This is a genomic window from Staphylococcus simiae, from assembly GCF_002902085.1.
In the GTDB taxonomy this organism is placed as follows: Bacteria; Bacillota; Bacilli; order Staphylococcales; family Staphylococcaceae; genus Staphylococcus; species Staphylococcus simiae.
Genome location: NZ_PPQR01000074.1, coordinates 1 through 57,671, shown reverse-complemented (window position 1 = coordinate 57,671; position 57,671 = coordinate 1). Strand labels below are relative to the sequence as shown.

The 57,671-nt window shown below is 32.3% G+C and carries 53 protein-coding genes, 1 tRNA gene, 2 pseudogenes and 1 riboswitch (1 of these 57 running past the window's edge); of the genes and pseudogenes, 14 read left to right on the top strand and 42 right to left on the bottom strand.

The window, feature by feature from the left end:
- The 6 genes from treR to gltB all read right to left on the bottom strand — a co-directional run.
- On the bottom strand, positions 1 to 246 hold the 5' portion of the coding sequence (gene treR, locus CD113_RS09395) for a trehalose operon repressor (RefSeq protein WP_040802315.1). The gene continues 483 nt to the left of window position 1, outside the view; 246 of the gene's 729 nt are visible here — the first part of the coding sequence; the start codon lies at positions 244 to 246; its stop codon lies off the left edge, out of view.
- Positions 247 to 261: 15 nt separating this feature from the next.
- On the bottom strand, positions 262 to 1,911 hold the full coding sequence (treC, locus tag CD113_RS09390; protein WP_002464894.1) for an alpha,alpha-phosphotrehalase: 1,650 nt from the start codon (positions 1,909 to 1,911) through the stop codon (positions 262 to 264).
- A gap of 87 nt (positions 1,912 to 1,998) precedes the next feature.
- The gene (gene treP / locus CD113_RS09385; protein WP_002464893.1) at positions 1,999 to 3,426 is read right to left on the bottom strand and encodes a PTS system trehalose-specific EIIBC component; all 1,428 of its coding nucleotides are present in this window, start codon (positions 3,424 to 3,426) and stop codon (positions 1,999 to 2,001) included.
- Positions 3,427 to 3,839: 413 nt separating this feature from the next.
- A tRNA-Ser gene (locus CD113_RS09380) sits at positions 3,840 to 3,932 on the bottom strand.
- Between the two features lie 185 nt (positions 3,933 to 4,117).
- The gene (locus CD113_RS09375; protein ID WP_002464892.1) at positions 4,118 to 5,581 is read right to left on the bottom strand and encodes a glutamate synthase subunit beta; all 1,464 of its coding nucleotides are present in this window, start codon (positions 5,579 to 5,581) and stop codon (positions 4,118 to 4,120) included.
- Positions 5,582 to 5,599: 18 nt separating this feature from the next.
- Entirely contained in the window at positions 5,600 to 10,099 is a 4,500-nt protein-coding gene (gene gltB / locus CD113_RS09370) for a glutamate synthase large subunit (RefSeq protein WP_002464891.1), read from the bottom strand.
- A gap of 177 nt (positions 10,100 to 10,276) precedes the next feature.
- Between gltB and gltC the strand changes: the two genes are divergently transcribed.
- The 3 genes from gltC (at position 10,277) to CD113_RS09355 (ending at position 13,427) form a co-directional block, all read left to right on the top strand.
- The gene (gene gltC / locus CD113_RS09365; RefSeq protein ID WP_002464890.1) at positions 10,277 to 11,161 is read left to right on the top strand and encodes a glutamate biosynthesis transcriptional regulator GltC; all 885 of its coding nucleotides are present in this window, start codon (positions 10,277 to 10,279) and stop codon (positions 11,159 to 11,161) included.
- Positions 11,162 to 11,523: 362 nt separating this feature from the next.
- A complete protein-coding gene (locus tag CD113_RS09360; protein ID WP_088177493.1) occupies positions 11,524 to 12,642 on the top strand; it encodes a YibE/F family protein in 1,119 nt (372 codons plus the stop codon).
- Complete coding sequence (locus tag CD113_RS09355; RefSeq protein ID WP_002464350.1) at positions 12,639 to 13,427, top strand: YibE/F family protein; 789 nt, start codon at positions 12,639 to 12,641, stop codon at positions 13,425 to 13,427. The genes CD113_RS09360 and CD113_RS09355 overlap by 4 nt, the downstream gene beginning before the upstream one ends.
- 319 nt (positions 13,428 to 13,746) lie before the next feature.
- Here the strand turns inward: CD113_RS09355 and CD113_RS09350 are convergent.
- Together CD113_RS09350 and CD113_RS09345 are read right to left on the bottom strand one after the other, a co-directional pair.
- Positions 13,747 to 14,231: pseudogene (locus CD113_RS09350) on the bottom strand (GNAT family N-acetyltransferase).
- 1 nt (position 14,232) lies between these two features.
- Positions 14,233 to 14,616, bottom strand: a complete 384-nt coding sequence (locus CD113_RS09345) for an NUDIX hydrolase (RefSeq protein WP_002464349.1) — start codon at positions 14,614 to 14,616, stop codon at positions 14,233 to 14,235.
- 156 nt (positions 14,617 to 14,772) lie between these two features.
- On the opposite strand from CD113_RS09345, the gene CD113_RS09340 reads away from it, so the two are divergent.
- Positions 14,773 to 15,042, top strand: a complete 270-nt coding sequence (locus CD113_RS09340; protein ID WP_002464348.1) for a hypothetical protein — start codon at positions 14,773 to 14,775, stop codon at positions 15,040 to 15,042.
- A 175-nt stretch (positions 15,043 to 15,217) separates the two neighbouring features.
- On the opposite strand, the gene CD113_RS09335 is transcribed toward CD113_RS09340, so the two are convergent.
- The 4 genes from CD113_RS09335 to CD113_RS09320 form a co-directional block, all read right to left on the bottom strand.
- The gene (locus CD113_RS09335; RefSeq protein ID WP_407070857.1) at positions 15,218 to 16,216 is read right to left on the bottom strand and encodes a LysM peptidoglycan-binding domain-containing protein; all 999 of its coding nucleotides are present in this window, start codon (positions 16,214 to 16,216) and stop codon (positions 15,218 to 15,220) included.
- 546 nt (positions 16,217 to 16,762) lie between these two features.
- Positions 16,763 to 17,605 (bottom strand): dipeptide ABC transporter glycylmethionine-binding lipoprotein, encoded by an 843-nt coding sequence (gene gmpC / locus CD113_RS09330; protein WP_002461757.1) that lies wholly within the window; start codon positions 17,603 to 17,605, stop codon positions 16,763 to 16,765.
- A gap of 31 nt (positions 17,606 to 17,636) precedes the next feature.
- Positions 17,637 to 18,296 (bottom strand): methionine ABC transporter permease, encoded by a 660-nt coding sequence (locus CD113_RS09325; protein WP_002461756.1) that lies wholly within the window; start codon positions 18,294 to 18,296, stop codon positions 17,637 to 17,639.
- Positions 18,296 to 19,321 carry a methionine ABC transporter ATP-binding protein gene (locus CD113_RS09320; RefSeq protein ID WP_002461754.1) on the bottom strand — a complete coding sequence of 342 codons (1,026 nt, stop codon included), beginning with the start codon at positions 19,319 to 19,321 and terminating at the stop codon, positions 18,296 to 18,298. The genes CD113_RS09325 and CD113_RS09320 overlap by 1 nt, the downstream gene beginning before the upstream one ends.
- Before the next feature lie 233 nt (positions 19,322 to 19,554).
- Between CD113_RS09320 and CD113_RS09315 the strand changes: the two genes are divergently transcribed.
- Positions 19,555 to 19,917 carry a DUF4064 domain-containing protein gene (locus CD113_RS09315; RefSeq protein ID WP_002461752.1) on the top strand — a complete coding sequence of 121 codons (363 nt, stop codon included), beginning with the start codon at positions 19,555 to 19,557 and terminating at the stop codon, positions 19,915 to 19,917.
- A gap of 318 nt (positions 19,918 to 20,235) precedes the next feature.
- On the opposite strand, the gene CD113_RS09310 is transcribed toward CD113_RS09315, so the two are convergent.
- Both CD113_RS09310 and CD113_RS09305 read right to left on the bottom strand, forming a co-directional pair.
- Positions 20,236 to 21,381: a bifunctional cystathionine gamma-lyase/homocysteine desulfhydrase gene (locus CD113_RS09310; RefSeq protein ID WP_002461751.1), complete on the bottom strand. Its 1,146-nt coding sequence runs from the start codon at positions 21,379 to 21,381 to the stop codon at positions 20,236 to 20,238.
- Positions 21,382 to 21,383: 2 nt separating this feature from the next.
- Positions 21,384 to 22,283, bottom strand: a complete 900-nt coding sequence (locus CD113_RS09305; RefSeq protein WP_002461750.1) for a PLP-dependent cysteine synthase family protein — start codon at positions 22,281 to 22,283, stop codon at positions 21,384 to 21,386.
- 322 nt (positions 22,284 to 22,605) lie between these two features.
- On the opposite strand from CD113_RS09305, the gene CD113_RS09300 reads away from it, so the two are divergent.
- On the top strand, positions 22,606 to 23,142 hold the full coding sequence (locus CD113_RS09300; protein ID WP_002461749.1) for a pentapeptide repeat-containing protein: 537 nt from the start codon (positions 22,606 to 22,608) through the stop codon (positions 23,140 to 23,142).
- A gap of 385 nt (positions 23,143 to 23,527) precedes the next feature.
- On the opposite strand, the gene CD113_RS09295 is transcribed toward CD113_RS09300, so the two are convergent.
- From CD113_RS09295 to CD113_RS09285, 3 genes are all read right to left on the bottom strand, one after another.
- Complete coding sequence (locus CD113_RS09295) at positions 23,528 to 24,865, bottom strand: sodium-dependent transporter (protein WP_088177517.1); 1,338 nt, start codon at positions 24,863 to 24,865, stop codon at positions 23,528 to 23,530.
- A gap of 375 nt (positions 24,866 to 25,240) precedes the next feature.
- Positions 25,241 to 25,981, bottom strand: a complete 741-nt coding sequence (locus CD113_RS09290) for an alpha/beta hydrolase (protein WP_002465002.1) — start codon at positions 25,979 to 25,981, stop codon at positions 25,241 to 25,243.
- A 28-nt stretch (positions 25,982 to 26,009) separates the two neighbouring features.
- The gene (locus tag CD113_RS09285; protein ID WP_002465001.1) at positions 26,010 to 26,684 is read right to left on the bottom strand and encodes a phosphatase PAP2 family protein; all 675 of its coding nucleotides are present in this window, start codon (positions 26,682 to 26,684) and stop codon (positions 26,010 to 26,012) included.
- 223 nt (positions 26,685 to 26,907) lie between these two features.
- Between CD113_RS09285 and CD113_RS09280 the strand changes: the two are divergent.
- Positions 26,908 to 27,165, top strand: a pseudogene (locus tag CD113_RS09280) (hypothetical protein); the annotation flags it as partial.
- Between the two features lie 156 nt (positions 27,166 to 27,321).
- Here CD113_RS09280 and CD113_RS09275 read toward each other — a convergent pair.
- From CD113_RS09275 to CD113_RS09260, 4 genes are all read right to left on the bottom strand, one after another.
- A complete protein-coding gene (locus CD113_RS09275) occupies positions 27,322 to 27,690 on the bottom strand; it encodes a DUF2294 domain-containing protein (protein WP_002465000.1) in 369 nt (122 codons plus the stop codon).
- A gap of 163 nt (positions 27,691 to 27,853) precedes the next feature.
- Entirely contained in the window at positions 27,854 to 30,427 is a 2,574-nt protein-coding gene (locus CD113_RS09270) for a DUF2309 domain-containing protein (RefSeq protein ID WP_002464999.1), read from the bottom strand.
- A 12-nt stretch (positions 30,428 to 30,439) separates the two neighbouring features.
- Positions 30,440 to 31,924, bottom strand: coding sequence for an NADH dehydrogenase subunit 5 (locus CD113_RS09265; protein WP_095092568.1), 1,485 nt, complete (start codon positions 31,922 to 31,924; stop codon positions 30,440 to 30,442).
- 1,257 nt (positions 31,925 to 33,181) lie between these two features.
- Entirely contained in the window at positions 33,182 to 34,384 is a 1,203-nt protein-coding gene (locus CD113_RS09260; protein ID WP_002464997.1) for a GTP-binding protein, read from the bottom strand.
- Positions 34,385 to 34,549: 165 nt separating this feature from the next.
- Between CD113_RS09260 and CD113_RS09255 the strand changes: the two genes are divergently transcribed.
- The gene (locus tag CD113_RS09255) at positions 34,550 to 34,744 is read left to right on the top strand and encodes a hypothetical protein (RefSeq protein ID WP_002464996.1); all 195 of its coding nucleotides are present in this window, start codon (positions 34,550 to 34,552) and stop codon (positions 34,742 to 34,744) included.
- 782 nt (positions 34,745 to 35,526) lie between these two features.
- On the opposite strand, the gene CD113_RS09250 is transcribed toward CD113_RS09255, so the two are convergent.
- The 17 genes from CD113_RS09250 to CD113_RS09175 form a co-directional block, all read right to left on the bottom strand.
- The gene (locus tag CD113_RS09250; protein WP_002464995.1) at positions 35,527 to 35,817 is read right to left on the bottom strand and encodes a DUF3102 domain-containing protein; all 291 of its coding nucleotides are present in this window, start codon (positions 35,815 to 35,817) and stop codon (positions 35,527 to 35,529) included.
- A gap of 74 nt (positions 35,818 to 35,891) precedes the next feature.
- A complete protein-coding gene (locus tag CD113_RS09245; protein WP_002464994.1) occupies positions 35,892 to 36,350 on the bottom strand; it encodes a GyrI-like domain-containing protein in 459 nt (152 codons plus the stop codon).
- Between the two features lie 130 nt (positions 36,351 to 36,480).
- On the bottom strand, positions 36,481 to 37,089 hold the full coding sequence (locus CD113_RS09240; protein ID WP_002464993.1) for a hypothetical protein: 609 nt from the start codon (positions 37,087 to 37,089) through the stop codon (positions 36,481 to 36,483).
- Positions 37,082 to 37,591 (bottom strand): Panacea domain-containing protein, encoded by a 510-nt coding sequence (locus tag CD113_RS09235; RefSeq protein WP_002464992.1) that lies wholly within the window; start codon positions 37,589 to 37,591, stop codon positions 37,082 to 37,084. Before CD113_RS09235 ends, CD113_RS09240 begins: the two co-directional genes overlap by 8 nt.
- Before the next feature lie 242 nt (positions 37,592 to 37,833).
- Positions 37,834 to 38,400 carry a terminase small subunit gene (locus CD113_RS09230; protein ID WP_095092566.1) on the bottom strand — a complete coding sequence of 189 codons (567 nt, stop codon included), beginning with the start codon at positions 38,398 to 38,400 and terminating at the stop codon, positions 37,834 to 37,836.
- A gap of 4 nt (positions 38,401 to 38,404) precedes the next feature.
- Entirely contained in the window at positions 38,405 to 38,746 is a 342-nt protein-coding gene (locus CD113_RS09225) for a hypothetical protein (RefSeq protein WP_002461984.1), read from the bottom strand.
- A gap of 3 nt (positions 38,747 to 38,749) precedes the next feature.
- A complete protein-coding gene (locus CD113_RS09220; RefSeq protein WP_407070855.1) occupies positions 38,750 to 39,217 on the bottom strand; it encodes a pathogenicity island protein in 468 nt (155 codons plus the stop codon).
- A 57-nt stretch (positions 39,218 to 39,274) separates the two neighbouring features.
- Positions 39,275 to 40,003 (bottom strand): hypothetical protein, encoded by a 729-nt coding sequence (locus CD113_RS09215; protein WP_002461987.1) that lies wholly within the window; start codon positions 40,001 to 40,003, stop codon positions 39,275 to 39,277.
- A gap of 23 nt (positions 40,004 to 40,026) precedes the next feature.
- Positions 40,027 to 40,338 carry a pathogenicity island protein gene (locus tag CD113_RS09210; RefSeq protein WP_407070856.1) on the bottom strand — a complete coding sequence of 104 codons (312 nt, stop codon included), beginning with the start codon at positions 40,336 to 40,338 and terminating at the stop codon, positions 40,027 to 40,029.
- A 488-nt stretch (positions 40,339 to 40,826) separates the two neighbouring features.
- Positions 40,827 to 41,468: a hypothetical protein gene (locus CD113_RS09205; protein ID WP_002461990.1), complete on the bottom strand. Its 642-nt coding sequence runs from the start codon at positions 41,466 to 41,468 to the stop codon at positions 40,827 to 40,829.
- Positions 41,469 to 41,831 (bottom strand): hypothetical protein, encoded by a 363-nt coding sequence (locus CD113_RS09200; protein WP_002461991.1) that lies wholly within the window; start codon positions 41,829 to 41,831, stop codon positions 41,469 to 41,471. It abuts the gene before it with no gap.
- A 284-nt stretch (positions 41,832 to 42,115) separates the two neighbouring features.
- Positions 42,116 to 44,371: a phage/plasmid primase, P4 family gene (locus CD113_RS09195; protein ID WP_002461992.1), complete on the bottom strand. Its 2,256-nt coding sequence runs from the start codon at positions 44,369 to 44,371 to the stop codon at positions 42,116 to 42,118.
- 95 nt (positions 44,372 to 44,466) lie between these two features.
- Positions 44,467 to 44,763 (bottom strand): type II toxin-antitoxin system toxin TscT, encoded by a 297-nt coding sequence (tscT, locus tag CD113_RS09190; RefSeq protein ID WP_002461993.1) that lies wholly within the window; start codon positions 44,761 to 44,763, stop codon positions 44,467 to 44,469.
- Positions 44,753 to 44,968 carry a TscA family type II toxin-antitoxin system antitoxin gene (locus tag CD113_RS09185; protein ID WP_002461994.1) on the bottom strand — a complete coding sequence of 72 codons (216 nt, stop codon included), beginning with the start codon at positions 44,966 to 44,968 and terminating at the stop codon, positions 44,753 to 44,755. Before CD113_RS09185 ends, tscT begins: the two co-directional genes overlap by 11 nt.
- Position 44,969: 1 nt before the next feature.
- Positions 44,970 to 45,125 (bottom strand): hypothetical protein, encoded by a 156-nt coding sequence (locus tag CD113_RS12740; RefSeq protein WP_002461996.1) that lies wholly within the window; start codon positions 45,123 to 45,125, stop codon positions 44,970 to 44,972.
- Positions 45,126 to 45,257: 132 nt separating this feature from the next.
- Positions 45,258 to 45,518, bottom strand: a complete 261-nt coding sequence (locus CD113_RS09180) for a hypothetical protein (protein WP_002461998.1) — start codon at positions 45,516 to 45,518, stop codon at positions 45,258 to 45,260.
- Positions 45,496 to 45,717, bottom strand: coding sequence for a helix-turn-helix domain-containing protein (locus CD113_RS09175; protein WP_002461999.1), 222 nt, complete (start codon positions 45,715 to 45,717; stop codon positions 45,496 to 45,498). The genes CD113_RS09180 and CD113_RS09175 overlap by 23 nt, the downstream gene beginning before the upstream one ends.
- A 142-nt stretch (positions 45,718 to 45,859) precedes the next feature.
- Between CD113_RS09175 and CD113_RS09170 the strand changes: the two genes are divergently transcribed.
- Both CD113_RS09170 and CD113_RS09165 read left to right on the top strand, forming a co-directional pair.
- Entirely contained in the window at positions 45,860 to 46,477 is a 618-nt protein-coding gene (locus CD113_RS09170) for a helix-turn-helix domain-containing protein (RefSeq protein ID WP_002462001.1), read from the top strand.
- An 84-nt stretch (positions 46,478 to 46,561) separates the two neighbouring features.
- Entirely contained in the window at positions 46,562 to 47,698 is a 1,137-nt protein-coding gene (locus CD113_RS09165; protein WP_002462002.1) for a site-specific integrase, read from the top strand.
- A 93-nt stretch (positions 47,699 to 47,791) separates the two neighbouring features.
- Here the strand turns inward: CD113_RS09165 and guaA are convergent, their stop codons facing one another.
- The 4 genes from guaA to xpt are packed head-to-tail and all read right to left on the bottom strand — an operon-like array spanning position 47,792 to position 52,709.
- On the bottom strand, positions 47,792 to 49,333 hold the full coding sequence (gene guaA / locus CD113_RS09160; protein ID WP_002462003.1) for a glutamine-hydrolyzing GMP synthase: 1,542 nt from the start codon (positions 49,331 to 49,333) through the stop codon (positions 47,792 to 47,794).
- 25 nt (positions 49,334 to 49,358) lie between these two features.
- On the bottom strand, positions 49,359 to 50,825 hold the full coding sequence (guaB, locus tag CD113_RS09155) for an IMP dehydrogenase (RefSeq protein WP_002462005.1): 1,467 nt from the start codon (positions 50,823 to 50,825) through the stop codon (positions 49,359 to 49,361).
- Positions 50,826 to 50,862: 37 nt separating this feature from the next.
- Complete coding sequence (gene pbuX, locus CD113_RS09150; RefSeq protein WP_002462006.1) at positions 50,863 to 52,131, bottom strand: xanthine permease PbuX; 1,269 nt, start codon at positions 52,129 to 52,131, stop codon at positions 50,863 to 50,865.
- On the bottom strand, positions 52,131 to 52,709 hold the full coding sequence (xpt, locus tag CD113_RS09145) for a xanthine phosphoribosyltransferase (RefSeq protein WP_002462008.1): 579 nt from the start codon (positions 52,707 to 52,709) through the stop codon (positions 52,131 to 52,133). The genes pbuX and xpt overlap by 1 nt, the downstream gene beginning before the upstream one ends.
- 237 nt (positions 52,710 to 52,946) lie before the next feature.
- Positions 52,947 to 53,049, bottom strand: a riboswitch (purine riboswitch).
- A 163-nt stretch (positions 53,050 to 53,212) separates the two neighbouring features.
- On the opposite strand from xpt, the gene CD113_RS09140 reads away from it, so the two are divergent.
- The 4 genes from CD113_RS09140 (at position 53,213) to CD113_RS09125 (ending at position 57,528) form a co-directional block, all read left to right on the top strand.
- The gene (locus CD113_RS09140; protein ID WP_095092564.1) at positions 53,213 to 53,620 is read left to right on the top strand and encodes a general stress protein; all 408 of its coding nucleotides are present in this window, start codon (positions 53,213 to 53,215) and stop codon (positions 53,618 to 53,620) included.
- Between the two features lie 618 nt (positions 53,621 to 54,238).
- The gene (locus CD113_RS09135; RefSeq protein WP_002462012.1) at positions 54,239 to 54,907 is read left to right on the top strand and encodes a hypothetical protein; all 669 of its coding nucleotides are present in this window, start codon (positions 54,239 to 54,241) and stop codon (positions 54,905 to 54,907) included.
- A 118-nt stretch (positions 54,908 to 55,025) separates the two neighbouring features.
- Entirely contained in the window at positions 55,026 to 55,982 is a 957-nt protein-coding gene (locus CD113_RS09130; protein WP_002462014.1) for a hypothetical protein, read from the top strand.
- Positions 55,983 to 56,139: 157 nt separating this feature from the next.
- Complete coding sequence (locus CD113_RS09125) at positions 56,140 to 57,528, top strand: L-cystine transporter (protein WP_002462015.1); 1,389 nt, start codon at positions 56,140 to 56,142, stop codon at positions 57,526 to 57,528.
- Positions 57,529 to 57,671 lie beyond the last annotated feature (143 nt).

Below are 57,671 nucleotides of genomic sequence, written 5' to 3'. Positions count from 1 at the left end.
TAACTCAGAAAATGGAAATTCTGTCCTACCTTGATAAATCACTAAAGAACCTTTACCGTGAATTTTTTGGATCATACCATCCAAGACGAGTAGGTCAAGCGCTTTACGCACAGTTTCCCTTGATGATTCGTAAGTTTGCAAAAGATCATTTTCAGAGGGAATTGAACTACCATAACTATATTTCCCATTAATAATATCTGCTTTTAACGTTTCATAAATTTTAATGAATTTCTTTTGTTTCATTATATACAAACTTCCATTTTATTTATTTTCCGATATTGTTTCGATGACAATTGCACCGTAACCACTAATCGAATTCCCTTCTATTATACCTTCCTGGATAATTATATTCCCGTTTAAGTCCACATCTTCTGGAATTATGACATTTTGTGCTGAAAAGTTAGCGATTACAGTCCAACAACGATTGTCAAAAGTACGATCATATATAAATAAATCATTATGCTTCATATGGCGTGGAATGATATTTCCATAAGTAATAATGTCATGTTGATGTCGTAAGTCAATTAACTTTTTATACGTATATAAAATTGAATTTTTATCTTCTATAGCTTGTTCAACATTAATCGAAAGATAATTACGCGCAACGTCAATCCAAGGTTTACCTTCTGTAAAGCCAGCATTGTTCTCTTTAGACCATTGCATTGGTGTACGTGAATTATCACGTGATTTTTGTCCGAGAATGTCCATGATGTCATCCTCGTCATATCCTTGTTGTTTCATATTTTGATATGCATTTAAAGATTCAACATCTCTATATTGGTCAATAGATGTAAAATGAGGATTCGTCATACCAATTTCTTCACCTTGATAAATGTAAGGTGTCCCTTGCAGCATATGTAGCGTTATTGCCAGCATTTTAGCACTTTGCTGTCTCAATTCTTCTGTTGTATCATTGCCAAACCTTGATACAACTCTAGGTTGATCATGATTACACCAGAATATCGCATTCCATCCGCCACCTTGATAAATTCCAGTTTGCCAATCCATCAAAATAGTTTTTAGTTTATGAAAATCTAATTTGGCATTACTCCATTTTTCACCATTGACGTAGTCGACTTTTAAATGATGGAAGTTAAATACGCTATTTAATTCTTGACGCTCTGGATTGGTATATTTAATACAATTATCAATTGTTGTAGCTGACATTTCACCAACCGTCATCATATCAGTATCGCCAAATGTCTGACGATTTAGTTCGTGTAGAAACTCATGGACTCTAGGACCGTCAGTATAAAATTCTTTACCTATTTTAGATGAATCTTTAAATTCTCCTTTAGAAATTAAATTAATAACATCAAAACGAAAACCATCTACACCAAAGTCTATCCAATGATTGACAATATTATACAACGCTTGTCTAACTTCTTTATTTTCCCAATTTAAATCAGCTTGAGTGACATCAAAAAGATGTAAATAATATTCATCCGTAACGGGATCATATTGCCATGCATTACCCCCAAATTTTGATTCCCAGTTAGTTGGTGGACCATCTTGAGATTTACGGAAAAAATAAAAATCTCTATATGGATTATCTTTCGCTTTTTTGGCCTCTTTAAACCAATGGTGTTCAGTAGATGTATGGTTAATAACAATATCTAACATGACTTTTAAATCTCTTTTGTGCGCTTCAGTTACTAGTAACTCAAAGTCTTCCAACGTTCCAAAATCTTCATTTATGTTTAAATAATTACTAATATCATAACCATTATCATTCATTGGAGATTCATATACAGGCGTCAACCATATATAGTCAACACCAAGGAAAGTTATATAATCTAATTTTTCAATAATACCTTTAATATCCCCTATACCACTTCCAGTCGTATCATTAAATGACTTCGGATAAATTTGATATACGACTGATTTTCTCCAATCTTGATTTTTCAACACGATAATACCACCTTTTCTTAATATATAGTTATAAAATAAGGGACGCCCGCATAGTATATGAACGCCCCCTTAAGTTATTTAATTGTGTTAATCTTCAACGATTTCTTTCGCTTGTTGTTTACTAAAATTAGATAAGATAATCGTTAAAATACATGGCACTATCATAGCAATAATTGTTACTACAATATATACTAACCAATATTCTTTTTGGATTGAAATAAATGCTGGTACCCCTCCAACACCTACACTTCCAAGAACTTTATTCATACCAATAATCGCACCTAAGACACAAGAAGTTGAAATAGCTGCAACGAATGGATATTTAAGAGGTAAGTTAACACCAAACATAGCTGGTTCAGTAACACCTAACATACCAGAAATACCAGAAGTTAACGCTAATCCTTCTTCTTTAACCATTTTACGGCGCTTGTAGACATACCAAGCTCCAAATGCCGCTGATCCTTGGCAAATATTAGAAATCGCCACGATTGGCCATAAATATGTTCCACCTAAACTACTTCCCATAAGTTGGAAGTCTACAGCTAAAAACATATGATGTAAGCCTGTAATAACAAGCGGTGCATATAATAAACCATAAAGCGCACCACCTAACCAACCTGCATGTTGGAATACAAAAGTAACCCCTGCTGTAATACCTGTACCAATGATTAAAGCAATTGGTCCAATAACGATAAATGATAAGAATCCTGTTACTAGTAGTGCAACCGGACCAACCACTAACATTTTAATAGAATCATGAACGACTTTATTCAATGCTTTTTCTAATTGAGCTAATACATAAGCCGCGATTAGTACTGGCAATACTTGACCTTGATAATTCAACTGTTTAATTTCTAAACCAAATAAATTCCAAGTTGGTATATGGCCTTTACCAATATCATATTGTGAGACTAATTGAGGATGCATTAAAATCAAGCCTAAGACTAAACCTAGTATAGGACTTCCACCGAATACTCTCATACTACTCCAACCAATTAAAGCTGGTAAGAAGATAAATGCTGTACTAGCAATTACATTAATAATATTTGAAATATCTGCAATTTGCGGGTACATCACAATGAGTTCTTTTGGACCAAATAAGCCTTTCATAGTTAAGATATTGTTAATACCCATTAACAAACCTGCAGTTACAATTGCAGGTAATATCGGTATAAAAATATCACCCAACAATTTAATTAACCTTTGGAGCGGATTACCTTTTTGTGCAGCTGCAGCTTTAGCATCATCTTTCGATGCCTCAGACGTGCCAGTTTCTTCCACAAATTGTTTATATACTTCATCAACCGTACCAGGTCCAATAACAATTTGATATTGATGATCAGCTTTAAACTGTCCTTTTACTAATGGATTATCACTCAAAGCCTCTTTATCTACTTTACTATCATCTTTCAAAACTAAACGTAGCCGTGTTACACAATGCGTTGCTGTTTCAAGGTTCTCTTGGCCTCCAATAGCATCAACAATGGCTTTTACATCTTGTCTTTTTACAGCCATATCCTTCACTCCCTTAATGTCTTAGTGAAAGTATAACTTGTCTAGACAAGTTATGTAAAGGCTTTCAAGATATTTTTTATATCTTATTTTGATATTGTGACAAATTGTCATATTCCACATAGTTATTTAAATAATGCTTTAAGTCAATGAGAATAACTATCTCAACAACTTGGCAACCTTGTCTGGATATAGAATAAAATAAAAAATCCGATATTATTATCAATTTAAAAATTGTAATCTGAAAAATGTATATCCTCTTTTGTTTAATGATCACTAAAACACCATTAACAAATGCTTAAACTCCTAATCATTGCTAGTCAAACATCATCAAAAATTACAAAATAAAAAAGGTAAATACTCAACGTATTGAGCACTTACCTTCATTATATAAAATATCATATATTCAAAATTAATGGCGGAGGAAGAGGGATTCGAACCCCCGCGAGCCGTTAAGCCCCTGTCGGTTTTCAAGACCGATCCCTTCAGCCGGACTTGGGTATTCCTCCTGAACACAAATAATATCATATATTAGCGTTATTTAAATGTCAATATAATTTTCAATCTATTCTTTACTTAATGAAATTAAAAATTAACAAATGACGTTAAATGATTCATACACTACATCAATATGTCATCATCTAGTTCACCATCGACCACTAATTCAAAAAACTTTACTGTAGTTATACAAAGGTTAAACTAACACTTTAGTCGATAAGTATTGATTTACAGCTTTAGCTACACCACGTCCCTCTTTAATAGCCCATACAACAAGACTTTGTCCTCTTCTTGCGTCTCCTGCAGCAAAAATTTTGTCATTATTTGTTTGATAGTCTGTATCATTCGCTACAATTTTATTGTGTTGCGTTTTGATATTAAATGCACGCGGTACCATTGTTTCTGTTCCTTCAAAACCAATCGATAACAATACTAGATCAGCTGGCCAAAATTTCTCTGGTCCTTCTGCCATAACCATACCTTGATCACTTTGTTGTAATATTTGAGTGTAAAGTCCTCTTATATGACCTGTATTATCGATGTCATAACGCATCGTTTGAACACCATAAGCTCTTGGTTCCTTACCAAATTTAGCTTGATATTCTTGATGTGCATAATCCATTTTGAATACCGGCATCGCTAATGGCCATGAATTATTTTCTTTAAACGTAATTGCCTCTGGTAACTTAGTATACTTATTAAATTGAACAATGGATTTACAATTTTCTCTTAATGCTGTAGCAACACAATCAGCTCCAGTATCACCTGCACCAATGATAATTACATTTTTATCTTTAGCTGTAATAGTAATATCTGTGATTTCTCCATTTAACAATTGAGTTTGTTCTGTTAAGTAATCCATCGCAAAATGAATACCCGCTCCCATACGTCCTTCTAACGGTAAATCTCTTCCTTTTTGTGCACCAGTACATAAAATAATGGCATCATATTGTTGCTCAAGCTGATCTTTATCAATATCTACCCCAATTTCTACACCAGTTTCGAAGATGATACCCGCTTCTTCCATCAAACGAATGCGACGACGGACAACTTCTTTATCTAATTTCATATTAGGAATACCATACATAAGTAGCCCTCCCGCTTCTCTTGCACGTTCATAAACGGTAACTCGATATCCTAAATAATTCAATTCTTCAGCTGCGGTCAAACCCGCGGGTCCACTACCAACTATAGCAACTTTTTCATTACGACGAGCCTTAGGATTTTTCGGTTTGACCCAATTGTTAAGGAAGGCTTCATCGATGATTGTACGTTCTATCCCTTTAATCGCTACCGACTCACGATTAATCTTCATTACACAAGCATTTTCACAAGGTGCCGGACATACACGTCCTGTAAAATCAGGAAAATTATTAGTCTCACTTAAACGTTCATAAGCTTGTTTAAAATCTTGTCGATATACTAAATCATTCCATTCAGGAATATAATTACCGATCGGACAACCAATCGTCTCACGTCCGAATAATTGTCCAGTTTGGCAAAATGGTGTACCACAATCCATGCAACGTGCACCTTGAATAGAGGCATCATCTTTTGTAAATCGTTGTTGATAAGCTTGATGATGTGTCAAACGATCGACAAGAGATAATTCTGATAAGTACTGTTTGTTATACTTCATAAACCCTTTAAATTCACCCATATGATTAACCCCCATTCTTTAATACACAATCGCTGGTCGTTGTGTGTGATTAATTACTTTACTATCATCATAAAATGCTGCTAAAGTTGCTTCATCTTCATTACTATTTAATGACTTGTGTAATGCAATCTTTTGCATCATTAATTGATAATCTTTAGGTATTACTTTAACAACATAACGCTCAATGTGATTGAATTTTTTCACTATATCAATTGCTTTAGTACTATTCGTTTGCGCAATATGTTCTTCTAACATACCTTTAATCAATAATTTCTCTTCATTATATTTAATTGTAGTCATTAATAGCGTATCTAATTGATTATCTTTTATAAAAGTTTTTATATCTGAAGGTATAATGTAAGCTACGCCACCACTCATACCTTGACCGAAGTTTTTACCAACATCTCCTAATATTAAGACGTGACCACCAGTCATGTATTCAAGTCCATGATCCCCTATACCTTCAACTACTACATCTGCCCCACTATTTCTAATACAGAATCTTTCTCCAGCTTTACCATTAATAAAGGCTTTACCACCTGAAGCTCCATAAAATGATACATTACCTGCAATAATTTCATTTTGTCTTTCTTCAAACGGTGCTTTAACGATGACTGTTCCACCTGACAACCCTTTACCGACATAATCGTTAGCATCTCCTGTATGATGTACTGTTAAACCTTTCGGTGCATATGCTGCCAAACTTTGTCCTGCATGCCCATTCGTATAAATATTGATGGTATTTTCAGGTAAGCCTTGTTCACCATAACGTTTAGTAATTTCACTACCAGTAATAACACCAACATCTCTTTGTTCATTATTAACAGTAAAAGTTCCAGTATAACGTTGTCCTGCTGCTATATATGGTTTGGTTGTTTCATATAATTGAGTTAAATCAAAACCTATATCTAAATGATGATCTTGCTTAATTACTTTAGTATTTATACCTTCAAAATTTTCAATGAGTCTTTCAACTCGTAATGAAGCTGCCTTACTATGCGGATCAATTGTCGTTGATCTTTGTAATAAATCCGTACGTCCGACTAGTTCCTCAACACTTCTTAATCCTAAAGAAGCTAATATTTCTCTTAATTCTTGTGCTATAAAATGCATAAAATTAACTACGTGATGTGCCTTACCTCTAAATAAAGCACGTAAATCTTTATTTTGTGTTGCAACTCCAACTGGACATGTATCTTTGTGGCAGACACGCATCATAATGCAGCCTAAAACTACAAGTGGTGCCGTTGCAAAACCAAATTCTTCCGCTCCAAGCGCACAAGCGTACGCTACATCTTTACCGGTTAATAATTTACCGTCTGTTTCTAACTTAACGCGACTTCTTAAATCATTAAGTTTTAATGTTTGATGTGTTTCAGCTAATCCGATTTCCCATGGCACACCTGCATGTTGAATGCTCGTTTTTGGTGATGCTCCTGTTCCACCATCATAGCCACTGATAACAATTTTATCAGCAAAGGCTTTTGCTACACCTGACGCAATTGTACCGACACCAGTTTTAGATACTAGTTTCACGGCAATATCAGCGTCTTTATTAGCATTTTTCAAATCGTGAATTAATTGTGCTAAATCTTCAATGGAATAAATATCATGATGAGGCGGTGGCGATATCAAACCAATACCTGGTGTTGATCCTCTCGTTTTAGCAATCCACGGATAAACTTTAGTACCAGGCAATTGACCACCTTCCCCTGGCTTAGCACCTTGAGCTACTTTAATTTGAATTTCTTTGGCGTGTTGTAAGTAATCACTTGTCACACCAAAACGACCTGATGCCACTTGTTTAATCGCACTCACTTTATTACTACCATCTACTTGAACATCATAACGTTTAGGATCTTCTCCGCCCTCACCACTATTACTTTTACCACCAAGTTTATTCATAGCTTGTGCTAATGTTTCATGTGCTTCTGCAGAGATAGAACCATAACTCATCGCCCCCGTGTTAAACCTTTTAACAATGTCACTAACTGGTTCTACTTGATCAATATCGATAGGGCGACACGGTTTAAATTCTAATAAATGTCTAATATGATCTTTACGACTATGATTTACAGCTTGTGAATAATCTTTAAACTTAGCATAATCATTGTCTCTACATGCATGTTGTAATAAAAATATAGTTTGTGGATTAAAAGCATGATGTTGCCCTTGTTGACGCCATTGGAAAGTACTTCCTGATTCTAAAAAGTCTTTACCACTTTGTTGTCGAGCTTTATTTTCTGTATCGATTTGTTCGATAGATAAACCAGATAATTTAGATTGCGTGCCTGTAAAATAGCGATTAATCACATCATCTGATAAACCAATGGCTTCAAATATTTGTGCTCCTTGATAACTTTGTACTGTAGAAATACCCATTTTCGCCATAACTTTAATAACACCTTCAGACAACACATCAGTATATGTCTTAACATTAGCAATAACATCGCCAGGCAATCGTTCTGTCAACGTCATATGTTCAATTGTACGTTGAGCTAAGTATGGAACAACAGCATTAGCGCCGTATCCTAATAAGCAAGCAACATGATGTACTTCTCTAGTTTCACCAGATTTAGCAACTAAGCTGGTATCCATACGTAAATTTTCTTTAATGAGTAGTTGATGAATATGACTAATGGCTAATAACATAGGCATGGCATAAGCTTTTTCATCTACTAATCCGCTATCATCTAGTACTAATATTTGGGCACCCTTAGTCACAGCTTGAATTGCGGATTCACCTAATTGATTTAAAGCTTCTTCCAATGAACCATCATATAACGTTGATAAATAAGTCGTATTAAATGTTTGCTGATCAATACTTTCAATATGATGTTCGTTCAATACTGGGCGTTTCAACTGAATTCTATCTAGCACATGCTCATCTGGATTAATCAAGTTACCTTCTCCACCTAAGTATGACAATTCACTAGTTACTATTTTTTCTCTATACGCATCAATAGGTGGGTTTGTCACTTGTGCAAATAATTGCTTAAAATAATTAAATAGCGATTCCGGTTTATCATTTAATACCGCAATTGGCGCATCATACCCCATCGCCCCAATTGGATCCTTTTTAGATTCTACTAATTCTTGCATATACTTATTAATATCTTCTTTAGTGTATGCAAATTGACGTTGTAATTTAAATAATGTCTCATCTGACCAGTCTGACGCGCGATATTGTATATGTTCAAAGTCAAATTGCTTTTTATACTTTTCAATCCACGTCTGATAAGGTAATTCATTAGCTATACGTGTCTTCAAGTCATTATTTTCAATCACTTTATGCTCATTAAAATCAACTAATAATAACTTTCCTGGGTTCAGTTGACCTTTAAATGCCACATTACTTTCTGGAACATCAACAACGCCTACTTCTGATGAAAAGACAATAAAGTTATCTTTAGTAATCGTATATCGACCAGGTCTAAGACCATTTCTATCTGTTAAGGCACCTATTTTGTCTCCGTTACAAAATGAAATCATCGTTGGACCATCCCACGGTTCCATCAAATAACTATAAAATTCATAAAAGGCACGAACATTGGCATCATTCGACTTATTGTATAGCCATGGTTCTGGAATAAGGAGCATAGCTGCTTTTTCTGGTTCCATAGACAATGATAAAAATTCTAATGCATTATCAACAATGGCAGAGTCACTACCATCTTCATCAACAATATTAAATATTTTATGTTGATCTTTACCAAACACAGTATTAATTAACTTATGCTGACGTGCCCTCATCCAATTGACATTACCTTTAATGGTATTAATCTCCCCATTATGCATTAACAATCTATTTGGATGCGCTCTTTTCCAACTCGGAAACGTATTCGTACTAAAACGTGAATGTACTAATCCCAACTTTGATTGATATAACTCATTAGATAAATCCAGATATAACTTTTTAATTTGGTCTGAGCGTAACCAACCTTTATAAACAATCGTTTTATGAGACAAACTTGTAAAATACAGTTCTAAATCATTTGTCGTCGTATAATACTCTAAATGTTTTCTAGCTAAAAATAATTTTTTTGTTACATCAGTAACATCGCTAATATCTATAAATACTTGTTGAATGACAGGCATTGTCTGTGCTACATGTTCAGCAATAGCTGCTTTATTGACAGGTACATCTCTAAATCCTAATATCTTAAGACCTTCATTTTCAAAATATTGATGAAATATTGCCTCATGAATCGAACCTTTAATGCGTTCTTTAGCAAAAAATAATCCTACTGCATAGTTTCCTTCGCTAGGAATTTTAAATTCTGTAATATGTTGTTCAAAAAATTCGAACGGAATTTCAGTCATAATTCCTGCACCATCACCAGTCATTCCATCTGCTCCAACCCCACCCCTGTGGTCTAAGCGTCGTAACATTTCAAGCGATTTATCAATAATGTCATGAGACCTTTTATTATCCATATTCGCATAAAAACCAATACCACAGGCATCATGTTCCTCACGATAATCATATAAACCTTTAATTAACTTGTCATTGTGCATGATGCGCACTCCCCTTTTTTAGAATATTCTGATATTAGTTATTAATGATAATTACTATAATCTAAAAAATTGATCTGTTCAATATATAAAATAGAAGATATCGTTCTAAAAAATAGATTAATCGAAGGTGAGATTGGTATAATATTGTGTAAACATACTATTGTAATGGAGGTATTTATGGAAATTAAACAATTGCGCTATTTTGTTGAAGTAGCTAAGCGAGAACATATTTCTGAAACTGCATTAGAATTGAATATTGCACAATCTGCCATTAGCAGACAAATCACTTTACTCGAACAAGAATTGAATGTCCCTTTATTTCAAAAGCAAGGACGAAATATCTCACTGACATCTGAAGGGAAATTATTATTTAATGAGGCATTAACGATATTAGATCATCTAGATACGACAATAGAACAGTTTCAAAATCACGGTTTAAGTAAACATAAAAGTATTTATATTGGCTATGAAGAGAGTGATGTATCAATGATGTTACTGCCTCTTATACAATCGTTTCATCTACAAAATGATACACATATCATACCCAATTTAATGACACAAAATACTATTATTGATCAAGTATTAAATGGCAATATTGATATAGGTTTTACTGAATTGAACTATGATATTAAAAAACACAAATCCATATATGTGTTACCTTTATTCGAAGAACATTTTCACTTATATGCACCATCAGATGATCCAATCACATTATCAACTCAACCGCCATTAATACAGTTCGAAAATAGTCGCATGTATACGTTATATTCAATTGCACCATCAGTAAAAAAGCAATTACAATCATTTACTAAAACAGATATTTACACAATTAGTAATAAACAGTTAGCTCAATATATCTTAAAACAAAAAGACGGCTATATCATTTGTCCTAAACAAATTTCATTGCCTAATTCTCAAGATTGGGTGGATATTACATTAGAACATACTGAATTAAAAAGAACAATCTGCGCTATCACCAAAGAACCTTATGTTAAAAGTGATATAGGCATCTTATTAACTTTAATTAAACAACTGATGACTAAAACATCAACTTTTTATTAATTATCATATTTGAATAGTTATAGTAATATTTTTGAATTACAGCGTTCAAGGGCGTATAATCAGCATATTACTGAAAGAAGGTTCTCTAACAAATTGGACTGATACAAAATTAATTTTTCAAGCCTCGCTATGCCCAACTTGCATTTCTGTAGAAACTGTGAAATAGTTTCTCTGTGTTGGGTCCCTTCCTAGGGTGCTGTCTCAGCCTACCCCAACTTGCATTTCTGTAGAAACTGTGAAACAGTTTCTCTGTGTTGGGTCCCTACCTCAGGAGTCTCGGCTTTAAAATGATTTTTATTTTAAATTATTCATTTTTTTATTTATCAGTTCTAAAAAATAGAGAACCTGAAAGAATTGAGGTTTTGTTATTGCAACAACGACATTTTTTTACGAAGCCTTTTAATATTATTATTGTCATTTTTTGTATTATTTACGTTTGCAGCATTATTTTCACTTTATTTAACACTTCTTTGTATCATCAACCTATAGGAAAAGTAACACAAGTGGAACATCTGTCAACAACATCAACAACAGATGACCAACATAATCATGACACTAAATACAAAACTAAATTGACATTAAACGTATTAAATGGCCATTTTAAAGGACAAACAACTAATATAGAACATGATTACGTCAAATCTCAAGCAGATTCTGAAGCCTTTAATAAAGGAGATAAAGTATTACTGCATATTTCTGATAAATTGACCGATGCCGATATTATTGAAAAGAAACGAGATACATTAACTGTAACAATAACAGGTTTATTTTTATTAACTGTTTTAATAGTAGGACGTAAAGTAGGATTACAATCTATCTTATCGTTAATGATTAATACAATTGCTGTACTAACAGCTATTTATATACATATCACATTTAGTAATACGAATTTATTCTTGTTAATGACAATGGCAATGGTTTGTTCAACAGTTATCACCTTATTGCTTGTCACTGGTTGGCATGCACGTACTGTCATTACAATTATCAGCACAATTGCAGGTACAATGTTAGCGATTGGGCTCACTGAATTAGTGATTGCGCTCACTGGTGGTCAAGGTATTAAATATGAAACAATGAATTTTTTATCTTTACCTCCTAAAGATATCTTTTTAGCTTCAGTGCTAATAGGTTCTCTTGGTGCTATCATGGATGTTGCCATCACGATTGCAAGCGGTATGCACGAAATTTTACAACGTACCCCCAATATTTCAAAAACACGTTGGGCTTTAGCAGGTAGACATATCGGGCAAGACATCATGGGTACAATGACTAATATTTTATTATTTTCATATTTATCAGGATCATTACCTATGTTTTTGATTTACCTAAAAAATGCTAATACCCTTACTTATACCATTTCAATGAATTGGTCTTTAGAAATCGTTCGAGCATTGACGGGTGGTATTGGAATCGTCTTAACTATTCCAATCACTATTGTATTAATGGAACTTGGAGAAACTTTAAGGAGGGCTAGACTATGAATGCAGTCGTCATTTTAGGTGCCTTACTCTTAATATTAATGATTATTTTTGGCGGTAAAAAAGGGTTAGTATCATATTTAACTTTATTTTTAAACTTTGCCATTTTAGTGATTAGTATCATTTTCATTATTTTTGGTATGCCTATATATATTGTCACTTTTATATTTTGTATCGTTATTGCTGCTTGCAACTTATTTGTATTAAATAGTTATAATATCAAGACACAAGCAGCTTTCATCGCTACTATTATTACCACAGCTTTATTAATTACTGTTATCTACCTTGCAGTATACTTTGGACATTTACAAGGCTTTGCCACGGAGCAACAAGATGAAACCTATATTTACTCAATGAACATTGGTATTAATATGGTGCAATTTATGGTATTTACTATTATTCTTGCTGTCATTGCAGCAGTGATTGATTTGGCAATTACGATTAGTTCTCCAATATATGAGTTATATCAAGTTAATCCGAAACTCAGTCAATATGAGCTATTTCAGTCTGGTATGCGTGTTGGTAGAGAAATTTTAGCTACTTCAGCTAACACCATATATCTCGCCTTTTTCGGAGGTCAATTAACACTGTTTTTCTGGTTTTTTAAATTAAACTATTCATTTGGACATATCATTAACTCGAAAATATTTGCACAAGAGTTCATATCTATTTTATTAGGTGGAATAGCGGTTGCCATGAGTATCCCTATTACTGCATGGATGACGTCGTTATTAATTAAAAAACGACAACATACACGCTTAAAAAATGATACTGTTCATATGAAATAACTTACGAGCAATAGATTAACCACTATCGTTTTAGAATAATAGTGTAGTCATTTTTATCGCGCACACAGTGTCTATTCTTTATTAATCAAGCACTTTTAGTACAATCAACTAATCTAGATATATGCAACTAACGATAATAGTGGTTTCTAACGTTGATAAATCATAAAATATACATCAAAATTTGTTAATAACATCAGCTATGATACTTTACGTAAAAAAAAACCAATCAAAATTACAGTCGCACTATGTTAAAACGGTATAAACATGCCGTCCTCTTAATCAATAACATAGTCATTGGTAAATTTGATTGGTTTTTAATTTATGTTTTAATCTTTAATGACATGATATAAACAGGTCTTCCAACTAAAGAACTATCACCTTGATAACTGTAGCCTTGTTGTTTATATAAATTGAGTGCCTTAGGGTTATCCGTATTAACCGTCAAAACGATTTCATTTATATCGGTAAACTGCTGTGTTATAAATGATGGCAACTTAGACATCACTTGCTTAGCAATACCTTCTTTACGATAACGAGCGTCTACACTGAATGATCTAAAAAAATAGCTTTAGTATTATCGCTAAAAGGTGCAACGCCATTTTCTATATGTAACGTGAAAAATGCTACACATTCATTATTTCTCCACACCATTATAGGATATCTATGATAATCTTCTAAAGCTGCAACAATATTGTCATATGGTGTTTTAACAAATTTGTTATCCATCTCCAATAGTTGAAATCGTTTTACAACTTGTAAATCATTTTGCTGATAATGTGCTAATGTTATGTCTTGTAACGTCATATTAGTTAATTCCTTGTGCAATCCATTGTTGAACTGCTGGTGCAATAAGTTCACTATTTTGTTTATCAATCCATTTGATATCCGTAATTTCATTATTAATAGCAATGTCATCCCAATCAATGTCAATTAATGCTCTAAAGCCATTTAATTCCGTAAGTGTATTAGGCTGCGGATATGCTGGTCCCACAACAGTACCTATAAACTCTAAATCTTCTTGTCGTAATGTTAAATTTAATTCTTCATCTAATTCTCTGATTAGCGCTTCAACTAATCCTTCCCCTGCTTCAATTTTACCACCTGGGAAATAATATTTAGCTCCATGTCTGACTTGAACCAATAATATCTGGTCTTTAGTCTCTGCGACTAAACAAACACATTTAATCATTCAACTCACCTCTATGTTTATCTTTTATATGATTCGTTAATATATGTATTATGGTATCATAGAGACAAAGTTACTGAGTAATAGATAAACTTAGTAATTACTATATACAACATAGACTTCAACAACATATAAAAAAATTAATGGGGGAATTATTGTATGTCTAAAAAATCTCAACCAGAACGTTTATCTCGTCTCTTCAATTTAGCTGGTTTTATCGTTGATGGATATAACGGTATGAAATATGACGCTAAAAATAAAAAATTAGTATATTTGTCACTTGGCTTAGGTGCTATTGGGACACTACTTGATTTCTATATCTCATTTAAATCTCCACGCAAAGTTAAAAAATTCGGTGCTGTTATATCATTACTAGGTAATGGTGCTCGATTATTTACAAGTTTACGTAAAGTTAAAAATGAATATTAAAATGGTTTTCTCTCAAATTGGACTGATACATAATTATTTACTCTTTATTTATCAGTCCTAAAAATGAGAGAACCATTAAATTTATAAGTTCTAACGATAAAAAAGTCTCTTCTAATGTATAAGTTATCTACATTAGAAAAGACTTTTTATTTTGTCAGCTATACCTCAAAGATAATTAATGAATATATTTATAATTGTTAACTTGGTATGCGGGAATTGTTCTATATGTCACAATTCCTGGTGCTGCTGAATAGTTCATTTCTGACACTAAAATACTACCATCAGAATTGACACGTTCAACAAACATAACATGACCATAATATCCTGCATCTGTTTGTGCAATTGATCCAACTGTTGCACGTCCATCAATAGTATAACCATCTGCTGCTGCTGCGTTATCCCAGTTATTAGCATTCCACCAATATGTACTAATTCCTTTACCAATTTGAGCACGACGATTAAACACATGATATGTACATTGACCCCATGTATATAAGTTTTGGTGATTAAATGATGGTGATTGATAGTTTCCACCATTTGATGCATTATTTCCAGTATTAGCAGTTGATGGACTAGCCGTACCACTTACTTTCAATTTTTGTCCTGGATAAATAAAGAAGTTATTTAAACCATTTAAACTCATTATCTTTTGGTATGTTGTACCATATTTTGAAGCAATCAATGATAATGAATCGCCTGCTTGTACTGTATATACTGAACTGCCTGCAGATGCTGCATTTCCTGTATTAGTAGTATTACTTGCTACACCGCTGACTTTTAATTTTTGTCCTGGATAAATAAAGAAGTTATTTAAACCATTTAAACTCATTATCTTTTGGTATGTTGTACCATATTTTGAAGCAATCAATGATAATGAATCACCTGCTTGTACTGTATATACTGAACCGCTTGCAGATGCTGCATTTCCTGTATTAGTAGTATTACTTGCTACACCGCTGACTTTTAATTTTTGTCCTGGATAAATAAAGAAGTTATTTAAACCATTTAAACTCATTATCTTTTGGTATGTTGTACCATATTTTGAAGCAATCAATGATAATGAATCACCTGCTTGTACTGTATATACTGAACTTGAATTAGAGCCATTTGATGATGTTGTCGTATTTGAAACACCTGTTGATCCAGATACCTTTAGTACTTGGTTAGGGAAGATAAGATTTGAAGTTAAACCATTTAAAGACTTTAACTTCGCAATCGAAATGCCATATTTATTAGAAATCGACCATACCGATTCACCACTTTTAACCGTATGTGTAGATGCTGCTTCTGCTTGCGTTGAAGCTATAGCTCCTATTGCACTTGTCCCAATAATAGCTGCAATTACTTTTTTCTGCACTTGAAATATCCTCCTCTTACTTAACTTACTGCTCTTTAAAATTTTTATACGTTTTTTATAATACTTCATCATTATACGCTTTTATTATGTATAGCACGTTGATTTTTGATGACATTAAGATTACAAATTAATAATCTATTTTGAAATGTCTTTATAAATACTTCTTTAAATTAATATAAATAATTAAATTTTACAATAACTAAATTATTACAATTTCATAAAATTTACACTTAATATGTTACATACCTTTTTATATAACTATTAAACTTGTAACAAGCAATAAACATCCAACAAGGTTATTAATGTTGCAATTTCTACCTTGTTGGATGTCAGTAATATAGTTATGTGATTTATTTTATATTGTTATTTAGCTAAATCTTTTTCTATAGCTTTAATTTCTTTAGCTGATAAGTTTACAGGTTTTTCTCCATCTTTAACATCTTGTTTTAATGCTTCTTGCGCTTCTTTAGAATGATACAAGTCAACAATTTTTTTGTATGTCTTATTATCCATATTTTTAGAGTTAACTGCTACAATATTAATGTATGGTTTAACAGCGTCTGAATTGGCATTTTCTAAATAAATCGGATCTTTTTTAGGATCTTTACCTGCTTTTGTAGCAACACCATTATTAATGACAGCAATATCTACATCTGATAGTGCACGTGCAGTTTGTTGTGCATCTACTGCTTTAATTTTTAAATGTTTAGGATTTGACGTAATATCTTTCGTTGTTCCTGATAAACCAAAGTCTTTTTTCAACTTAATTAATCCTGCTGATTCTAATAATTTTAATGCTCTCGCTTGGTTAGAAACATCATTAGGTACAACTACACTAGCGCCATCTTTAACATCTTTAATGTTTTTAATTTTATCTGAATATATACCTAATGGTGCCAATACTGTCGTACTTAGTGCTGATATTTCTGTACCTTTATGCGCTTTCTTATATTGATCTAAAAATGCAAAATGTTGGAAAGCATTCATATCTATATCGCCATCATTTAAAGCTTTATTCGGTAAATTATAATCAGAAAAATGCTTAATTTCTACATCTATATCATCTTTTTTAGCTAATTCTTTAACTTTCTCCCAAGCTTTTGTATCATTTGAAGCAACACCAATCGTTACCTTTTTATCATTATTACCTCCACATGCTGCTAATACTAATACTGCTAAAATGATAATTCCTAGTAATTTTTTCATATATTCTTCTCCTTTAAAGTGTATATTTTAATTAATGTCTTCTAACTAACCTTGCTAATATATTGCCTAATGTTTGAATCAGTTGAACTATAATAATTAGCACCACTACAGTAATAACTATCACAATCGTGTCAAAGCGTTGATAACCATATACGAGTGCTAAGTCACCGATACCGCCACCACCAACAGCTCCTGCCATAGCAGTACTACCAATCAATCCAATAATCGCTGTTGTTAAAGCTAAGATTAACGAACCCAGTGCTTCTGGTAATAAAAAATATCTAATAATCTGAAATGGTGATGCCCCCATTGCTTTGGCCGCTTCAATAATCCCTTCATCAACCTCTAATAATGAGTTTTCTACTAATCTTGCTATATATGGTGCAACATATACCGTCAATGGCACAATTGCTGCTGTTGTTCCTATTGAAGTACCAACAAGTAACTTGGTAAAAGGAACGATAGCTATAAGTAAAATTATGAAAGGTACTGACCTTAATATATTAATAATAGGATTGAGCAGCTGATGAATCACTTGATTCTCCCAAACACCATTCTTTCTAGTTACTACTAATAAAATACCTAACGGAATACCAATTAACGCACCAATCACTAGAGCTACAGGTACCATATATAATGTTTCATACAGTGCCTGCATTAATTGTGATGAATCTAAACTTGAACCAAACATTATTGCACCTCCTCATATTGAATATGTTGATTGTCAAAATATGTAATAACATCATCTTTTCTAAATTGCTGAGTATGAGTTAAGCGTAACCACATATAACAAACTATCTCACCTTGAATTTCAGACATCGAAGAGAACATAATATTAACTTTGACATGATAGTTTTCAATTAAGTCGTTAATAATCGGTAGTTCCATTTGTGTTGAATCAATAAATAATTTGAAATCACTGTAAGATTCAGTTTGCTTTGTGTTCCATTGCTCAAGTAATGATGGCGTTGGTTCTGTTTGAATCACCGTTGAGACAAAATTCTTAGCTGTTACCGTTGTAGGATGACTAAAAACATCTTTGACACTTCCTATCTCTACAACTTCTCCTTTTTCCATTACCGCAACACGATTACAAATCTGCTTAATCACACTCATTTCATGTGTAATCATCATAATTGTGACACCAAATTTACGATTAACTTTTTTCAACAATTCTAAAATTGATGCTGTAGTAGCTGGGTCTAACGCGCTAGTAGCTTCGTCACATAATAAAATTTTGGGATTCGTGACTAACGCTCTTGCTATGGCTACACGTTGCTTCTGACCACCAGATAATTCATCCGGATAATGATCTTTCTTGTCAGTCAAGCCAACAAAGTCTAAAATTTCCATCACTTTTTGTGTTATTTCTAATTTATTAACTTTACTTAAAATGAGTGGCATAGCTACATTTTTAAATACAGTTGCTGAATGTAATAAATTAAAATGCTGGAAAATCATACCAATATCTTTTTTCACTTGTCTTAATGCTTTGTCTGAATATTGATTAATATCATGTCCATCTACCATGACTTGTCCAGTCGAAACTGACTCTAGATGATTAACAAGTCTCACTAATGTACTTTTTCCTGCACCACTATATCCAATCACACCAAAGATATCATGATGATTAACAGTAAAGTTGACATCATTTAAAGCCTGTATCGTTCTACTTTTCTTACGATATGTTTTATTCACATGCTGAAACTGAATCATCGATTGTCCCCCTTCAGTAATCCCTACAAAAATGATAAGAATAACAGAATTATATGTGACTAAAATGTAAACGTCAATACAATTATCAAAATTTTCTAAAAACAAAGGCAAAAATAAATATGTTTATTCATTTTAAGTTTTTACACAATATTAATAATATTTTTAATATTTAGTATACCGATATTAATTGTTTTAGATTATAATAATAGTATTAATTTTTAAGGAGAAATGTTATGTCTGAAATTAACCAAAACAATACATATGTTAAACAAACAAGTCGCGTTGCCGAAATGGTACTAGGTATTATGGGAAGTATCTTTGGAATGCTTGGAGGCATTTTCGCTATGTTTTTTGGCAGTCTTGCTAGCTCTCTTGAAGCTGAAGGCGGAAATAGTGTTATAGGCCTAGGCGTGGCAGTTATTATAGTCTGTGTCATTACATTAATTTTAAGCTGTATTATCAATAAAAAACGTGTCTTAATGGGTACTTTATTAATTATTGGTGGTGTATTAAATATTGTTTTCATCAGCTTATTTGGTGTATTATCTGGCTTATTAATTATCGTGGCTGGTATTTTAGCTTTAATTCGTAAATAACATAATAAAAGCATTAGACATTGTTGAAATCAAACACATTTCTTCAATGACTAATGCTTTTATTTTAGATCCAAGTGAAAAAGCTAGAAAAAATTAATTCTATACTTAGTATGATGCATTTAACAGTACTTTTCTGGATGATAACATGTCGATAAATCAATGTTTTATCATCCTAGTCAGCTTTGCTGAAGTGAGTCGGGCTCGTCTTCAAAAATCCACATGCGGCTTATATATTAATGAACAAGATGGACTTCTACGAAATAAACCTTAAAAAATTGATTTATATTCCACTACTATACATTTTCAATATGTGATAACTTATTTTAAGGTATCTAATGCTGATTTTAAATCTTGAACTAAATCTTCAGTATCTTCTATACCTACTGAAATTCTGACTAATCCATCAGTAATACCTTCTTTAGCTCTGATATCTGCTGGAATTGATGCATGTGTCATTAATGCTGGTACTGAAATTAAACTTTCTACAGCGCCTAAACTTTCAGCTAACGTATAATATTCAGTTTCTCTAATGACTTGTTTGGCACTATCAGTATCTTTAACTTCAAAAGCAATAACGCCAGTATGCCCATCAGCTTGAGCAACATGAACATCATGATTCAAATGACTTTCAATACTTGGATGGAATACTTGTTGAACTGCTGGGTGTGCTTGTAGCATTGCAATAATGTCTGATACACTGCGATTAATTTGTTCCATACGTAAGCCTAATGTTTTCAGACCTCTAATTAAAAAGTAGCTATCTTGAGGCCCAAGAATTCCGCCTGTTGAGTTTGAAATAAAAGCTAATCTTTCAGCTAAATCATCATCAGATGTAGCAACTAGTCCTGCAACTAAATCACTGTGACCACCTAAATATTTTGTTGCTGAATGTAATACAATATCAATACCTAAATCTAAAGGATTTTGATAATAAGGTGTCATAAATGTATTATCAACAACAGAAATTAAATGATGTTGTTTAGCAATTTCAGCAGATTTTTTAATATCTGTAACACGTAATAATGGATTTGAAGGCGTTTCAATAAATAACATTTTAGTATTTTCTTTAATAGCTTGTTCAATATTATCCGTATTTGTTGTATCTACAAATTCTACCTCAATACCAAAACGTGTAAATACTTTAGTTAGTGCGCGGTATGTACCACCATAAACATCAGAATTTAAGATAACATGATCACCTTTATCTAGTAACATCACTACCGCACTAATTGCTGCGACACCTGAACTAAATGCGAAACCAAATTTACCATTTTCTAATGCTGCAATCACACTTTCTACAGAACTTCTTGTCGGATTAGCTGTTCGTGAATATTCATAACCTTGGCGTAAATCACCAATGTCATCTTGTAAATACGTACTTGTTTGATAAATAGGTGTCGTCACCGCTCCTGTAAAGTCGTCTGTTGTATGTCCACCATGAATCATTTTAGTTTTCTTTTTCATTATTATTTCGTCTCCTTATAATTAAATATCTGTTTTGACATGTATCTATCACTACCATCTGGAAATATGACAACGATTGTACCATGTGTCATATTCTCTTTTAACTCTAATGCACCTTGCAATGCTGCTCCAGAAGAGCTGCCGACTAACAAACCTTCTTTCATCGCTAATAATTTAACATTGTTAAAGGCATCTTTATCCTTAATAGTAAAAATACCATCAACCAATTGTCGTTTTAAAAATTGTGGCCATTTTTCAGAACCAATGCCTTCAGTGGCATGTGAATGTTTCGCTCCTCCATTTAAAATAGAGCCTTCTGGTTCCACTGCATAACATTGAACATCATAAGATTTCAAATACTGTGCCAAACCAGTAAAAGTCCCACCTGACCCAATTCCTGCAACGCAATAATCCATTTGAGGTACGGCATTAATTAATTGAGGTGCTAATGTATCATGATATGTTTGTGGATTACGTGCTGTTTCAAATTGGTTCATATAACATGCATCATATTGTTGCGCGTAAGCTTTAGCTTGTTGTTGTGCCCCAATCATTCCTTCATGCTGTGGTGTGCGACAAACATCCGCACCTAATGCTGTCATAATACTGATTTTTTCTTCTGAAAAGCCATATGGTGCAAATATTTTACATTGTAAACCGAAACGATTAGCAGCCATTGCCAGTCCTATACCAGTATTTCCTGCAGTAGCTTCTACAATCGTATCACCTTGTTGTATTTCTCCAGCTTCTAAAGCTGTCTCAACTAAGTACTTACCTAGGCGATCTTTAATACTACCACCAGGATTAAATTGTTCAAGTTTAGCGTAAATCTTGACGTTTTCATCACTAAAATACTCCAATAATACTAATGGCGTTTGCCCAATCAAGTCATATGCAATCATAGTTGATGTACACTGTTGACGAAGTTTAAATACAAATCGTTAACAGTATTAGACCTACTTTCTATTAAAATTCTAATTCTTACTTTTCAGATAAGAATTATAAATGATATTGCGCAATTTTGCAATTATCTAAATTTCTAAAATGATGTTCAATCTTATTTTCTGTATACAACGTTATAGCATGTTATGATATGGGTAATGATTGGTAATAGTGACATACTTATTTATCATTGTATGTTCTTAAGTGTTATAACATATCGTACGAGTGTAGCAAAATATCATTCTCTATAACGATTCATATTTAAATCATTGGAGGTTAATCATGGCACAAAAAGATTTGTCTTTGTCAGTATTTACAAATGACTCATATAAAAGACTTAAACATCATGCTACGAATTTTAGAAATTCCATGTATGACGACTTAGAAGTTATCAAAAGTAGCTTTAAAAATTGTAATTTTAACGAAGGTGTCTTTAAAAATATTAAACAAGTCACTCAAAATAAATTCAGTAGTTGTGATTGTGATGATACTATTTTTGATAATGTCACTTTCGATAATAATATGTTCAAACATATTAATTTTCAAAATACAACATTCGATGACTGTACCATGACTGATGATACCTTGACCAAAGTCAATTTCAATGGAACGGTAATCAGGCATTTAAACATCACAAATGTTACATTTAAAAATGTTCTATTCAATAACGTCGATATTACAAATACGTTATTTGACAATGTTACATTTAAAAATTGCACATTCAGCAATGTCACAATTAATCAGTCAATCTTGTCAGATAAACTAGTTAAAGCACTAACTAAACAAGGTGTGCTTATTACTAATACAGCAAATCAATAAATCATATCAAAAAAAGCATTTGATACAACTGTTCGTTGGTGTCCATCACGACCACCATACACTAACAAACTGTATCAAATGCTTTTTATTAATTAAGGTTCTCTCCTAAATTGGACTGATACATAATTATTTTTTTAGCCTCGCTATGCCCAACCTGCATTGCATGAAAAAACTGGATAACCAGTTTTTTTGTGTTGGGTCCCTTCCTAGGGTGCTGTCTCAGCCTGTAGTCTTCGACTAGCACTGCTACCCAACTTGCATTTCTTGTAGAAACTGTTTCACAGTTTCTCTGTGTTGGGTCCCTACCTCAGGAGTCTCGGCTTGAAAATAATTTATATTTTAAATTATTCACTTTTTATTTATCAGTCCTGAAAAATAGAGAACCTTAATTAAATAATTGTAAGATAAATACCAATACGATGACAACTGGCATAACAAATTTTATTAAATAGTACCATAATGAGAATAATTTAAACCGGTCTTTGCCAAAACTTTGTTGCAACGCATTTTTATTTAGTAATTGCCCAACAACAAGTGTCGTTCCTAATGCACCTAGTGGCATAAGTATATTCGATACTACAAAATCCATATTATCAAAAATGGTACCTGCACCAAATTTGAAATCTTTCAATATGCCGAATGATAATGTGGCTGGCACACTGATGATGAACACTAAAACACTAGCTATTAATGCTACTTTTCGACGTTTTGAATTATCATTTTTAGTAAAGTTAGAGACGTTCAATTCTAATAATGAAATTGAAGATGTTAAAGCAGCAAATAAGAATAATACTAAAAAGATTAAATAAAATAATGAACCCATATGCATTTGACTAAATACTAATGGTAGAACTTTGAAGAGCAAACCAGGTCCTTCTTGTGGTTGATAACCAAATGTGTTTAATGCTGGGAAAATTGCTAATCCTGCTAATACAGAAACTAATATATTCATTAACACAATGGCAATCGCAGATGATTTAATTGTCATTTCTTTAGAGGCATAACTAGCATAAGTAATCATCCCCGTTGTACCTAATGATAAAGTGAAAAATGATTGTCCTAAAGCAAATAAAATACCTTCACCACTAATATCTTCGACGCGTGGCTGTAATAAAAATTTCAAACCATTTATAGCACCATCTAAAGTCAAAGATTTAGTTACAATAATGATGAGGAAAATAAATAACAATGGCATCATCACTTTAGATGCTTTCTCTAATCCTTTTTCAACACCTAACATAACAATAATCATCGTCAATAAAATAAAAACACTTTGTCCTATAACTGTTAACCACGGATTTGTAATAATAGCTTCAAAACGAATATCTTGAAGGTGCATCGTACTATTTAACTGTGCAATTTGGCCAAGCACATAAGCAATATATATAACGATCCAACCACCTATCACACTATAAAATCCAAATAAAATAAAGACAGCTAAATTACCATTCCAACCAATAATATTTAGCCATTTCTTACCTGTAAGCTTACTATATATTTGTGTTGTATACGTTCTACCCATTTTACCAACAGTGAATTCCATAATTAATAATGGTAGTCCTACAAATATTGTAAAGATTAAGAACATAGCTAAAAATGCACCACCACCATATATACCTGCCATATATGGAAATTTCCACATTGCTCCAAGTCCTATTGCTGATCCAGCACTAGCTAAAATAAAGCCAGTTGATGATTTCCATTGTGATTGCTTACCCAATATTCACATCTCCTTTAAGGCGTTAAAGCGTCTACGTGTTTAAGTAATACTCTATCACTTATGCAAATAACATGCAATACTACATTCAAAACGCTTTATTAATATGAATTATTGTCACATATCCTTATGTCAAACTTAGGATGATTAACTCCGTATATTTATCAAATGATACCTTCAATAGTTGTTACTTTAGTGAGCAGTAGTTCTAGTTAAAACAGGATGTTGATTTAAAGCATATGACAAAACCATTCATTGTGCACTTTCAATTTTAATATCATCATTTTTGATGCTGTCGAAAAAAATTAAATTTCGACATAAAAATAGAGAGCAAGATGAGCAATTAAATCAAAAAATTATCGCTATCCTACTCTCTTGACTTTATTTAGTTAAGCGTTTTGTTAAAAATTGAATAACACTCGCTTCTAAAATATCTCTACCTTCACCATGTGTCATCAAATGATTGGAATCTGGCAAGCCTGTTAACAACTTATCTGTTGAACTTAAATGATGATAAATATATTCAGCACTATCTTTGTATGACAATGCATCTTTACCACCATAAAGAATATGAGCTGCACAATATATGTCATCTAAATGACTCATAATCCTATCAATAAATTGTTGGAATTTGAGTAACTCTTGTTCATAATTTGTGATTGATGATAATTGTTGTTTGATTTCAACCTCATCAACACCTAAAATTTGTCCCATTCTATTACAATAATTGAATAAATGTTGTACCAAACCTTCGTTACTCTTTTCTTTAGGTGCTGACATGACGACGATGTTTGCTAACTCATACGTTTCAGCTAATTTTAATGTCATCAAACCACCGAGAGATACACCTATCGCACTAATAGATTGATAACCTTGCTGTCTCAAAAAATGATATGCACGTTCAACTTCGTGCCACCAATCATCAATACCATAGGACATAAAAGATGGTAACTGTAGACCATGTCCTGGATAATTCGGTAAATAGCAGCTATAGCCTAGTTTATTCAATTCAGTTGCTAAATGTTTAACATCCCTATTCGTTCCAGTAAATGAATGAAGCAGTAATATTGCATAATCATTATTTCCAGACAGATATACAGGATTGGGCGTTTTAATTTTCATGTCATATCTCCTTGATAAAAGTTCTACATTATAAATGTTTACGACGATGGTAAATGAAATAAGGGTATACAGCTAAGAATAAGGCAACCCACAATACGGCCAATGATGATCCCGCTAAGACATCTGTAACATAATGTGCATGAAAATAAACACGACAAAATAGTATACTTAGCCAAATCAAGCCCATGATGATACCACTCAAGACTTTGGTAGATAATTTTGTTGCAAGTGAAATAATAACGACCATTAAACTTAAATATAATAATGTACTGGCATTAGAATGACCACTTGGAAATGAAAAACCAGTATCGACAGATAAATGATTATAAGGTCTCACACGTTCAACAGTATCCTTAATCAATTTGTTAATGATGACACCAGACACTAACACAGACATAAACCAAAAAGCTAAATGTCGTTGTTTAATGAAGAGTACAATGGTAACGATGATAGCCACTATGATGACGCCTTTAACATCACCTAGTTCTGCACAAAAGGTCATATAGTAATTAAAGATATTTCCTACAAATCGTCTTTGCGGCTCACCTAAATGTTCTGTCATCCAAGTCAGTGATCCCATATCGATACTTTTAAAAAATGTTTGTTTTGTTACAACACTATAAAATACACCAACAAAGCCAGCCAACGCTATTAAAAATAGTGGTACGGTTACTTTTGGTGACGTTAATCTTGAATCAATCATATAGTTCTCCTTTATTATATAGTTTATAATTTAATTTTTTCTTATCTTCTCTATAGTCATTATCACTATATAACTATCATTTAAAAAGCTCAATGATTTGTCTAAATTACAAAATAAAAAACTTAAATTTATAATTATAATGCATAATGCAAATAAAAACATGTATAATTGACTACAACAATTATTAAATCACGAAAAATTCCAATACTTTAAATTAATTTAGAAAGGGGTAGCGCTTATCAATAAGATTATTTTAGTTTATTTAGCCTTAATTATCACACTCATAAGATTCTTTACCCCCATTCACCCATCATTTGAACACTTGATTTATTGGATATTCGTACTGTATTGTATTCCAATCATTTTGTGCATTATCGGATTTAAAGCAGAAAAATTAATTGCCATAATGGTTATCATACCCAATTTTCTAGGGATTAGTTATCGTTTATATGCTTATATTGTTAATGTCTTATTATTGTAAGATCAAAACGATGCCTCAGAACACTAAAAAACCGTATATGCTTCAGTTTGTACTAAGATCATCACATCACAAACAATGTCAAATGAGCTTAAAACGCAACATACATTAAATAAGGCTGAAACAATTCAAATGTCCCAGCCTCAAATGATCCTATTGCTATTTATGACTTAATTTTTCAAGATTATCTTCAAGCTTAAAAACAATAATACGTTCTCCTGTTTCAGTACTCAAATCACTATGCAAACTGATCACTTTAACTCCTGTAATATTTACAATAATTTGTTTTAAATCCTGTTCACCAGATTCCACTAACTCTGAACGCGTTCGTTTAATATTAAGCAAACCTTCATTTGTTTCACATACTCGATATTCAGCTGGTGTCAGTATACCTTGTAAACTAATAATCACCATATCTCTTAAAATATCTGATTTAACCGATAGTGATCCTCTACCAAGAAAATCTTTTTCCCACTGTGTAATTGATTTACTAATTTGGGCTTCTAATTCACCTTTAGTCATCTTCATTCATCTTACTCCAATAAACTTTAAATTAATTACTTTGTCGCTAGTTATTTAACGTATATATTATATAGTCGTCATAGCTACAATTAACTATAGTTTATCATTATTTCATCTATTTAAATACTTAGAGCGTCATATTAGCTTTTGACATTTCATGACTTAAACATTACCAATCTTTATACTTACCTTCATCATCGATACTAGCTAGACGTACCCAATGATGTTTAACTTTTCTAGCAAAATGTGCATTGCCCTGTAATAATCGTTTCACAGCAAAGTCAGGTGCCTGAATAACAATAAGTAATCGATTAGGAGAATGATACATTTGATTGTCACTTGCCATCACAGATTGCCATGGTAAACCGTACATTAAATCACTCGCATTACCTTGCATAACGCCGACACCAGAAGTCACAGATTGCGTTCTTTTGTTACCACTGCCATAAAAATGCGGTGCTACTGTTGAAGCATAGTATTGTAAATTAATCCATTGTGCTACTAAAGCAGGGCCAGAAATAATTGTATTTAACAGCGTACCATCACTATCTTTGTGCCAATCATAATCATGCAAAAATGCCCGTCCTTCTAAGTTGATATGTTTGGTTAACTGACGTTTACCTATAATAAACGTATTATTATTAGCTAATCCCCATTCTGGACGAATTTCACTCCAATCCGTCGCAAAACGGTGCGCTTCGGCTACAGGATGATAATGGTCATCCACTGTCGGTAATAATGACAAACGTTCTTTATTCGCTTCATATGAAATTTGTGGTAAAGCTGCAACTAATGTATTGTATGCATCTTGTGCTGCAGGTGATAACGTTTCAGGAAGATAAATAAAATCCAGTGTATCTGTTGAAGTAAGGTGTTCAGCAGCTGCAAATACTGTATCTTGTGGTATATCAATCTTATACGCTTTCAGACCTTGTCGAACATTCGTAGAATTACACATCATTGCTAATAATTTCGCATTAAAGCCACTTGAGGCACCTCCACATGCACCACACTCTAATGATGACTGATATGGATTGTTATGGGATTGACTACCATGTCCACCAAAGACAACGAGTGGCGCAAAATCATCAGTCAAATCCATTAATTTTAATGCTTGTAAAGTAAAATCAACTTGTTCTTGTTCTGTAAAACCAATAGGTAAATCTGATTTATGCTCATATCTTCTATTAATAGTTAAATTTGTTTGTGGTTTTTTTAACCACTTACGCTTAAAGTATTGTAACGTTTGTTGTCCTTTTTTAGGAAGCAATGTATTCACAATCGTATTAATACTTAAAATTGGTCCACTTAATTCAGGTAATAATAGACTCGGTAAGACATTATGTTTCATCAGTTTAAATGTATAAAATAAAGACGATATAGTACTTTGTCTTTGTTGATAAACTTTAACCTCATTTCGATCTGCATATTCTTTAATCTTATATGCGGGTGTCACCATTACCGGTAATGAATTATGTGTAAACTGTTCATCAAGCACTTCTTTTTGAATTGGAAGTCCAAAGAACCCTGCAATTCCTAATGTTTCAAAAGGACCATGTGCCTCAATATGTCGTCTAAACGGTTCTGAACGCACATCAATACAAAATGCCAATTGTACTTTAGTATCTATAGTAGTATCTTTCACTATATTGTTACGCTGTAATTTAGTCATCAGTTGTTGTTCAGCTGTTTTTTCCCATGCCGTTAACCACTTGTTTTTAAAAAAATTACGATTATAATGTTGTGCAAAACGAATGCGCTCACGTTGTGCTCTAATTGTGAGTGTTTGCCATTCTTCAAAAGTTATATCAGTATAGTAACACCAAGCCTCTATCGCTTGTTTTATATCATGTTCAAATGAACTACTGAACAAGTTTGCTGGCTTGTTATTAGTGAAATTAACTAACAATAATTCATTTATTAAGCGAATCGCTAAATAGTCCGTTAATAAATAACGTTCAAAATGATGTTGTTGGGCACGATAGTAAAGCATCCCAGCCCATCCTGGTAAAGCTAATAAATGCCCTTCTAAATATGCTTGCACATTGTGTTCTACAATATTTAGCTGTGACAAAGCATATTGAACCGCTTCAGTTGCATGCTTTGGCAGTTCTTTAATAACTTGACGTTGTAGTTTCGACAAGCTGCGGTCATGTTGTGCTAAATGTACCCACGCATGGTAAAAACTCTGTTCTCTTTTAGGCATTGTCCAACTTGATAAAAATTGGTCAACATATAATTTAGACCATTTAATCATCTGTTTGTTCAACTGCTCACTTAATAACTTTCCATTATCATCTATCAAGTAATCGCTTTTAGGGCGAATCACTTCATTCCATTCTCCTAATTTTACATCAATTTTCGTTCGATTAAGGTAATCTATGAACTCAGATTTAGTAATCAAAGATTGAGGGATGTCAGATAATACTTGGTGATTTGCTATATATGTTGTCATTGCTTGTTGCGGAATCTGATAGTCACTATACATGACATCATTATCAATTTGTTTATCTACGAATGACGTATCTATTTGATGTTGTTCAATAGCCTGATGTATAAAACCAGCACTAGGATAAATATCGATATCCCTTACTTTTTGTAACCATTCTGCCACCTGTTCAAATGTCTCTGTTTCCAAGCCTTCCCATGGATTACGTGCAGCAAATATTGATATAGGTGATAAAGGTGTAATCACTCGTTTCGCATTATCAACGACTTCATTTATATTCTCTTGTGTTGTCATTCCTTTCACCTCTTATAAATATTTTTTTAAATATTCAGGATGACTTTCAATTGCTTGAGGTCTAGCTTCACCTAAATTAACTAACCATAAATAGAGAATGGCAAATGCAGTTGAATATCTACGATGTGCAACCCAAATACTTAATAAACTACCACAAACTAGTATGCTAATGCTAATAACGACTGCTATTAAAGGCGCATGTGCTCTATGAACAGTGATTGTTTGTAACACACTATTAAAATAATGATGTGTAATGATATACATCATTGCGATTAAAGCAATCAATACGATACCAATACTACGACCTAATTTCCCCTTGCTAAATGCTACCAATTGATTCCATGAAACCATCAACGACCACGCTAATATTAATGCACTAATAAGTTCATAAGCGTGTTGCTCACTTGCCAACCAAAATAATACTGCCACAATTATTGCTAAAGCTCTGCCAATCATTAACCATCCATATGTATCTTTAGCTGACTTTTGAGAAGGAATATTAAATCGTTTGACAATTGAACCAGATTGTAGAAATAGCGTTGCTTTAAAAATACCATGTAAGATTAAATGAATAATCGCTGCTGAATATACACCTAACGCACATTGAACTAACATAAAGCCCATTTGACTCATCGTTGACCCTACTAATTGTCTTTTATAGTCAACTTGGACCAAACTAATACCCGAACCGAGTAAGACTGATATACTAGCAATAATAAGTAATAACGATAATGCAATTGCATGATCAAAGATAGGTGAAAACCTAGTCAAAATAACGCCACCAGCATTGACAATACCCGCATGCATAATAGCCGATACAGGCGTTGGTGCAACAACAGATTCAATCAACCATTTTTGAAATGGAAATTGTGCTGCTGGAATAATTACTGCAATTACTAGTAATAAATCAACTACTAAATCCAGTGTTGGATTTGTTATTTGATTGGGTACTGTCCATTGTCCTGTCACACTATAAATCACTATGACCGCTAACACTAAAGCTAACCATCCTACTATAAATGTCATCGCAGAAATCTTAGCAGATTCACGGGGAACCTTCCAATGACGATTAACATTAATCAATAACGTTAACGATAGTAGCGTTAATCCCCAGAATAACGTCATCAAACGTAAGTCCTGAGATAACCAAGCCATTGATGCAAACGTAGTGATTAATGTGAATAATGGGAAATATTGGCGATAATGGTGGTCACCTAATAAATAACGCATGGAAAATTTTTGAATAATAAAACCTAATGCCATGACAAAACTAGCCAATAACCAAGATAATCTATCTAATTTAAATGGCCCGACAACCATATGTTGATGTTCTGTTAAAAATGCCCATAATGCGATGATAATAGGCAAAAATATGATGATTAGATGTGTCTTAATGAATTTAATTGGCATTAATGGTATTAAAAATAGTACGCCACTTAATGCTGCACATATTAACGTTATGAAAAAAATAGTTAATAATACTTGTTCACTAATCATTGCCGACCTCCTTAATAAATTTAATAACTTATATTTGATATAAATAAAAACCTACAATCGTCAATTTGTGCATACTTGCAGAAAATTGACGGTTGCAGGTTTCATATTAACTAGATATTCACGTCATTGTTAAGCTATTAAATAGCTTAGGTGTATATGATTGAATTCTTTTTAATGATGCTACTGTGCATTGGTTTATGTATGTTGTGTCTATACTTTCAACGCATAGATAGCTATCAAACGTTGCTCGTATATGACCTAACACATTCATTTTAAAATTTAAACGTATAAATAAAAATATAGTGAATGTCAGTGCTAATGTCAAATCCTAATGCTAGTTTTCAATTAATATGCAATACTTAAGGACAATCGAGACAGTTGAGCACTAATGACCGTTAATAAATACAACTTTAACAACAGCTATGCCATAAATGATATAAGTTAGGGATTATTAGCCATATACACAATTAAATAACGTACAATAAAGTTACTTCAAAGCAAACAGAACTTTTTATTAAGCATCGTTGATATCTTAATAAAGTTATCTATTGCTTTATTGAAGTATTCGCTGATAAAGCGTTTTGGTATACCAACAACTCATCATACATAACTTACGTTAGGAGGCTATTATCATGGAAATCTTCACTACAATAGTTAAAATCATCAAAAAAGTTATTGATATTTTTGTAAAATAATAGCACTATAAGCCATTAAAATTAATCCACATACATTTCTAATCATTAACATTAGAGGCTGGGACATATATGTTCCAGTCTTTTCTTTTTTCATGTGACGAACTGTTACTCTTAAATTGACAACTCGACACGTAAAAAATAGAGATCGGAATGTCACTTCGTAAAGTGTACCGACCTCTATATGGATAAAATGACATTTCTGTTACTTTTAACTTAGCATATTTTAAGCTTGTTAGAAATAGAATTTTTATGACATTATAGTAACAATTTCATTCAGTATAGTCACCTACTGTACGTTTATTTTGAGCTCAAGACAAAATGTATTATATGTTTAATTTTAAATATTTAGCAATTACATCCTATTCTGTAAGATGTTAATCCATCAATATCTGATAATGCTAGTCAAACTTGCCATGATGGTTGGAATCCATTATTAAAAATTCACTTGTAGATGTTACATTAATATGCAAGACAGTTATCTATGGCATAGATTTTTTGGTGGGGTTCATTTTCGCCCCACTCTCAGCCTATTCCCTTTACCATTTTATATTCATAGTATATTTTAACGTGAAGGTTTAATTTGCCAATGGTATGGATCTTCAAATTGGTTCCAATCTGCATCAATTTCTTGTGTATTAATTAAACATTGATCAAGTTCATGTATAATTTGCTGTTGCTCCAAATCAGTGCCGATAATAACGAACTGCGTATGTCGGTCACCGTATTCAAGATCCCATTCAGCTGCCACATCTTCACGTTGCTCTAAAATTTGTAACTGTCTAACTTCTGGCATACTAGCAACCCAATATGTTACCGGATGTATATTGCATGAAGAACCAGCTTGTGACAATAAGCAAGCTACATCATTGTATTGAGCTAACCATACAATACCTTTTGCTCTTACAATATTTTCCGGCAAATGATCTAGCCATTGATTAAACCTAGCTGCATGAAATGGCAAACGTCGTTTATAGACAAATGAGGAAATACCATACTCTTCTGTTTCTGGTGTATGTTCAGCGTGACCACCTTGTTCTAATTCTTTAATCCACCCTGCAGACTCACTCGCTTTGTCAAAATCAAATAATTGTGTATTTAAGACATCCTGTAAATCTACTTGTGCATTCATAGTTTTAATTATCTTGGCACTTGGTTGCAATGCAACTAACATTTTTTCCAATTGCTTCAGTTCATCTTCATTAATTAAATCAATCTTGTTAATAATTAAGACATCACAAAATTCTACTTGATCAATCAATAAGTCAGCTATCGTACGTTCATCTGTTTGATTTACACTTTGGTTTCTATCCATCAATAAGTCTTCGGATTTAATATCATTGACGAAGCGGTTAGCATCTACTACTGTAACCATCGTATCTAAGCGGCAAATGGCGGTTAAATCTATACCTAGTTCATCATCTATGTATGAAAATGTTTGTGCTACAGGTACTGGTTCGGATATTCCAGTCGATTCAATAACAATTTGATCGATACCACCCTTGTTGACTAATCTTTCTACTTCTTTTAATAAATCATCTCTTAAAGTACAGCAAATGCACCCATTTGATAATTCTACTAACTTTTCATCAGTGCGAGATAATCCTCCACCTTCCGCTACTAAATCTTTATCAATATTTACTTCACTCATATCATTAACAATTACTGCAATACGTCTGCCTTCTCTATTTTGTAAAATATGATTTAATAATGTCGTCTTTCCTGATCCTAAATAGCCACTTAATACAGTAACTGGAATTTTAGCCATAATAACCTCTCTTTTTTAAATAGTAATAATTACGTTTTACAGTATATAAGAATAACTCCTATTTAGCAATGTGAGATTAGTATTTTTAGCAATTAATTATACTTTATTGTTTTTTGATTTATAATATATGTAAAGACATGAATTCGTGAAGGGTGTGATATTACTATGTTAGTCGTCATCATTATTCTTTATGTTATTGGTATCAGCTTAATCGTATTAAGTATTTTCGGCTCAAAAACGGAAGGTTTAACGACAAGACATACACTTTATACATTTGGTAGTGCTATCATCGTTATTGCTATATTTATGTCTATTGGCTACGTTATACAATATTTGACCTCTGTGTTATATAGCATGTAACACCAATACTTTTATTCATATATTTTACGTTATTGCTATAAAGCATCTTCTTTTAAATCTTTTTAATGTTTGTGATGGGAAGTGAGACAGAAATAAATTTTATCAATAATTGATTTCGTAATCCCACCCTAGCCAGACTGTCTGGTTTTCAACTGTTGTCTCATTGATAACTCTTCTTTATCTTTTAAAGTTACAAAAGCAGTGAATTGTTATATTTAAGATAGTGCATGCAGAAAGCCCCCTGTACCATCAACTGATACAGGAGGCTTTGTTGTTTTATATTATTATTCCCACTCAATGAAAATTAACTTTCTCATGATTTGATAACACTTATGAACAGTTGATAAATCAGTATTTACGTATAATTGTAATTTTTATCAAATTACAACATTTTAAAATTTACGTATTCAAATACGTATTCATTCCCGTATGCGTGAGATAATTTATATAATAGAAAAATATATACCCATTAATAATCAAATATATTATCAAGAGAGGTAATGAATAAGAAAAAATAATGTTGTATAGGCGTTCATAAGCAATTCGTGTTAATTTTCTATTCATAATCTTCCACTCTCCCCTTCAGCTTCAAAACTTCGCCTTTTTGCCCTTAAATTTAATATTACAACAGTATTATCTTCAAAGCTCAAAATTGAGCCTTGCAATCTTTTTTATACATCTAATACATTAAATTTTGTAGTAATATGTAGTATATTCTTTATGCAACTTTTAAATTACTCAATACACTTCAAACACTTGATACACCTTACTTCAAACTCTTTTTAAAACTCCTGAAATGTTGCATAAATTGATATAGTGATATGCTCTTTTTCTCTATCTTCTTCAGGCAACGTCGCGATCATATACATTGCGCTCAGGCCTATTTGATTCCACGTGGAATCATCTGAAAACTCCTCGCTTACTTTTATAAATTTAGTCGCTTGAGTTCTATTTAAATTTACTGATTTTAACCAGCTTGACCACTCACCATGTGCTAGGTCATTTTCTTTAACGTGCTTTAATCTTCGTCCTATTTTGAAAATGGATTGACCAGCGAGTTGGTCGTATTTCATGCAGTTATATTTACACTTTAAACACATAGTTACATAAGAATTAAACTCAATGCAACACAGAACGTTTCTCAGCGTTAAAAAACTGGTATTAATATTTCACAACACTTATCTTTTCCCAATTCTTCCTTATAACGCTCTAATATAGGTTCACTTTTAACTTTCAAACGATTGTTATCTAGAATATTTGGTAAATTAGAATAGAAGTCTTTCACGTCTTTTGTTGTATGAGGAATTGCAAAAACTATATATTTCCCTCCCACAAAACTTCTAGAGTTTATAAAATCGTTTATCTTTACATCTTCGTCTATTTTTAAAACTAAATCATATCTACATGATTCTTCTTCGACAATTTTCGGATCATCTAATGCTACACCTAATATTCCGTTAGTTTCAACATATCTCCAATAATTATTTGCTTTAATCCACTCTTTAAATTTCATCATCATTTCATAATTCTTATTACTACCATATTTACCTTTATTTCTAACAAAAACCACATTACAATCGTCTAAAACTTCGATTTTATAATTCATTTTAGCACCTCCAACAACAGGCTAACCCGAGTTAAAATTTATTACAATATGTATTTTAAAATGCCTTTATAAACAAAAAAACGCCACTTATAAGTGACGTTCATAATAAATTATTCATCTTATCTGTATGCTACTTAATAAAATATCGACTAATACAATGTTTTTTGCTATTAGTGACTGCGTTAAAGGTTGTAGCCATCATTTCTTCTTTGTTCATTTTACCATGCCTACTCGGTAAAACTAAATGTTGAGGATCAACACAAACTATTTTAACATCATTATCATTCATATCGTAATACCAATATACTCTTAGTCCCTCTTGAACATCAAGCAACCCTTTAATATCTGTTTTCATTAAACCATTTATATTACCAATATCTTGTTGAGTGTATAAAGACAAAATTGATAGCATTCTTTTATTGTATCTTATATTCGTAGCTTCATCGGTATTATTTTTAACTATGCTTATATTTTCACTGAAACGAGTTATAGCATTTATTTGCTTTTGTTGTTTATCATCAGAAATGAAATTAGTGAATTTCAAATTATTATTCTGTTTTGAATACTTTACTTCTTCATTAAAAAAAACAACTTCTTTTACTTCAGCATTTTTTAAATCCATTTCTACTTTATCTGTTTCAAATTCATTTCTGGTTGGTAAAAAATCTTTATTAACAATTTCAATATGAACGTTCTTTTTATTCTTTTTTGAATTAACATCACTATTAAAACTAGGCATTTACTAACTCTATATATTCATTAATAATTCCATCATTTTTCATAACTTCTTGCTGAGTAATGTTATTTTTCCACTCTTCATCTTCATGAGAACGTTCTACTAAACCAAAATCACTAATTTTTAAAGTACTTCTAATAATTTCTCTCAAATATTCTGTGATTTCTTGTTGCATTGTTTTGTCTTCTATTTCAAAATTGCTCATTGAAAAGTCTATATCATTATAATCAAGACTATGTTTATTGTTCATATACACCTCTCGAATAACAGGACCGTATTGCCATGCTTCAAATTTGGCATCAAATAGATATTCAGGTAAGTTCAAACTTTCATTTTGCGAAACTTCATATTCTTTACTTTTATATAGTTGCCCATAAGAAGCACCGTAATACGCAAATAAAAAGTATAACGTTTTTTGTAGTCTTAAAGGAGAAATATTTTCTATTTCTTCTTTCATTAAAGCAATTATATTTTCGACTGTTGTCAGATATTTTTTTTCAGTCATGATAAACTCCTCCTTTATCAACACATCACTTTTACATAAAAATAACAGCGCTTAAAACGCTGTCACCGTATCATTAATTTTATTTAACTATTTTATTTTATTTTATTTTATAAATTTATTTGACTCATATAGCAAATCATGTTGTATAACTATTGTAATATTGTACGTTGTTAAAAACAATATTTTTATGCTAATTGTCAAATTTTTTTATACAAGACACTATTAATGCTTTTTTATTCTTATCATTCCTCAAACTCCCCTATATCATCAATAAACACTGTCGAATTAGGAAACTCTTTCTCTATCTGCTTTAAATCTTTTTCATCTTGGTTCTCTTGTTTACCTGTACTATCATAAAACACAATGGTAGGCATATCTGAATTTGATTTATCTGTGAATAATTTATGATAACGAGCAATCATATCACGAGCTTTTAAACGATCACTTGGCTTAATTGGTACATCAACAGTTTCAACATGCTCATTGTATACAAGGTTCATGCGTCCAGTGTCTGGATTACGCTCAAATGAGCTCCTCTTAACCACAACCTCCTTAGTTTCCATCTCATCACCTATTGCAGATTGTGTTAAAAGATACAATGTTTCTTTTGCTGATAAAATAGTATCGTCAATAATCTCATCTTTTTTACTTTTAATATATTCGTCCACTTTCTCTTGTCGTAATAGTCTACTACCTGTTACATGTGCACTATTCGGGCTATATCCTGCCTTGATAGCACTTTGAGTAATGTTAAGTGTCTTAATATACTCATTCGCAAAACGTTCTTGTTTGGGCGTTAATTTGTCCATATGTTCACGCTCCTTGTGTCATAATTTTATCTAGTAATTCATCAAATAGCTGTTGTACTCTTGCTTTAGTGATTTCTAATATTTGAGCTATATCTTCATATGTACGTCCATGACATAGCAACATAAAAATGTTGTATTCTCTAAAGTCTGCAATGCGATCAACTAACATATCTAAATCATTCATAAATATATGTTCATCAGCATGAATAGTTTGATATGAGTATTCTTCTTCATTGTTATTTAACGCAAAGAAATCATCAGCTTGTATATCCTTATCATCATCAGTCACATGTGTATGATAGTTAAGTATGAATGTTTTAAGTGTTTCTTTATCTCCAACAAACATGTACTACACCACCATTGCATATTGAGGCTTATCAGCTTGCGTCAAAGGCTTATTGTGATTAATGTTATATAAATCTACCTGTAATCGTTCAATAAGCTCATGTGGTTTAATACGTCCATGTGATTGCATGTATCTCACTACTTGTTGTTGTTCATCTTGCGTATATGTAGTTAACACTTGCTTTAGATTATCTAGATTAATTGTTGAATCATCTTTAAAACGTTGTAAATTGTTCTTTGTGTCAGTAATCCATATCACTAATTTATCTACTGGATATGATATTGAGACAACGCCTAAAATATCATCACATGTAGTTATTGAGGTATTCATATGATACATCTCAGCTATATGTGTTTGTGCTGTCTTAATTTTTGAGTTAATATACTTTGGATTATATTTTGTTAATAGCTCATATTCAGATACTTTTGATTGTTGATATGCTTTTCTATCAATAACATTCTTTTGCAACACAATACCCCCAATAATATAGAATGAGCCTACCCAATTAAGGATAGGCGTTAATTTTATTTACTTTTTATAAACGTATTGTTTATTAAATTCAGCTTGTTGTCTTGCACTATCTTGTTTATTCTTAGCTTGAGTTAATGCATCATTATATCGTTCTGATAAAGTTTTAATGATGACGCCACCATATTCATTATCTGGAGTGATAACCACACCACTATTTGCCATGCCCGTTTGGTCAATCACATTATAAGCAAATGTTAGGTTGTTGTATTCTTCATCAGTAGTATATGGATAAAGTACACCTTGTTTTAAGTTTTCCATTGCATACGCAACTTTATTCTGTTGATCTTCGCTTAACTTTTTATCATAAGCATCTTTTAATATATTTAACTCATATACACTCATATTTTGCACATCTGCATTATTAATGTAATCCATGATTTCTTGGTCATTATAGAATGAAATTCTAGCCTCAAAATCTTGTCTTCTTAGTAATTCAGCCTCTGGATTATCAACCTTAGTAGTTTCAGCATTCTTTTCAAATTGTTCAACACGTGTTTCAATATCAGCTAAACGATTAGTCGCATACGCTCTAAATTCTTGCTCTAATGCCTCTACTTTAGGTTTTTGTGTCTCGTCAATATAATCAACTCTGTACTTTCTGAAATATAACAACTGTGTTTCTTCTAACAATTCATCTACTTTATTTAAAAGTGATTTATATTTACTATCTTCAAATAATACATTCCATGTTTTTTGTGTTGGATCTTGATATGTTGTTTCAGTCATATTAATATACCTCTTCCATAGTTTTATATTTCAATTCGTTTTAAAGCCTCGTAGCGTTTCATACTGCCATCTGCTAATTTCTTTATATTTTGCATAGCTTGTTGCTTTTCTTGTTCTGTAGTAATGATGTAATAGCCACGTTCATGTTTCTTATAGCTACAACCGATTGGATAACCGTAATCATCAATCAATTTACTGATTGTGTTTCTTAACCATCTTTCATTAGATGAGTTATATTCATATCCCAATAAGTTAAGTATCTTGGACTTAGTTACATACTTTTCTTTTGAGTTTTGAATAGTATCATAAACTCTTAGATATTCTGTTGGTACCATTATTTTTTCTTTTTCAATTACATTCACGGTTAAAACCTCCATTTTTTTGCTGGACGTCACCATGTAATAAAAAACGTAAAAAGGAGTAATTTTTTAAATGAAATAGAGAATTTTTACTAACTTAATTATACTAAATTTACACCTCAAAAGCAAACATTTGTTCTCTTTTTTATTCATTTTATCTTTTACTTATCATTCAATAAAAACGTTTATAAAGTAATTATATCAAGGTTTCATCACAGAAATTCATACATCACCATTTAAGAACAAACGTTCTATTATACCTGTGATTTCTCCCCCTAATGAAAATGTAGATACTTAGCTTTTATTAGTTTTATTTTTCTTCATACCTTCCGGAAACCTTCCAATTTTTCGTTCACCTTTCCTAAACCTTTCCTATTTTAAATTCACTTACCTCGCCCTTTTTAGTTCATTTACCTTTGGTATTTTATATAGGAGCCACACGCTAAATGTGACCCCTTATAACACTACTTACTCAAACTGTAGTATGATTCTTTCAACTCACTTAACTTGCTCTCTAACGCTTTGTAATCGTCTCGTGTAGCATGTTCATTTTGTACAAACTCAGTAACTAACTTTAATCCCTTAACTAACTCACGTGCTGGTTCATTTATTCCTGTTGCTAACTGATACAACATTTCAATGCTACCCACTACATCAGCATTAACACTTTGAATGCCCTCAACTGTATCTGAGTCAAAGCCTTTCTCCAAATAATCAAACACATCACTATTATTTGATTCTGCATATGTTTGTAATCCATACATCAAATACTCATCATTAAATAGATTATCAGCCATCATATCGCTTATAGAGAGTGTTTTATCATCATGTAATTCATAACCTACATAATAGCCCTCAATACTTCTTATAAGTCCCTCAGTGTGCTTAGGTGATGCTAATTCAAACGCTTTTCTCACATTACAATCTTGAATGTAAATGTGACCGTATAAATTACCATTCATAACCACATACACCATATCAAACGGATCATTATATATTTTGAAACCAAACGGCGTTTCTCTGCTACTTTCTAATAAGCCCGTATAATATCTTAATAAAGTACCTGCTCTTGTTTCAAATTGATTTGCGATAATCTCAACATTCATTTATTCATCATCCTTTTCTTTAATTTTGAATACAACTGGTAACCATGACGGCACATTTGCTTTATCTCCTATAGATAATGGCAGTGGTGGCACTTTTCCATCTATAAGATATCTCGTAAGACAATTCTGTGTAGTTACTATCTTTATCTTATTGTCTTTACATAATTCTTGAATAATCTCCCCAAATTCAGTTGAGCAATGATAAAAAACGACCCTTTTCTTATCTGTATCAGTAGTCATACTTCTTTTACCATTAAATGGCACACCTGCTTTATTAAATAGTGGCTCAAGTTCATATGGTGGTACTTCAACTTTTTCATCTATCAGCTCAAGAATATTACTTTTTATCTGTTCTTTATCCATGCGTTACCTCCATTTATATAAAGTAGCTTTTAGTAGCTACACAGCTACATTCCAGCTACCTACTTAAACCCAGTCACATCAACGATTAGAAATGATAATGTAGCTGTAGCCAAATTTTTTATACTCACGTATATATTTTTTTACACTATTTATTATTAAAATATTTTCTATCTCTTTAAAATAGAGCTACAGCTACAAAAACACCCAAAACCATTGATATAATAAGGCTTATCGATGTAGCCAGTTTGTAGCTTTTATAGCTACATAGCTACATAGCTACAAATTTATTTTTTATTAAATCCCGGTCTCACAACATCTTTTCCATTTATATTAAATCTAATTGAATGTTTCCATTGAATACTAAATTGATTTTCTAAAAGTGTGATGAAATCATTCTTTTCTACTGGATTTCTAACATAATTGCTATGACACCATGTTTTATAATCTTTGTAGGTTTCCGCACCGGGATTATTTAAGAAGAAATCTATATTTCTATTTTCAAGATATTCACTTAGAGGATTGTTATTATCCGAAAACAACTCAGAACTTCTATCGGATCGTTCATTAGGTGTGATATATGAGCCATCACGCTGTAACATATCAGCCAATGTATCAATAGCTAGCTTTAAAACGTACTCTTTGGCACTTTCACTATATATTTTGTTAGTGCTTTCAGTAACGCTTAACCGTTCATCATCATCTTTAAAGCTGTAGTTGAACGGTATAATATGCAATCGCTTATTAATTTGTTCACCACTTTCTTTAAACTTAGGATAATGATTACTAGCAATGATAAATGGCGTTTGCATACGTACTGAATGGCTCGCTTTACCTTTTTGTTCAATCTCTAAATATCCACCTGTGATAGCAGTTTTGATATTTCCAGCATCTTCAATTTCAACATTGGGTAGATCATCAACAATGTTAGCCATTTTCCCGTAGATACTTGAGCCTGCAAAATGGTTATTTGCTAATCTTTGGGGGCTTACTGATGATATTTGATTACCACTATCAAATGTGGCTTTTATCATGTGTTGAACGGTAGATTTGCCATTATCAGCAACTGTACCCAATAAATATATGATTTGATCTATTAATATTCTTGGATATAATACTTGGGCAAACATCTCACATATGTTTAATATAGTTGCCTCATGATTACACGAAACTTTTTTTATTGTTATATCTACAAATTCATCATAAGCATTGGGATTATATGCAGTTGGCAGTTTATTAATAACAAATATATCTGGTGTGAACGTTATAAATGCTTTTGTCTCATAATGCACCAATCCATTTTTAACAGCCACATATTGATTATTTACTTCACTTCTTACATCACACATATCAACAATGTAATTCCTAACTTCTTTCACAGAATTATCTTTTAAAGTGTCTAAACTCCTAATGATTTTACGTAATTTACGCCCTGTTTTATCTAATTCATAAATACCTGTTTGAGCATTGTAAATATAAATATCACCGTCAGCATCTGGGTATCTAACTATGTGATATTCCTGACAAATAAAATCAGCCATAATAACATGATTAAATTTAGGTTTTTTGTTTGTATTGCCGTTAGGATAAAACCACCATGACCCTTTTTGTATTCTATTAGTGTTAGTTTTATTATTGGGCTTGCTATAAACTTCTTTTTGGTTATTTACAGCCTTATCTAGCTCTAGTTGCCCCCATGTGGTATTACCTCGCTTATCATCCCATTTATCAGTTAAATTGTTGTAACCTATAAATATGCGCTCCATTTGAGCTTTATCTTTACATGTATAAAAAGCTAAATAGTGTAATAAACTTTGAACACCCTCACTAGGACTATCAAAATATGGTTCATAATTTCCTTTTAACAAATCACTAATTTTGTCTTTTTGTTTAGACTTCAACATAATGTTGATAACATCTTCATCAGAAAGATTACTATTATTATTAGAGTGATATGTGATAGTAGTTTGTATTGGTTCATCTTGTTTAAAATAGCGATCAACTAAATTATTTAATATATCTTGGTCGTCATTTATTTCACTTTGCCCTATCGACTCACCTGTAACAGTCATAAATCTAGCATGATCATATAATTCAATATCTAAATCACTACGTTTTTTCTTTCTGTTAGTAGGTAGTACACCTTTAAAAAAACAGTGTAATCCAGTGCCACTTGGCGACTTTTCACAATATGTTATTTTAATCATATCCAATGCTAAATCTGATGTAATTTGACCGTTCTCATCAATCGCATTATCAATATCTAACACGATATAATTATCATCATTACTTAACATAAAACCGATACCATCATACTTTTCATTTTGTTCATATAAAGCATTGATAGCATCAAAAATAGTCCATGTATCACTATTTGTAGAGCTTGCTTTATATTCAGCATAGCTATAAGGTACTTTGCTGTATTGTTGTTGTTTCTCAACCCATTCAGCACGCCATAATACCCATTTAGGCAATTCAATTAATTCGTCGGGTATTTCTAGCGCATTAACTTCAATTATCTTGTCTTTTTCTTTGATTGCCATTAAATTCCTCCAGTTATTCAAATAACAGATCAAAGATGTTATAATAAATATGTGTAATTTCTTAATTACTCTGTTATTTATTTAATAATTAAATGCTATGCGTTTAGTGATTCCTCGCCAAAGTTCTCACTAGACGCTTTTTCTATACTTTTAAATTCTTCAATTAATTCATTAAACTTATTAATATACATTTGTAACAAATCTGCTGTTTGTTGATGTTGTATTCTATTTTGCGTGTAACCAATTGCGTATAACATCATTTCATCTTTAGTTTTTAATTCATCTTTTGTATACATATCGTCGCCATGCCATACATGCGTTGTTATAACGTCATCCAGTTTACTCTTCAGCACTTCAAATTCGCTTATTAGATTCTTCATTTCAAAATTCATTTTCATTCTCCCATTCAAAGTTATTTTCTATTTGTTGCAAAATTACTTCGCACACAAACTGTAATTGATCTTCACGATTAATTGTTTCTTGCCATTCTTCTTTTCCATCATTTACCTTATGAACATACTCAACACGCTTATCATTGATTGCACTTTCTAATATGTCATATATTTCTCGGATAACTTTTAATTGCTCTTGTTCCATCTTATTCATCTCCCTTGTATTCGTATCGTTCTATTACTGGTACACTAAACACTTGAATTAACAAAGTGATTGCTAAACCATGTATAAAGTCTATGTTTATTGCATATAAAGTGCCAATAGCAGTTGCTAATGTTGAAATTAGAATATATAGTTTCATTTGTCTCACTTCCTTATGAATTTACTTTAATTGACGAACTGAATAATTCATCGATTGCATATCGTACATTTCTTAAAAAATTTGACATTCTTTACGATTGAAAATTGTATTGCTACTCACGCATGCGGGCGTTTATTGTTTAAATGTTTCTAATACTTCGTCAATATCCTTTCGATCGTAATACCATGACTTACCTTGTCTACGTTTCCGAAGTCCTGCAATTTCCCAATTAGTGATATCTGCATGTGTACATCGATACTCTTTCATAACCTCATTTTGTCTTAACCAACGTTTCTGTGACTTTCTAGCCTTTTCTATTGCTAACTTTTCAGCAAGATTTACAATGTCATTCACAAGTTGTTGGCTGGCCTCATTGCTTAGTAATTGATTCATTTCCTACTCCCTCCCTCATTATCCAATCAGTTATTTTTTTATAAGTTGTTTTTTTAATTCTTTTTAACTGATCATTTTCTAAAAGAGATAAAGTTTTACTTGAAATTCCTATCTCTATAGACGCCTTTTGCAATGTAATATTTTTTCTAGCTCTTATCTCTCTTAATTTAATTGCTAAAAATTTATCTATTTCAAACATTCCTCGCACCTCCTCACTCACGTTATGTGAATATTATAATACTCACATTTTGTGAGTGTCAATAGTTTATTCTCATTTTGTGAATTTAACATAGAAATATTACCGATTTTCAGATATAATTGTTAATCAAAGGAGGTAAATCATGGAAAATAGGATTGCAGAATTGCGCAAAGAAAAAGGTCTAACTCTTAAAAAACTCTCTGAAGAATTAAATGTGCGTGATAATACATTAAGTCAATATGAAACTGGTAAAAGAAGTCCTCAACTAGGATTATTGCAGGAGATAGCAAATTTTTTTAATGTCTCTATAGAATATTTAACGAAATATACTGATCAAAGGGACTATCCCTTAGAAAACGATGAAGATGCTCTATTTTTAATTAAAAAATTGTTTAATGAACCAGATTTTCACTATACGCATTTATCTATTAATACATCATTAAATTTATGTATGTGGATTATTAATAATGAAAATTTAATAAATTCCAAATATCCAGAACTCAAATCAACTACACAATGGTTTATTAAAGATATTATTTCAGAAAATAAAATTCTTAATCATTACTCCAAAAATAGGCAAGAAATTAATAAAACCCTAGACAAAATAGATTCTTTATTATTAGATGAAGATTATTTTGGTGCTACTCCGAGAGAAGTTCTTACATTCATGGAAGAAAGCCAACGTATAGGTCACGAGAAAACTAAAGAATTACTTTCTCATATGAAAACATTACCAGATTCAGTAAATGAAGAAGATTAATCACCACGCCATTAGGTAGCCATCCCTTATTGGTGTGTCAATCCAGTCTCACGCATGCGGGCAAAGAGGAAAGGATTGATTTAAATGATTAAGAAATATAAGAAAAAAGACGGTACTCATGCTTTTATGTTTGTGGCATATTTAGGTACTGATCCTGTTACTGGTAAACAGAAGCGTACTACTAGACGTGGCTTTAAGACTGAAAGAGAAGCAAAAATTGCAGAAGCTAAGTTACAAACAGAAATTCAACAAAATGGATTTCTGAATAACGAGATTACAACTTTTAAAGAGGTTTATACACTGTGGTTAGAACAATATCAAAATACTGTAAGAGAAAGCACTTATCAGCGTGTACTTACACTATTTGATACTGCTATATTAGAACACTTTAAAGATATTCCAGTTAAGAAAATTACTATACCTTATTGTCAAAAAGTTATTAATAAATGGAATAAGAAGTATAAAGATATGAAGGCTATTAGAATTTACGCATCTAATGTACTTGAATATGCTGTGAATTTAAAAATCATTGCAGATAATCCATTCAAACACACGAAACAACCACGTAAAAATGAAGTTACTCAAGATGATACACTCATATATTACTCTAGTGACGAATTACAGACGTTCTTAGGCTTTGTAGAGGATAAACCGATGTATCATGCCATATTTAGAACTTTGGCGTTTACGGGCTTTAGACGTGGCGAATTGATGGCTTTAACTTGGCAAGATATCGACTTTGACAAGAAAACTATATCTATCAATAAAACATGTGCTAGAGGTAAAGACTATAAGCTCGTTATTCAAGCACCGAAAACTAAATCATCATTAAGAACAATTAGTATTGATGATAAAACGTTAGACGTATTAAAACACTGGAAAACTCAACAACGTATTGAATCATTAAAATTTGGTCACAATACGATGGATAAGAAACAGAATGTATTTACTGATATTACTACGAATAAAATTTTATATCCTGAACACGTTAATAAAGTATTAAATGATATTTGTAACGACAACAACTTTAAACGTATTAAGGTACATGGTTTTCGTCATGTTCATTGCTCACTTTTATTTGAAGCTGGTCTAACTATACAAGAAGTACAAGATAGATTGGGGCATGGCGATATTAAAACCACAATGGATATATACGCACATGTTACCGAAAAACAACGTGATAAAGTTGCTGATAAATTCGCTAACTATATCAATTTTTAGACGGAACGTATTCAAAACGTATTCAAGACAAAACAAAAAGAGCTAGAAAGTACGTTATAGCAACGTTTCTAACTCTTTTATTATGCTAATATATTATTCCCACTCAATCGTACTTGGTGGCTTAGAGGTAATATCATAGACGACGCGGTTAACATGATCAACTTCATTAACAATTCGACTTGAAATTTTTTGTAAGACTTCCCAATCGATTCTAGCGAAGTCACTAGTCATACCATCAATGGATGTGACTGCACGGATACCTACAGTATGATCATACGTACGGTAGTCTCCCATAACACCCACTGATTGGATATTAGGTAGTACTGTAAAATATTGCCAAATATCTCTTTCAAGACCTTCTTCACGAATAACTTGTCTTAGAATTGCATCTGATTCTCTCACAATTTCTAATTTATCTTCAGTGATTTCACCTAGTACACGAATACCTAAACCTGGACCAGGGAATGGTTGTCTCCACACTAAATGCTCAGGGATGCCTAATTCAATACCTAAGGCACGAACTTCATCTTTAAATAATGTATTAATTGGTTCGATCAATTCAAATTCCATATCTTCAGGTAAACCGCCAACATTATGATGTGATTTGATAGTTTGAGCAGTTTTAGTACCTGATTCAATCACATCTGTGTATAGTGTTCCTTGTGCTAGGAAGTCTACACCTTTTAGTTTTGAAGCTTCATCATCGAAGACATAGACAAATTCATTACCTATAATTTTACGTTTTTGTTCTGGATCAGAAACACCTTGTAATTTATTCATAAAGCGTTCTTGGGCATTGACACGAATGATATTCATATTGAAACCTTCACCAAATTGTTCCATAACCATGTCGCCTTCACCTTTACGTAATAGCCCATGATCAACAAAGATACATGTCAACTGATCACCAATAGCTTTATGTAATAGTACAGCTACAACTGATGAATCAACACCACCACTCATCGCACATAGCACACGACGATCACCAACGCGTTGACGAATTTTTTCAATTTCAATGTCAATAAAGTTTTCCATCGTCCATTCGCCTGTACAATTACATACTCGACGAACGAAGTTATTTAATAAGTCATTTCCATATTCAGTATGTCTTACTTCTGGATGGAATTGAACACCATAAATACGACGTTTTTTATCCTCAATTGCGGCATAGTCTGTACTTGGACTATCAGCAATCACTTCAAAACCTTCTGGAATTTCAATGACTTTATCTGAGTGACTCATCCAAACTGTTTGTTCAGATGGTAGTCCTGCAAATAGTTCATCTGATTTAGCATTAATCGTTGCCTTACCATATTCTCTTTCATTAGCACGTTCAACTTTACCACCTAATAATTTAGTAGTAAGTTGCATACCATAACAAATACCAAGTACTGGGATACCTAAATTATAAATTTCAGGATCAATAGTAAATGAGCCTTCTTCATATACAGAGTTAGGTCCGCCAGAAAGAATGATTCCTTTAGGATTCATTCTTTTAATTTCTTCTATCGACATTTCATGATCGTGTAATTCACTATACACGCCCATTTCACGAATACGACGTGTAATCAATTGATTATATTGGCTACCAAAGTCTAAGACAAGGATTAATTCTTGTTCTTTTGCCATTTCCATTATTGTCGTTCTCCTTTATCTTAAATTAGAATGAGTAATTAGGTGATTCTTTTGTAATTTGAATGTTATGTGGGTGACTTTCAGCCAAACCAGCTGGTCCCATACGTGTAAATTGTGCTTCTTCACGTAATTGTAATAAGTTGTGTGAACCAGTATAACCCATACCAGATCTGACACCGCCCATTAATTGGTAAATTGTATCTTGTAATGGACCTTTATACGCTGTACGTCCTTCAATACCTTCTGGCACAAATTTCTTAGGTGTCTTATCTTCTTGGAAATAACGATCGTTAGACCCTTTTTCCATTGCACCTAGTGAACCCATACCACGATATACTTTATATTGTCTTCCTTGGAAGATTTCAGTAGCACCCGGACTTTCTTCAGTACCAGCTAATAAGCTACCTAACATAACAGCATGTCCACCAGCTGCTAATGCTTTAATAATGTCACCTGAGAATTTAATACCACCATCAGCAATAATTGCTTTACCATGTTTACGTGCTTCAGTAGCACAGTCATAAATAGCAGTAATTTGAGGTACACCTACACCTGCAACAACACGAGTTGTACAGATTGAACCAGGACCAATACCTACTTTAACAATATCAGCACCCGCTTCATATAGTGCTTTCGTTGCTTCAGCAGTTGCGACATTACCTGCTACTAACGTAATTTCAGGATATGTTTTTTTAATATGTTTGACTTGTTCAATAACACCTTTGGAATGTCCATGCGCTGTATCAATAACTAATACATCGACACCTGCTTCTACTAATTTTTGAGCACGAATATCTGTATCTTTTGATATACCAATTGCAGCAGCAACAAGTAATCTACCATGTGCATCTTTAGCAGCATTTGGGAATTCAATTACTTTTTCAATATCTTTAATAGTGATTAAACCTTCTAAACGACCATCTTTAGTTAATGGTAGTTTTTCAATTTTATGTTCTTGTAAAATCTTTTCAGCACTTTCAAGCGTTGTATTCATTGGAGCTGTTATTAAATTATCTTTAGTCATAACGTCATCAATTTTAATTGAGAAGTCTTCAATAAAGCGTAAATCACGATTTGTAATAATACCTACTAACGTTCTATCTTCTTCATTATCTACAATAGGTACACCAGAAATACGGTATTTACCCATCAATGCTTCTGCTTCATAAACACTTTCACCTGGCGTTAAGAAAAATGGATTAGAAATAACTCCATTTTCAGAACGTTTAACTTTTTGTACTTCATCAGCTTGTTCTTCAATGCTCATATTTTTATGGATAACACCTAAACCACCTTGACGTGCCATAGCAATCGCCATTTTTGATTCTGTCACTGTATCCATACCAGCAGAAATAACTGGAATATTTAATTTTACTTTATCTGATAATTCTACGCTTAAGTCCACATCTTTTGGTAATACATCAGATTGTGCTGGAATTAATAACACATCATCGAACGTTAATGATTCTTTTGCAAATTTACTTTCCCACATTAAAAACAGCCTCCATTTTTTAAATTAATTAGTATTATTATTTCACATTTTCTTCAGTTTGTTTATACTTTATTCCATTAAAAAAGAAATTAAGCACAATTGCAGAGATTGCACCTAAGACGATACCATTTTGTGTTAACCAAGCAAATTGCTCTCCCAAACCTTTAAATGCTTGTGGTACAGCACTAATCCCTGTTCCTAAACCAACTGATACTGCAATAATTAATAAATTGTTTTGATTCTTAAAATTAATATTTCCTAATATACTAACACCATATGCCATGACCATGCCAAACATTGCAATCATCGCACCACCCAATACAGGCAAGGGAATGATATTGGCTAATGCACCTAACTTAGGAATACAACCACATATCAATAGTAAAACGACCATACCATATATGACATTATTCTTTTTAGCACCTGATAAAGATACTAAACCTACATTTTGAGAATAAGCTGTATAAGGAAATGAATTAAATATTGAGCCTAAGACAATAGCAAGCCCTTCAGCAGTATAACCTTTACGAAAATCTTTGCGTTCTAACTTTTTACCTGTTATTTCACTCAAGGCATGATAAACACCTGTTGATTCGATTAAACTTACAATCGCTACAATAAAAAATACTAAAGTAGATGTAATATCAAATCCAAAACCTGAAAATCTAAACGGTAGCGGGAAGCCTATCCAATGAGCTGAACCGACTTGTTTTAGGTCAACCATACCTAACATCGAGGCAAGTATTGTACCAATTAATAATCCTAAAAGTATCGCTATACTTTTTAAAAAACCTGTTGTAAAACGTTGTAATATTAAAATGATAATTAAAGTTGTCACACCTAAAATAATATTTTTAACGTCACCATAATTTTTCGCGCCTTGTCCACCAGCTAAGTAGTTCATTGCAACAGGCATTAAGTTAATACCTATGATAGTAACTACACTCCCAGTCACAACAGGTGGAAAAAATTTCACTAGATGAGAAAAGAATGGTGCAATAATAATAACTAAAATACCTGATAAAAATAAGGAACCATACAAGACGTCTAAACCTTTAGTTTGTCCGATTAAAATCATCGGTGCTACTGCTGTGAAAGTACAACCTAATACGATAGGCAATCCAGTTCCTGTCACTTTATTCGCTTGTAAAAAGGTAGCTACACCACACATAAAAATATCGACCGTTACAAGATAAGCAATTTGATCAGGTGTAAATTTTAAACTTGTCCCAACAATAATAGGTACTAAAATAGCTCCGGCATACATTGCTAATAGATGTTGAATACTTAGGATTAAATTTTTCATTATTCTTCTCCCACAAGCGTCACTTTATTACCTTTTAAAGATGCTACTTTGCATAACGAAGATACTATTAATCCTGCATCCTCTAATCTTTGTCGCCCTGATTGGAAACTTTTTTCTACTACAATACCAATACCCGCAGTCTTAGCATTAGCTTGTTGTGCAATATCATATAATCCAAGTGATGCATCACCATTTGCTAAAAAATCGTCGATAATTAAAACTGTATCATTTTCATTTAAAAACTCTTTTGACACAATTACCGTACTCGTTTTATTTTTGGTAAATGAATGTATATCTGTTTCAAAAAAGCCATCCGTTAATGTACTAGGTTTAGCTTTTTTAGCAAACAAACACGGTACGTCAAAATGTAATGCTGCCATAATTGCTGGTGCTATACCTGATGCTTCAATCGTTAAAATCTTCGTAATTCCCGCGTCTTTAAATTGTTCATAAAAAGTTCGACCAACGTCATTCATTAATTTAGCGTCTATTTGATGATTTAAAAAGCCATCTACTTTTAAAATTTTCTCATCAATGACAACGCCATCTTCCTTTACTTTTAGTCCTAATGATTCCACTCGCTTTACCTCCTAGTATTGTTAAAAAACTTTGCTCTAATTTGAACTTAAATACAAAAAAATCCCCAAACTAAAAATAGTTTCAGGGTTTATGAGTGAACGAACGTGCATTACTAAATAGTAATACAATCAATGTAAAAGAAGTATCGATTAATGATTTTCTTGCCAATCATTTTACACCAAATAACACAAGTATTATAAATACTTATGATCAACCATGGCCGAAGTTACTTCTATATATATTGTGTTGTTACTCATAGTCATGTCGTTCAAGGCAACATGGTAGAAACTTCTAAAGCCATATTCTTTAGATTATATGAGTTTTATAAATTATTTAACGATAATAGCAGACTTTGTGACATTTTTCAATAACTGTTAGCTTAAGCTTACTATTTTTCTACTATTAGCTTTTCTTTTTTTTAATACTATTAATGAAAAGGTTTTACTAAATTCATATAGGGTAATAATATAAATAAATGATTTTATTCAAAGGGGCGATAATAATGGCAGAGGTAACTGTATTAAACACCATAGGCGAATTGTATAATGCTATTAATGAAAAGAAAGCGCAAGGTTATTCTGAATCTGAAATGTCTGTTATTACTAAAAATAAACTACATTTAAATGATTTACATGACTCTGAAATCTCATTAATTGCAACAAGTGGTTCATTTAGTGATCGTACTTCAAAACTATTAACAGGTGAAGATGGTGAGCGTGCAGTACTCACTCGTTATAACTTCAATCCTGACGAAATTGCAAACTACAAGCAACAAATTTTAGATAAAAAAATATTATTAGTGGTCAATGCTGATATAACTTCTCATAAAGAAGTTGAAGAACATAACGCAGCATATAAAGAAGTAGACATTACACATTATTCAGAACAATCAAAAGGACCAAAATCATAATTGACAATAATCGTCATTTCACACTGTAGTTCATCATCCATGGACTACAGTTTTTTTAGGTTCTCTAACAAATTGGACTGATCCATAATTAATTTTTCAAGCCTCGTACCCCAACCCGCACGTTTAGAGCTAGTTAGATTTACAATCTTTACTAGCTCTTGCCCAACTTGCACTTATTGTAAAAATTCTTTGCTAAGAATTTTTCTGTGTTGGGTCCCTATGCAGTTGCACGAATAGTGATAACTGTAATCCTTTAAAGCAACTTAGATTTTAATCTTTAGTAGCTTTTATGCAATTGTTGCGTTAGCAACCAATTGTAATCCGTATATTTTTCTATGCTGGGTCCCTTGCCCAACTCGCATTGCTCTTTGAAACTGTTTCACAGTTTCTCTATGTTGGGTCCCTTGCCCAACTCGCATTGCTTGTTGAAACTGTTTCACAGTTTCTCTGTGTTGGGTCCCTACCTCAGGAGTCTTGGCTTTAAAATAATTTTTGTTTTAAATTAATCACTTTTTATTTATCAGTAATAAAAAATAGAGAACCTTTTTTATGAACCTTACTAGCAAAATCTATTGTCGTTATATGCTATAATATAACAAAAACTTCGGAGGTGACATGATGCAATTTAAAACAATCCACTCGGTAAAAGACCCACATTATAACGAAGCTTTGGCGCTCTATGACTCTAAACTTGATATTTCTTTAACTGAAGATAAATCTATTTTCAAGCGATCATTAGAAAATAATAAAACAGAAAATGATTATGTCTTTGTTGTTGGCCTTGAAGATAACCATGTCATTAGTTTGGCAACAGCACATTATGAAGCAACAACTAATTCAGCATTTCTTATATATTTGATTGCTAAAAATTTACCACATCATGATGACTTAATGACTGCAACGTTAGCGCAAGTTGAAAATGAATTAAATACGTTATCTAATATTGTCCATTCAAGAAATATTAACTTTTTAATGATGGAAGTACCTAAAGAACCTTTTGATTTAACAGAAGCTCAAAATCAAGTTATTGAAGATCGACGTCAATTTTTATATGAACATCAATTTAAACGCCAAAATGATATCGACTATATTCATCCAAATTATACATTTGATGATCAGGCTAAAGAAGTTGATTTATTTATTAAAACAAACATTGAACTTACTAAAGATATATACGGTGCAAGTATAAAATCAAATTACATTTTAAAATATGTCTTCGCCAATGGTATCTCTAGAGATATCATATATCCAATATTAGAAGCGATGGATTTGCGTAAACCTTTTTAGTCTAACTTGAAATCCCCTACAATAACGTTTAAACTATGGTTTGAGGTTAGACTGACGTTTCACTGCCCGTAGACAGACGTCATGATACATATAGTTTATCAAGAAAGGACTTTCAACTATGTTAACAAAAGAATTTGCCCAACGCGTCGAGCTAAGTGAAAAGCAAGTCCGTAAAATTGTGCAACACTTAGAAGAACGTGGCTATCAGTTAAGCAAGACAGAATACCGTGGTCGTGAAGCTACCGATTTTAAAGAAGACGATATTGAACTATTCAGAGATATCGCCGATAAAGTAAAACAAACAAATAGTTACGATTTAGCATTTGATGAACTTGAAAAAGAAAAGGATTTCTTACAAGTTATCGTTAAAAATGATGATAAACAATTACCAACTAATCAAAATATAGCACAATTAGTTGAAGATTTACGCAATGAAATTCAACAAATGCGCGATGAACGTCAATTGTTAGGACAAATGATGAATCAAGTCCATCAACAACAGCAAGAATTGAAAGAACTACAACACCAAATTACCACTAAACTTGATTCTAACACTGAGTCATTGAAAGCTATTCAAACATCTCAACATGAAATTAAAGAAGCTCAAGCGACACATTCTGAGGAATTAGCTAAAACAAGTCATACACTTGAAGAACAATCTAAGACTCAAGATACACACAAAATCAATCATGTTGATACATCTAATCATAATCAATATTCTAAGACAGACGATCAGCTAACTGAACAGTCACAAACTGCTGAAAGTCAAAAAGTTTCTAAAGAAGAACAACTGTCATCATCAGACGCAATTGCAGAAGCTTCAGTAGCTCAACATTCTGACGAAGCTATGACAGCAGCAGACGCTAGCGAACATCATGTTGATCACAATGCTCAACAACATGCTGAACAACAACTTGTTGAAGAACATGCTACAACAACAGAATCTTCAACGACGAATGATGACGCTGTAACTAAAACACCAAATAATAGTAACACTCATGAGGTAAATGAACCTCAACAACAATCACAGCACCAAGAGAAAAAAGGTTTCTTCGCACGTTTATTTAATCTTTAATAGTATTCCATATTTAATCAGTAAGGCGGTTTAACATTCGCCTTACTTTTTTTATGCTTCTTTTGAATCTTTTTAAATCCCCTCTTGAAAAGTCATTAAATAGATACTATCCTTATTACATATGTCGGAATTAAATATTTTTTAAGGAGAGTTAAACATGGGAACGCTATATACAGTTATTAATGTCATTGTCTTACTTATTTTTGTTATTGTCTTAAATGTTATGGCAAGAAAGCACGTTTCCTTCCCTAAACGTGTGTTTACTGCATTAGGTGTTGGTATCTTGCTTGGCGTCGTACTCCATTTAATATATGGTGTCAATTCAAACGTAATTGAAACTACAAGTGATTGGTACAGTATTATTGGTGAAGGTTATGTCGCCTTATTACAAATGATTGTTATGCCACTTATTTTTGTATCAATCGTCGCAGCCTTCAGTAAAATTCAAATTGGGGATAAATTTGCCAAAATCGGCAGTTTTATTTTTATGTTTTTAATTGGTACTGTCGCAATAGCTGCTATTGTAGGCATTTTATATGCTTTAATATTTGGTCTTGATGCTTCTACGATAGATTTAGGTAGTGCAGAGCATTCTCGTGGTAGTGAAATTGCTAAAGAGGCTAAAAATTTAACAGCAAGCACATTACCACAACAAATTTTAGAATTATTACCAAAAAATCCATTCTTAGACTTTACAGGTCAACGTACAACATCAACAATTGCAGTTGTTATATTTGCATCATTTGTTGGGTTTGCATATGTTAGAGTTGCACGTAAACAGCCTGAACACGGTGCTTTATTGAAAAAAGGTATCGATGCCGTTTATTCATTAATTATGGCTATTGTGACATTTGTTTTACGTCTAACACCATATGGTGTACTTGCAATCATGGCTAATACGTTAGCAACAAGTAATTTTACTGCTGTTTGGACGTTAGGTAAATTCTTATTAGCATCTTATGCAGCATTAATTACAATGTATTTAATTCATTTATTAATTTTAAGTATTTTAGGTATTAATCCTATACGTTATATGAAGAAAACTTTAGAAGTACTTATCTTTGCGTTTACATCACGTTCAAGTGCTGGATCATTACCTTTAAATGTTCAAACACAAACGAAAAGATTAGGCGTTCCCGAAGGTATTGCCAATTTTTCTGCAACATTTGGTTTATCGATTGGACAAAATGGTTGCGCAGGTATCTACCCTGCTATGTTAGCAATCATGGTTGCTCCTGTAGCAAATGTCGATATAGATTTTCAATTCATCGTTACATTAATTGCAGTAGTCATTATTAGTTCATTCGGTGTTGCAGGTGTTGGTGGCGGTGCTACCTTTGCTTCTATACTTGTATTATCAACTTTAAACTTACCAGTTGCTTTAGCCGGTGTACTTATTTCTGTTGAACCTATTATTGATATGGGTCGAACAGCATTAAATGTTAACGATTCTATGTTAGCTGGTACAGGTACTGCTAGATTAACTAAACACTGGGATAAAGAGACTTTCGATTCAGATGATTATGGCGAATTATCTGCTAACTAATATTTTATCCTTATCAACCAAATAATTATAAAAATAAAGCTATTTAAAACATACTAAGATTAGCTGTGAGGAAATCTATGACGATAGATTTTTTCACAGCTATTTTTTATAGTTGTAGAGAGAAGTAGACTGTGCAGGCTCTT

Bases quoted from the DNA above. Each gene is read 5' to 3' on its own strand.
- treP (WP_002464893.1), bottom strand. From the start codon at position 3,426: ATGGCTGTAAAAAGACAAGATGTAAAAGCCATTGTTGATGCTATTGGA.
- CD113_RS09375 (WP_002464892.1), bottom strand. From the start codon at position 5,581: ATGGGTGAATTTAAAGGGTTTATGAAGTATAACAAACAGTACTTATCA.
- gltB (WP_002464891.1), bottom strand. From the start codon at position 10,099: ATGCACAATGACAAGTTAATTAAAGGTTTATATGATTATCGTGAGGAA.
- gltC (WP_002464890.1), top strand. From the start codon at position 10,277: ATGGAAATTAAACAATTGCGCTATTTTGTTGAAGTAGCTAAGCGAGAA.
- CD113_RS09355 (WP_002464350.1), top strand. From the start codon at position 12,639: ATGAATGCAGTCGTCATTTTAGGTGCCTTACTCTTAATATTAATGATT.
- CD113_RS09345 (WP_002464349.1), bottom strand. From the start codon at position 14,616: ATGATTAAATGTGTTTGTTTAGTCGCAGAGACTAAAGACCAGATATTA.
- CD113_RS09340 (WP_002464348.1), top strand. From the start codon at position 14,773: ATGTCTAAAAAATCTCAACCAGAACGTTTATCTCGTCTCTTCAATTTA.
- gmpC (WP_002461757.1), bottom strand. From the start codon at position 17,605: ATGAAAAAATTACTAGGAATTATCATTTTAGCAGTATTAGTATTAGCA.
- CD113_RS09325 (WP_002461756.1), bottom strand. From the start codon at position 18,296: ATGTTTGGTTCAAGTTTAGATTCATCACAATTAATGCAGGCACTGTAT.
- CD113_RS09320 (WP_002461754.1), bottom strand. From the start codon at position 19,321: ATGATTCAGTTTCAGCATGTGAATAAAACATATCGTAAGAAAAGTAGA.
- CD113_RS09315 (WP_002461752.1), top strand. From the start codon at position 19,555: ATGTCTGAAATTAACCAAAACAATACATATGTTAAACAAACAAGTCGC.
- CD113_RS09310 (WP_002461751.1), bottom strand. From the start codon at position 21,381: ATGAAAAAGAAAACTAAAATGATTCATGGTGGACATACAACAGACGAC.
- CD113_RS09305 (WP_002461750.1), bottom strand. From the start codon at position 22,283: ATGATTGCATATGACTTGATTGGGCAAACGCCATTAGTATTATTGGAG.
- CD113_RS09300 (WP_002461749.1), top strand. From the start codon at position 22,606: ATGGCACAAAAAGATTTGTCTTTGTCAGTATTTACAAATGACTCATAT.
- CD113_RS09290 (WP_002465002.1), bottom strand. From the start codon at position 25,981: ATGAAAATTAAAACGCCCAATCCTGTATATCTGTCTGGAAATAATGAT.
- CD113_RS09285 (WP_002465001.1), bottom strand. From the start codon at position 26,684: ATGATTGATTCAAGATTAACGTCACCAAAAGTAACCGTACCACTATTT.
- CD113_RS09275 (WP_002465000.1), bottom strand. From the start codon at position 27,690: ATGAAGATGACTAAAGGTGAATTAGAAGCCCAAATTAGTAAATCAATT.
- CD113_RS09270 (WP_002464999.1), bottom strand. From the start codon at position 30,427: ATGACAACACAAGAGAATATAAATGAAGTCGTTGATAATGCGAAACGA.
- CD113_RS09265 (WP_095092568.1), bottom strand. From the start codon at position 31,924: ATGATTAGTGAACAAGTATTATTAACTATTTTTTTCATAACGTTAATA.
- CD113_RS09260 (WP_002464997.1), bottom strand. From the start codon at position 34,384: ATGGCTAAAATTCCAGTTACTGTATTAAGTGGCTATTTAGGATCAGGA.
- CD113_RS09255 (WP_002464996.1), top strand. From the start codon at position 34,550: ATGTTAGTCGTCATCATTATTCTTTATGTTATTGGTATCAGCTTAATC.
- CD113_RS09250 (WP_002464995.1), bottom strand. From the start codon at position 35,817: ATGAAATACGACCAACTCGCTGGTCAATCCATTTTCAAAATAGGACGA.
- CD113_RS09245 (WP_002464994.1), bottom strand. From the start codon at position 36,350: ATGAATTATAAAATCGAAGTTTTAGACGATTGTAATGTGGTTTTTGTT.
- CD113_RS09240 (WP_002464993.1), bottom strand. From the start codon at position 37,089: ATGCCTAGTTTTAATAGTGATGTTAATTCAAAAAAGAATAAAAAGAAC.
- CD113_RS09235 (WP_002464992.1), bottom strand. From the start codon at position 37,591: ATGACTGAAAAAAAATATCTGACAACAGTCGAAAATATAATTGCTTTA.
- CD113_RS09230 (WP_095092566.1), bottom strand. From the start codon at position 38,400: ATGGACAAATTAACGCCCAAACAAGAACGTTTTGCGAATGAGTATATT.
- CD113_RS09225 (WP_002461984.1), bottom strand. From the start codon at position 38,746: ATGTTTGTTGGAGATAAAGAAACACTTAAAACATTCATACTTAACTAT.
- CD113_RS09215 (WP_002461987.1), bottom strand. From the start codon at position 40,003: ATGACTGAAACAACATATCAAGATCCAACACAAAAAACATGGAATGTA.
- CD113_RS09210 (WP_407070856.1), bottom strand. From the start codon at position 40,338: ATGGTACCAACAGAATATCTAAGAGTTTATGATACTATTCAAAACTCA.
- CD113_RS09205 (WP_002461990.1), bottom strand. From the start codon at position 41,468: ATGAATGTTGAGATTATCGCAAATCAATTTGAAACAAGAGCAGGTACT.
- CD113_RS09200 (WP_002461991.1), bottom strand. From the start codon at position 41,831: ATGGATAAAGAACAGATAAAAAGTAATATTCTTGAGCTGATAGATGAA.
- CD113_RS09195 (WP_002461992.1), bottom strand. From the start codon at position 44,371: ATGGCAATCAAAGAAAAAGACAAGATAATTGAAGTTAATGCGCTAGAA.
- tscT (WP_002461993.1), bottom strand. From the start codon at position 44,763: ATGAATTTTGAAATGAAGAATCTAATAAGCGAATTTGAAGTGCTGAAG.
- CD113_RS09185 (WP_002461994.1), bottom strand. From the start codon at position 44,968: ATGGAACAAGAGCAATTAAAAGTTATCCGAGAAATATATGACATATTA.
- CD113_RS12740 (WP_002461996.1), bottom strand. From the start codon at position 45,125: ATGAAACTATATATTCTAATTTCAACATTAGCAACTGCTATTGGCACT.
- CD113_RS09180 (WP_002461998.1), bottom strand. From the start codon at position 45,518: ATGAATCAATTACTAAGCAATGAGGCCAGCCAACAACTTGTGAATGAC.
- CD113_RS09175 (WP_002461999.1), bottom strand. From the start codon at position 45,717: ATGTTTGAAATAGATAAATTTTTAGCAATTAAATTAAGAGAGATAAGA.
- CD113_RS09170 (WP_002462001.1), top strand. From the start codon at position 45,860: ATGGAAAATAGGATTGCAGAATTGCGCAAAGAAAAAGGTCTAACTCTT.
- CD113_RS09165 (WP_002462002.1), top strand. From the start codon at position 46,562: ATGATTAAGAAATATAAGAAAAAAGACGGTACTCATGCTTTTATGTTT.
- guaA (WP_002462003.1), bottom strand. From the start codon at position 49,333: ATGGAAATGGCAAAAGAACAAGAATTAATCCTTGTCTTAGACTTTGGT.
- guaB (WP_002462005.1), bottom strand. From the start codon at position 50,825: ATGTGGGAAAGTAAATTTGCAAAAGAATCATTAACGTTCGATGATGTG.
- pbuX (WP_002462006.1), bottom strand. From the start codon at position 52,131: ATGAAAAATTTAATCCTAAGTATTCAACATCTATTAGCAATGTATGCC.
- CD113_RS09140 (WP_095092564.1), top strand. From the start codon at position 53,213: ATGGCAGAGGTAACTGTATTAAACACCATAGGCGAATTGTATAATGCT.
- CD113_RS09135 (WP_002462012.1), top strand. From the start codon at position 54,239: ATGCAATTTAAAACAATCCACTCGGTAAAAGACCCACATTATAACGAA.
- CD113_RS09130 (WP_002462014.1), top strand. From the start codon at position 55,026: ATGTTAACAAAAGAATTTGCCCAACGCGTCGAGCTAAGTGAAAAGCAA.
- CD113_RS09125 (WP_002462015.1), top strand. From the start codon at position 56,140: ATGGGAACGCTATATACAGTTATTAATGTCATTGTCTTACTTATTTTT.